Origin of the sequence: Actinoplanes philippinensis, from assembly GCF_900113015.1 — a bacterium.
GTDB lineage: Bacteria > Actinomycetota > Actinomycetes > Mycobacteriales > Micromonosporaceae > Actinoplanes > Actinoplanes philippinensis.
This window is the reverse complement of record NZ_FONV01000012.1, coordinates 114,002-171,672: the sequence shown is the minus strand read 5'-3', so window position 1 is coordinate 171,672 and position 57,671 is coordinate 114,002. Positions and strand designations below refer to the sequence as shown.

The following is a 57,671-nucleotide window of genomic DNA, read 5'->3' as shown; positions in this document are numbered from 1 at the left end:
CACCACGCGGTACAGCGTCAACACGAACGGTTCGATCCTGATCACCGGCAACACCAACATGCAGTGCCCTGCCACGGTGGCGACGTGTGCCCACGCGCGCGCCGGGATCAACGACAACGGCGGCACCGAGACGCTGAACAACAACGGCTACGTCATGGGGTACACCGACACCGACGGCAGCACCGACACGTTCAACGACAGCGAGGCGGCCGTCAACATGCCGACCGGCAGCCGGGTGCTCTTCGCCGGGCTGTACTGGAGCGGGGACACCAGCGCCGGCACCAGCGGTGTGGTCGCCCGGAACGCGGCCCGCAAGCGCATCGTCCGCTTCGGCGTGCCCGGCGCGCCCCTGGCGAGCGTCACCGCGACGACCAACTTCGAACCGACCGGGCTCACCACGTACCAGCAGTTCGCGGACGTGACCGCGCAGGTCGCGGGCGCGGGCAACGGCACCTACCGGGTCGCCGACATCGAGGCGGGCACCGGCCAGGACCGGTACGCCGGATGGGCGCTCGTCGTCGCGTACTACAACGCCGACGAGCCGATGCACAGCCTGCGCATCTACGACGGCTACGGCGTGGTGAGCAGCAACTCGGCCTCGGTCGACATCACCGTGTCCGGCATCCAGACGCCGCAGACCGGATCGTTCGAGACCACCATCGGCACGGTCGTCTACGAGGGCGACTTCGGCAAGGTCGGCGACGCGCTCAAGCTGAACGGCGTCTCGGTGTCCGACGCGGAGAACCCGGTCACCAACTTCTTCAACAGCAGCGTCAGCACCGGCGGCGTGGCGAACACCGCCCGCAACCCGAACGTCAAGAACCTGATGGGCGTCGACGCCGACCAGTTCGACGCGACCGGGCTGCTGGCCAACAACGACACCTCGGCGGCCCTGCGGCTGACCACCGTCGGCGACACGTTCTACCCGGGTGCGATCTCCTTCACCACCACCCTGTTCGCGCCCGACCTCGACACCACCACGACCGTCACCGACCTGAACGACGGCGACCTGCTGCCCGGCGACACCATCGAGTACCGCATCGCGGTCCGTAACGAGGGCATCGACGGCGCCCGGCACGCGGTCCTCACCGACGCGATCCCCAGCGGGCTGACCTTCGTGCCCGGCTCGATGACCGTGAACGGGAGCCAGGTCGCCGACAGCGCGCTGCCGCTCTCCTTCGCGCTGCCCGACCTGGCGGTGGGTGGCACCACGCGGGTCACGTTCCGCGCGCGGGTCAACGAGACCACGGCGCCCGGCGCCTCGGTCATCAACGTCCCGACCATGCGGTACGAGGGCGCCGGCACCGGGCTCGTGCTGAACGGCATCGGCGACACCTCGACGGTGACGGTGCAGCGGCCGCACGTCGACCTGGTCGCCGACCTGGCCGCCACGCCGAGTGTGGTGAACCGGGCCTCGACGCCGGCGACCGTCTCCTTCACCGCCTCGGCCCGCAACGACGGCAACGGCCTCGAGCCGCAGCCCGTCGCCACCGTCGATCTGCCCGCCGGAGTGACCCCCGGGGTGATGCCGAACGGCTGCTCGTCCGTGGCCCGCCGGGTGACCTGCGCGCTTCCCCCGGTCGCGCCGACGACCACCACCGCGATGACCTTCCCGGCCACCGTGGACAACAGCACCGCCGACCGGGCCACCGCCACGCTCACCGTGACCGGCGTCGGCGACGACCCCACTCCGGCGGACAACACCGACGACGTGGCCCTGACCCTGAACACCTCGCCCCGGGCCACCGGCGAGTCCGCGAGCACCGGCTCCGGCAGCGCGGTGATCATCCGGGTACGGGACAACGACTCCGACTCCGACGACACCCGCAACACCCTCGCCATCTCGATCAGCACGCCACCGGCCCACGGATCGGTGGTGGTGAACGACGACCAGACGATCACCTACACGCCGGATCCCGGCTGGCGGGGTGACGACACCTTCGTCTACCAGGTGACCGATGCCAACGGCGCCTCCGACACCGCGACGGTCAGCGTCGGCACCGCGAACGCCGATCCGGTGGCGGTCAGCGACGACAGCTCCACCGGCCCGGGCGACCCGGTCACGATCGATGTGCTCGCCAACGACAACGACGTCAACGGGGACACCCGTACGCTCGACTCGGTCACCCAGCCGCAGGCCGGCACCGGTACGGCCCGGATCAGCGACGGGAAGATCGTCTTCACGCCGGCCCCCACCTTCAAGGGCACGGTGACCTTCACCTACACGATCTCGGACGGCTACGGCGGCACCACGGTCGGCACCGTGTCGGTCACCGTCGCCAACGGCCCCCCGGTCGCCGCGGACGACACCGGCAGCGTCGCCTACAGCGGCACGACGACCCTCGACGTGCTCGCCAACGACACCGACCCGAACGACGACCCGCTCACCATCGCCTCGGTGACCACACCCGGCCACGGCACGGCGCAGATCCAGAACGGCAAGATCGACTACACCGCTCCGGCCGGCTTCTCCGGGACCACCACGTTCACCTACACGATCCGGGACGACAGCGGGCAGACCGCCACCGCCGAGGTCACCGTGGAGGTCGCCAACGCCGCGCCGGTGCCGGCCGCCGAGACGGCGAGCACCGGCCACGCCACCCCGGTGGTCGTCGACCCGGCCGGGCACTCGACCGACCCGAACGGCGACACCCTGACCGTCACCGGCACCACCACGCCCGCGCACGGCGCCGCGGTGCTCGGCGACGACGGCAAGATCACCTACACCCCGGACACCGGGTTCCGCGGCACCGAGACCTTCGGGTACACGATCAGCGACGGCCGGGCGAGCGCCGACGGGACCGTGACGATCACCGTCGCGAACGCCGCTCCGGTCGCCCGCCCCGACTCCCTCACGGTGTCGTCGAACGCGCCGACCTCCCTCGACGTGCTCGCCAACGACACCGACGCGAACGGCGACACCCTGACCGTCACCGTCGACGTCCCGCCCACCGCGGGCCACGTCGAGGTCGTCGGCGGGACCATCACCTACCAGGCGCCGAACGGGTTCCACGGCGCCGACTCGTTCGGCTACACGATCTCCGACGGCCAGGGCGGCTCGGCCCACGCCACCGTCTCGGTGGTAGCCGTCGACATGCCGCCCCGGGCCGGCGCGGACGCCATGGGCACCGGCACGAACGGCACGGTCACGATCAACGTGCTGGGCAACGACGACGACCCGAACGGTGACGCGCTGACCCTGACCGCGACGACCACCCCGGGTCACGGAACGGTCGAGAGCACCCCAGCGGGGCTGGTCACGTACACGCCGGCCACCGGGTTCTGCGGTACCGACGTGTTCACGTACACCGTCGCCGACACCGCCGGGAACACCGCCTCCGCGGCCGTCGTGGTCACCGTCGCGAATGTGGCGCCGAACGCGCTGCCCGACCGTTTCTCGGTGCGCTCCGGCACGGCCACCACTCTGAACGTGCTGGCCAACGACACCGACGCGAACACCGGCCAGGTGCTGACCGTGATCCGGGCGCAGACCCCGGCGCACGGCACGGCGACGATCGTCGACGGCACGCTGGTCTACCAGCCGGACGCCGGGTTCGCCGGCTCGGAGAGCTTCAACTACGAGCTCACCGACGATCTCGGGGCCATCGACACGGCCGTCGTCACCGTGCTGGTCTCCGGAGTCCCGGTGGCCGCCCCCGACCAGGCGGCGACACCCTCCGGGAAGGCCGTCGACATCGACGTGACCGGCAACGACACCGACCCGGACGGCGACCGGCTGACCATCGCCGGCATCACCCAGCCGGCACACGGCCGCGTCGCGGTCAACGCCGACCGGACCGTCCGCTACACGCCGGCCTCGGCCTTCCACGGCATCGACACGTTCACGTACACGATCGAGGACGCCGCCGGGGACACCGCCGACGGCAAGGTCACCGTGGTCGTGGGCAACGCCGCCCCGGTCGCCGCGCCGGACACCGCCGCGGTGGAGAGCGGCCGGTACGTCGACGTCGACGTGCTCGGCAACGACACCGACCCCAACAGCGACCAGAAGCTCAGCGTCGGCGCCGTCGGCGAGCCGGGGCACGGCACGGCGGCCGTCTCCGGCGGCAAGGTCCGGTACACCCCGGAGAAGGACTTCGCGGGCGTCGACGAGTTCACCTACGAGGTGAGCGACGGCGAGGGCGGCAAGGCCACCGGCAAGGTGACGGTGACCGTGACCGACCACCTGCCGATCGCCGTTCCGGACCGGGCGGCCACGCCGTACCAGCGGGCGCTCACCATCCCGGTGCTCGACAACGACGTGGCGCCGGAGGGCCCGCTGGCCCTCGTGTCGATCGGCACGCCGGACCACGGCACCGCGGCGGCCGACGGGGACCAGATCGTCTACACCCCGGCGGACGGCTTCTCCGGCGTCGCGACCTTCGAGTACCGCGCCCGGGACACCCTGGGGCAGACCACCGGATCGACGGTGACGGTCACCGTGTCGCCGGCGCCGCACGCGCCGGACAAGGAGGCGGTCACCAAGCCGGACGAGCCGGTCGTCATCCCGCTGCCGACGGTCGACAAGAACGGCATCGGCATCACGGTGACCAAGGTCGGCACACCGCAGCACGGCACGGTCCAGCTCAACCCGGACGGCACGTTCACCTACCTCCCGGACAAGGGCTTCACCGGCACGGACTCGTTCACCTACGAGGCCGTGGACGCGGACGGCAACGTCACCACCGGCACCATCACGGTGACCGTGGCCGGGTTCGGCAGCGGGATACCGACGGCGGTGAAGGACAGGTACACCGTCGAGGCCGGCGGGACGCTCACCTTCTCGCCCACGTCGAACGACACCGACCCGAACGGCGGCGCCCTGACCCTCGTCAAGGTCAGCAAGCCGGACCGGGGCACGGCGACGGTGGCCGACCTCACCGTGACCTACGTCGCGCCCACCGGCTTCACCGGCACCGAAACCCTCGGATACACGATCCGGAACGCGAACGGCAGCACCGCGCGCGCCACGATCGCCATCCGGGTCACCGCGGCCGCCACGGTGGATCTGCCGACGACCGGCGCCGACCTCGTCCCGGCCATGTCGGCGGGCGTGGCCGCGATCGCGATCGGCGGGGTGCTGGTCATGATCACCACCGGACGGCCGGGCCGGCACCGCCCCGGACGCCACCGGGGCGCCTGACCCGGACACGACTGAGGGGCGGGTCGCTCGCGCGGCCCGCCCCTCAGTTACGACTGGACTCAGAAGTCCATGTCACCGCCGCCCGGGGCACCGGCCGGAGCCGGGGTCTTCTCGGGCTTGTCGGCCACGACGGCCTCGGTGGTGAGGAACAGCGCGGCGATCGACGCGGCGTTCTGCAGCGCCGAGCGGGTGACCTTGGCCGGGTCGATGATGCCCGCGGCCAGCAGGTCGACGTACTCACCGTTCGCGGCGTTGAGGCCGTGACCCGGCTCGAGGTTGCGCACCTTCTCCACCACGACGCCACCCTCGAGGCCGGCGTTCACAGCGATCTGACGCAGCGGGGCGTCCAGCGCGACCTTGACGATGTTGGCACCGGTGGCCTCGTCGCCGATCAGGTCGAGCTTCTCGAAGGCGGTCTTGCCGGCCTGCACCAGCGCGACGCCACCACCCGGGACGATGCCCTCCTCGACGGCCGCCTTCGCGTTGCGAACGGCGTCCTCGATGCGGTGCTTGCGCTCCTTGAGCTCGACCTCGGTGGCCGCGCCGACCTTGATCACCGCAACACCGCCGGCCAGCTTGGCCAGGCGCTCCTGCAGCTTCTCACGGTCGTAGTCGGAGTCCGAACGCTCGATCTCGGCGCGGATCTGGTTGACCCGGCCCTGGATCTGCTCGGCGTTGCCGGCACCGTCGACGATGGTGGTCTCGTCCTTGGTGATGACGACCTTGCGGGCCTGGCCCAGCAGGGACAGGTCGGCGGCGTCCAGCTTGAGGCCGACCTCCTCGCTGATGACGGCGCCACCGGTGAGGATGGCGATGTCCTCCAGCATGGCCTTGCGGCGGTCACCGAAGCCGGGGGCCTTGACGGCGACCGACTTGAAGGTGCCACGGACCTTGTTGACGACCAGGGTGGCCAGGGCCTCGCCCTCGACGTCCTCGGCGATGATCACGAGGGGCTTGCCGCCCTGCATGACCTTCTCCAGGATCGGGAGCAGGTCCTTGACCGCGGAGATCTTGCTGTTCGCGATCAGGATGTACGGGTCGTCGAAGACGGCCTCCATACGCTCCGCGTCGGTCATGAAGTAGGCCGAGATGAAGCCCTTGTCGAAGCGCATACCCTCGGTGAGCTCGAGCTCGAGGCCGAAGGTGTTGCTCTCCTCGACGGTGATGACGCCTTCCTTGCCGACCTTGTCCATGGCCTCGGCGACCTTCTCGCCGACCGTGGTGTCAGCGGCCGAGATGGAGGCGGTGGAGGCGATCTGCTCCTTGGTCTCCACGTCCTTCGCGAGCTTGCTCAGCTCCTCGGAGACGCTGGCCACGGCGGCCTCGATGCCCCGCTTGAGGGCCATCGGGTTCGCGCCGGCCGCGACGTTGCGCAGGCCCTCCCGGACCAGCGCCTGGGCCAGGACGGTCGCGGTCGTCGTGCCGTCACCGGCGACGTCGTCCGTCTTCTTCGCGACCTCCTTGACCAGCTCGGCGCCGATCTTCTCGAAGGTGTCCTCGAGCTCGATCTCCTTGGCGATGGATACACCATCGTTGGTGATCGTGGGAGCGCCCCACTTCTTCTCGAGAACCACGTTGCGGCCCTTGGGGCCGAGGGTCACCTTGACCGCGTCCGCGAGCTGGTTCATGCCACGCTCGAGGCCCCGACGAGCCTCCTCGTCGAATGCGATGATCTTGGCCATACGGCGTTGTCCTCCCGGACATCCGCGGCGCCGGGCCTCGTCGGCCCCGCTCTCCGCACGTTGAGGAAGTCTGCGGACGCCACCACCTGGCGAAGGTGACGTCCTCAGGCCGAGCCGGATAGCCCGCGACGACCGGCTCCGTGCCCCGATGCCGATGGCAGCATCGCGACCGGAACCCCACCGTCCCGACCTGCTGGCACTCAGCATGCGCGAGTGCCAATCACTTGTTTAGCACTCTCCGATGGCGAGTGCAAGAAACCCCATCTTCCCGCGAAAGCCCGGAAGAGGCCGCCGTTTCGGCTAAGGATCTTGCAAGCCCAGCTCAGCCGGGGTGGCGGCGGTTTCCGGCGGCACCGGACGAGACGTGACGAGCGCCGCAACGGCCCAGCCGACGACGAGGGCCGCCGCGAGCACCTGAGGCAACCACGGGATCGGGATGCGGCCCACCACCCACGTGAGGAGCGGCAGGGCCACGGAGCCGGCCGGCAGCCACCCGGAGCGGCGTCCGGAGCCGGCGGCCGGGAAGAGGGCGCCGGCGGCAAGGCCCAGCAGGATCGACTTCACCGCGAGGACGAGGAAGCTCACCACCGTGTTGCTCGCCTCGTCACCGCTCCCGGCGGCGCCGGCGACCAGGACGGAGACGAACCAGAGGCAGCCGCCGAGCACCGCCAGCAGCAGCACCCGGCCGGCCCGCACCCACCGCCCGGCCAGCACGGCGACCACGGTGAGAGCCACCACCGAAGGCAACTCGGCGATCAGGACGAACAGCGGCTGGAGCAGGGTTCGCAGCGGGTTCCCGCCCGGGGCCGGCGCACCGATCAGCGCGGGGAGGAGGAACGCAGGGGCGAGCTGGATCGCGAACACGAGCGGAACTGTCGCGGCCAGCGCCCAGGGCCGGGCCCGCACCAGCCGGAGGCCGGAGAGCGGCTCGGCCGCCGGGCCGGTGTCGATGTGCATCGAACGATCATGCGACCGGGCCGCAACCCGCGGTGTCGTCCGGGCGCTCGGGTTCGCGACAACCCGGTTGCCGAGCGGGTGGACCGGCGGTAGTGATGGAGCCATGGAGAACTGGGACGTACGGCGGGTGACCCCGGAGGACGCCGGGCGTATGCGGGCGCTCCGCCTGGAGATGCTGGCGGACAGCCCGCTGGCGTTCCTGGAGACCCTGGCGCAGGCCGCGGCCCGGCCGCACGAGAGCTATCGGCAGCGGATCAGGCAGTCGTCGGAGGGGCCGGACACGGCTCAGTTCATCGTCGACCCGGGCGGGCCGCTGATCGGGCACGCCGGCGGGACCACGGTGCCCGGCGAGCCCAGCTGCACGGTGATCTTCGCGGTCTACCTGACCCCCGCCCACCGCGGCGGCAAGTTGCTCGGCCAGCTCGTCGAGGCGGTCGCCGACTGGTCCTCGGCGGCCGGGCGCGACGAGCTGATGCTGGAGGTGGTCTGCGGCAACGACCGGGCGGTCCGGGCGTACGAGAAGCTGGGTTTCACCGACACCGGGGTCCGCCTGCCGCACCCGACCGTCCGCGCCCTCACCGAGTTGCAGATGCGCCGGCGGGTGTGAGGTGGCCGGGCGCGGGTGGCACGCGACGCGGACGACGCTGACCGCGGTGAACGGGACGACCCTGATCGGCCTGCTGATCGCCCTCGGCACCGGGACGAGGGTGCGACGTGGGCGGCACGGCGTGCTGATCGCGGAGAACTTCCGGTTCCGGATGCCGGCCGGCTCCTGCTTCACGGTCGGCTCGGTGATCATCACGAACCGCCCGGCCGAGTGGCTGCTCGCCGAGGAGCGGGCCCGGTTGTTCACCCACGAGTCCCGCCACGCGAGCCAGTATGCGTTCTTCGGCCCGTTCTTCTGGCCCGCCTACTGGATCGCGTGCGGCTGGTCGATCGCGCTGACCACGTCCTACGGCGTGCGCAACTGGTTCGAGAAGAACGCGGGCCTGGCCGATGGGCACTACCCGGAGGAACTCCCACTGCGACCGTGGATCCTCAAGATGTTTGGTCGGGAGGACGGACGCACAACGCCTCCGGGCACGTAGCCGTTTGGGTCAGCGCTGGATCGTTGGGACCCTCGGAGATTGTCGCCAAGCTCTGGTGAGGGGCCTCGTACGGCGCCGCGTCCTCCCGCAGAGAGCATCCTGCCCATCCGGAGATCGGAGTGCAAGTCCTCGGAGGAGGTAATTCTGACAACCGGCTGATCGTCGGTGACGGTCAGTGAGAGTTGGTCACGAATTGGTGACCTTCGCCCGGCCGGTCGGGCGACCCGTAACGGGTCAGCCGAGCAGCCCCGCCTCCCGTGCGCCACGCAGCGACGGCTTGATCGTGTGGGTCGGTCCAACCTGGCCGGCCACCGCGTCGAGCGTCTTCAGGCCCTCACCGGTGTTGTAGACGACGGTCTCCTTGGCCGGGTCGAGCTTGCCGCTCGCCACCAGCTTCTTGAGAACCGCCACAGTGGTGCCGCCGGCGGTCTCGGCGAAGATGCCGGTCGTCTCGGCGAGCAGCCGGATGCCCTCGCGGATCTCGTCGTCGTTCGCGTAGTCCATCCAGCCACCGGTGCGCTTGACGGCCTCGATCGCGTACGGCCCGGCGGCCGGGTCACCGATGTTGAGCGACTTTGCGATGCCGGTCGGCTTCACCGGGGTGATCACGTCGGTGTCGGCGTGCAGGGCGACCGCGATCGGGTTGCAGCCCTCGGACTGGGCGCCGAAGACGGTCCAGCCGCCCTCCGGAGCCTCGGCCAGTCCGATCTCGACCAGCTCGGAGAACGCCTTGTCCACCTTGGTGAGCAGCTCACCGGAGGCCATCGGGATGACCACCTGGGCCGGGATGCGCCAGCCCAGCTGCTCGGCCACCTCGTAGCCCAGGGTCTTCGAGCCCTCGGCGTAGAACGGGCGGACGTTCACATTCACGAACGCGGTGTCCTCGAACTCGTCGGTCTCCACGAGCTCACTGCACAGCCGGTTCACGTCGTCGTAGGAGCCCTCGATGGCGACCAACTCACCGCCGTACACCGCGGTCGTGATGATCTTGCCCGGCTCCAGGTCGGAGGGGATGAAGACGATGCTCGGCACCCCGGCGCGGGCCGCGTGGGCGGCGACCGAGTTGGCCAGGTTACCGGTCGACGCGCAGGAGAACCGGTTGAAGCCCAGCTCCTTGGCGGCGGTCAGGGCCACCGAGACGACCCGGTCCTTGAACGAGTGCGTCGGGTTCTGCGAGTCGTCCTTGACGTAGAGCGGCGCCTCGATGCCGACCGCGGCGGCCAGCTGCGGGGCGGCCACCAGCGGGGTCAGGCCGGGGTCGAGGGTCACCCGGGTCGCCGGGTCCTGGCCGGCGGGCAGCAACGCCGCGTAACGCCAGATGTTCTGCGGGCCCGCCTCGATCTGGGCCCGGGTCACCCGCGCGAGAGCCGCCTCGTCGTACGCGACCTCGAGCGGGCCGAAACACTCGTAACAGGCGTGCTGCGCGGCGAGCGGGTACTCGGCGCCGCAGGCGCGACAGATCAGCCCACGAGCGGGCGAGGTGGAGGTGTGCGAGGGTGCGTCAACGACAGACGTCATCAGAGTTTCCTCTCATCTTTCCCCGCGGCGACCTGCCGAAACGGGGACGGAATTAGCACCTGCCACACGCGGCTCGTCATCGAGAATCGCTGCGCGGTGGTTGCCGGGGCTTCGTCGGGCCGTATCCCTCTGCCCCTCTGGATGAGGTATTCAGTTGTTTCCCACACCTTACGACGAGATGCCGCGTACGCCACACGAAGTTCCCGAGGTGTGAGCCAAACCCCTGTCTGGCTCACATCGGTGTCAGAACTCGGCCATGCAGGAGACCTGGGTGGCCACCGGGCGGTAGCCGAGCCGCGTGTTCACCGCGAGCATCGGCTTGTTCTCCTCGTCGTTGCTGGTGTAGGCGACGCGCACCCCGGACGCCGCGGCCCGGCGCAGCGCCGCGTACTTGACCAGGTGGGCCAGACCACGGTCGCGGTACGCCGGGACGGTGGCGGTCATGTCCGACCACATCCGGTCGCCGTCCCGCATCACCAGCGAGAACGACACGATCTCCCGGTCCCCGACGGCCGCGATGCTGGCGTCCCGGTCCAGGCCGGGCTCGTCCCAGATCTCGTAGCGCCACAGCGGGTACGGCGTCGGCTGCGGCGCGGTCTCGCCGGGCTCGTCGGTCGCGGCCGCCACATCCGCCGCGTACAGCGCCTCCTCCGTCACCTCACGCAGCCGCACCACCTGGATCCCGGGCGGCGCCGGCACGAACGGCCGGTCGCCGAACCCGGTCAGGTCGAGGCCCGAGAAGCGCATCTCCCGGGACGGCTCGAAGCCGTGCGCCCGGGCGAACCCGACCGCCTCCGGAGCGGCCCAGCTGCTCGCCCGCCGCACCCCGATCGAACGCAGGTGGCCGACCGCCTCGGCGAGCAGGGCCGCGCCGACGCCCCGGCCGCGGTGCTGCGGATGCACGTGCAGCCCGACCCGCCCGAAACCCGGATCGGCCGAGCGGGTGTCCCGGAACGCCGAGACGAGCCCGATGATCCCGGCGCCGCTCTCGGCCACCCGGAAGATCCGGTCGGCGCCGGGCGCCGGCTCGGCGAACATGCGGCGGGTGGTCGCCTCACCACGCACCAGATAGGGATGGACCACGAGGCGGAGGGCGACCGCCCCCGCGGCGTCGTCGGGGCGGGCCGGGCGGATCGAGAAGTCAGCCGTCACGGCCGCCATGCCATCGCGCGGGCACCCCGGCCGTCAACCCGATTGTGGTTTACGAGGTGACGTCCTTGCGCGTGAAGCGGTAGAACGCGAACCCCCAGAAGAGGGTGGCGTAGACGATCGCGGAGATCGCGCCCTTCGCCAGGTCCTCGGTCTGCACCGGGGTGGAGAGCAGGCCCATCCAGGCGTCCGTGTAGTGGGTGGGCAGGCCGTTGCGGATGCCGCCGAGCGCGTCGATCTGATCCAGGATGCTGGACAGGATCCACAGCAGCACGGCGCCGCCGACCGCGCCCAGGGCGGCGTCGGTCAGCACCGACAGCAGGAACGCCAGGCCGGCCACCACGAGCAGGGTGGTCGCCAGGTAGGCACAGATCCCCAGCAGCCGCAGCAGCCCCTCACCGGGCGGGATCTCGGCGGCGATCGTGCTGCCCATCGGGGACCAGCCGTACCGCAGCGTGCCGACGAGCAGGCTGGTGCCGACGAGCAGCAGGAGGGCCAGCAGCGAGTAGCCGGCGGCGACGGTCAGCTTGACGCCGAGCAGCCGGGCCCGCGGGACCGGGATCGCCAGCAGATAGCGCAGGCTGCCCCAGCTCGCCTCGCTGGCCACCGTGTCGCCGAAGAACAACGCGACCACCACCACCAGCAGGAACCCGGCCGAGACGGCGAGACCGAAGAGCGCGAAGTTGAGCCCGCCGGAGGTGGCCAGGTCGGCCATGCTGCTGAACGCGCCACCGCCGTTGCCGTCGTTGTCGTCGCGGCCGCCGCCACCGAACTCGAAGGCGGCCAGGACGATCAGCGGCAGCAGCACCATGAAGCCGAGCGCGAGTTGCGTACGCCGCCGGGATGCCTGCCGGCGCACCTCGGCCCAGAGCGGCAGCGTGCGCGACGGCTTGTAGCCGGAAGCCGCTTCCAGGGTGGTGGTCATCGGTCCCCACTTCCTCGCGAGTTGTCGCCGACCAGGGACAGGAAGGCGTCCTCCAGGCGGCGGCGCGGCACCAGCCGGTCCACTCCGATGCCGGCCTCCACCAGGGAGGCGACCACCTCCGAGCGGGCCGTGCCGTTCATGTCCACGATCAGCCCGCTGGCGCCTTCGGTCTTGACCGAGGCCACCCCCAGGTCCTGCAGGATCCGGGTCGCGGCCGGCACGTCGGAGACGTCGAGCTGCACCGACGGGGAGTCCCCGACGATGTCGCTGACCGGGCCGGACGCCACGATCCGGCCCTTGTTGACGACGACCGCGTGGGTGCAGGTCTGCTCCACCTCGGCGAGCAGGTGGCTGGAGACCAGCACGGCCCGGCCGTCGGTGGCGTAACGCTGCAGGACGCGGCGCATCTCGGCGATCTGCGGCGGGTCCAGCCCGTCCGTCGGCTCGTCGAGCACCAGCAGCTCCGGCAGGCCGAGCATGGCCTGCGCGATGGCGAGCCGCTGCCGCATGCCGTGGCTGTACTTACGCGTCTTGCGGTGCACCGAGTCGCCCAGGCCGGCGATCTCCAGGGCCTCCTCGAACCGGGCGTCGGCCCACGGGCGGCCGGTGGCCTGCCAGTACGCCCTCAGGTTCTCCGCACCGGACAGGTGCGGCAGGAAACCGGGGCCCTCGACCAGCGCGCCGACCCGGGACAGGATCGGGGCGCCCGGGACCAGCCGGTGCCCGAAGACGTAGATCTCCCCGGCGGTCGGCTGGGTCAGGCCCATCAGCACCCGCAGCGTGGTGGTCTTGCCCGCGCCGTTCGGCCCGAGCAGGCCGACGACCTGGCCGCGCTCGACCGTGAAGCCGATCTCCTGAACCGCCACGAAGCCGTCGCCGTACGCCTTACGCAGCCCGTTCACCACGAGCGGGGTGTCCGCGTGCTCCTCGACCACCGCCACGTCGCGCCGCCGGTGCCGGATCCGGCTGATCAGCAGCAGCACGGCCAGGCCGAGCAGGATCACGCCGATCACCCCGGCCAGCACATACCACCAGATGCTGCCGGGGTCGGCGATCGGCGTGCCGGTCAGCGTCGGCAGGGTCAGCGCCGGCTCCACCGCGACCGTGTACGTGGCCGGCTGGGCGGGCGTGAGGAAAGCCTGGTCGGAGGTGGCGACGGTGACCCGTACCGTATGACCGGCCTCGATCTGCCGGACGATCGCCGGAAGCGTGACGCTGACCGGTTGGGCCGCATTGATGTCGGCCGGCAGGCCGGTGAGCCGGATCGGCGCGACCAGGCCGGCGCTGAGCGTCGCCGACCCGTTGGCGTCGACGTCGTAGAGCTTGACGAAGAGGATCGCCTCGCCGGTCGGTGAGGCCGCCCGCAACCGCACCGCCGGTGCGCCGGCCACCTCGACCGGGGCGGTCAGCGCCGCCGACTCGAAGTCGGCGTGCTGGCCGGGCACGTCCATGGCCACGCCGCCGCTGAGCACCGAGCTGAGCCGGCTGGTGATGCCGGGCATCGACGAGATGGCGCCGGGGTTGCCGTTCGGCGGGTTGGCGATCGGCTGCGCCCGGCCCTGCAGGGTGATCTCGGTGCTGCCGGTGCCGGTGAGCCCGGGGTACGACCCGGTGGAGTAGCCGTTGGTGACCAGCCCGCGGTCGAGCGCGCTGAACCCGGCCACCCGGGAGAACGTGAAGTCGTCGCCGGGCGCCTCGCCCTCGCCCTTCAGGTAGTGGTCGAGCCACTGGGCCGTGAGGAACTTGAGCCGGTCGGAGTCGGAGGCCGGGCCGGCGCCGCCGTCGTGGCCGCCGGTGAACCAGGCGACCCGCACCGGGGTGCCGGTCGCGGCGATGCCCTTGGCGTTGGCGTCGGCCTCGGAGAGCGGGAAGAGCGTGTCGACCGCGCCCTGGATGAGCAGCGTCGGCGCCTTGATCCGGTCGAGGACGGTGGCCGGGCTGGACTTGAGCAGCAGCGCCCTGGTCGTCTCGTCGGGGATGCCGGTGGTGGCCATCTGCAGGTAGGCCTTGCAGACGTCCTCGGCGAACCGGCCGCAGGCGGGATCGCCCTGCTCCTGGCCTCGGCCACCGCCCATGAGGCCGAGCGCCGACGCTCCGCCGTTGCCGAAGAAGTAGCCCGCCCAGGCCTTCTTGAAGACGCCACCCGGGACCAGCGCCTGGTTCAGATCGTTCCAGGTGATCTGCGGGACGATCGCGTCGACCCGCTGGTCCTGGGCGGCCAGCAGCAGGGCGAGCGCCCCGCCGTAGGACCCGCCGACCGCCGCCACCCTCGGGTCGCCGGCGCCGTCGGTGACCACCTCGGGCCGGGCGGCCAGCCAGTCGAGCAGCTTCTGCGCGTCCTTGACCTCGTGGTCGGGGCTGTCCAGGTGGATCTGGCCGGTGCTGCGGCCGAAACCGCGAGCGGTGTAGGTCAGAACGGCGTAGCCGCGCCCGGCCAGCGACTCGGCGTCGTCACGGACCGACTCCTTGCTGCCGCCGAACCCGTGCGCGAGCAGCACCGCGGGCACCTTGCCGTCGCGGTCGGCCGGCAGGTAGAAGCGGGCGTCCAGCTCGACGTCGGCGCCGGCGAGCCGGAGGTCCTCGGTGGTCCAGGCATCCGGCGTGGGACGGACCGCCCAGACGGCGGCGCCGGCCAGCACCACGAGGGCGGCCGCGGCGGGCAGGACCCGGCGCCGGGGAAGCCGGGAGAGCGCGCGGCGCAGTCCGGCGGTCAGGTCAGGCATGGCGCACACGCTAGCCCGACACGGCTGAGCGGTGCCTGTGAAACCTCTCAGCCGCCCGGCTACCCTCCGGCGGCTAGCGTTGACCCCTCAGACCGTCTTCGCGAAAGGCACGCCCGGTGGCCGATGACCTCACGCTGACCGTGACCCTGCGGCCCGCCGCCCTGGACGCGCGACGCGGCATCGTGCGGTTGCACCCGGAGGTGATGGCCGCCCTGGCCCTGCGCCCCGGCGATCCGGTCCGGCTGACCGGCACGCGCACCACCGCCGGGATCGTGGCCAAGGCCGAGTCCACGGCCGGGCGCGGCCTGCTCTACGCCGACGACCTGACCCTCGGCAACCTCGGCATGCGCGACGGCGGCCAGGTCACCGTCACCCCGGTCCCGGTGACCCAGGCGACCCGGGTGACGCTCGCCGGCCCGGCCGAGGTGGTCGCCGTGGTCTCCCCCGAGATGCTGCGCCTGGCGCTGCTCGGCAAGGTGGTCAGCGCCGGCGACGACGTCTCCCTGCTGCCGCAGGACGTGCTCCCGGAGGCCGGGCACCGCCCGCTCGTCGAGGCCGCCCGGCGCAGCCTCGCCAACCGGGTCGGTTACGCCTGGACCAGCACCCTGCTCAGCGTCATCGAGGTGACCGGCGGCGACGCCTCGCTGGTCACCATGGACACCGTGGTCGCCTGGCAGAACGGCCCCGCCGCGGGCGTCTCCCCGGCCCGCCCGGAGGCCTCCCCCAGCGCGCCCGCCTCCACCGATCCGGATGTGCCGCCGCTCAGCCTCGACGACCTGCCCGGGCTGCGGGCGCAGGCCAAGGAGCTGGAGGAACTGCTCGATCTCGGGTTCCACCACGGTGAGGTGCTGGCCAAGCTGGGCACCCGGGTGACACTCGGCGTGCTGATCTCCGGCCCCTCCGGGTCCGGGAAGTCGGCGCTGGTCCGGGCGGTGGGCGCGGCGGTCGGCGCGGAGGTCCGCACCATCTGGGGACCGGAGCTGGCCGCCCTCACCAACAATGCGGCGGCGGCACGGTTGCGAGAGATCTCCCGGGAGGTACGCACCGGGCGCCCGGCCGTGCTGCTCATCTCCGACGTCGAGGCGCTGGCCCCGCGCGAGGAGCCCGGGCCGATCTCCACGGTCTTCCGTCAGGTGCTCGCCGACACGCTCGCCGACCGGACCGCTGTCGTCTGCACCACCAGCAGACCCGAGTCGGTGGACCCGTCCCTGCGTGCCCCGGAGCTGCTGTCCGTCCAGCTCACGGTCCCCCTGCCGGACTCGGCGATGCGCCGCGAGCAGCTGGGCGTGCTGACCCGGGGGATGCCACTGGCCGAGGATGTACGGCTGGACGAGGTCGCCGGGCGTACCCCCGGGTTCGTCGCCGCCGACCTCGGCGCCCTGGCCCGGGAAGCCGGGGTCCGGGCCGCGCTCCGTGTCGTCGGGGCGGCCGGCGAGTCGTCCGAGGTGGTCACCATGGCCGACTTCGAGGCCGCTCTCGACGTGGTGCGGCCCACCTCGATGGCCGAGTCCACGCTGGAGGTCGCGGCGGTCACCCTCGACGACGTCGGCGACATGGCCGAGGTCAAGCAGGTGCTCACCGAGTCGGTGCTGTGGCCGCTGACCTATCCGGACACGTTCGCCCGGCTCGGGGTGTCACCGCCGCGCGGGGTCCTGCTCTACGGCCCGCCCGGCTGCGGCAAGACCTATCTGGTCAAGGCCATCGCTGGTACGGGTAAGGCCAACGTCCTGTCGGTCAAGGGCGCCGAGCTGCTCAGCAAGTGGGTCGGTGACAGTGAGCGGTCGGTGCGTGAGCTGTTCCGCCGAGCCCGGGAGGCCGCGCCGACGCTCGTCTTCCTCGACGAGGTGGACGCCCTGGCCCCGGCCCGCGGGCAGGGCACCGACGGTGGCGTGACGGACCGGGTGGTGGCCGCTCTGCTGACCGAGTTGGACGGTGTCGAGGACCTGCGCAACGTCGTGGTCATCGGGGCCACCAACCGGCCCGACCTGATCGATCCCGCGCTCCTGCGGCCGGGCCGGCTGGAACGGCTGGTGTTCGTGCCCCCGCCGGACGCCGACGCCCGCACCGCGATCCTGCGCGCCTCGTCGAAGGCCGTGCCGCTCGACTCGTCGGTCGACCTCGTCGAGCTGGGCGCCTCCCTCGACGGCTTCTCGGCCGCCGACTGCGCCGCGCTGATCCGTGAGTCGGCGCTGGCCGCGATGCGCGACTCGCTGGAGGCGACCACGGTGACCGCGGCCAACGTGGCGACCGCCCGCTCGCGCGTCCGCCCCTCCCTCGACCCCGACCAGGTGGCCTGGCTCGCCGCCTACGCCGAGTCCCACCAGCCCTGACCACGGCCAGGCTCCCGGAGCCGCCGAACCCGTCCCCGACAGCCGCACGGCCGGCCGGGTTCCCGGGCTGCTCGCGGAGGCGGTCCGTGATCGGGGTTCAGCGGCGGCGGGTGCGGGCCCGGGCCGAGCGGAGGCGGCGGAGCCGGCCGACCAGGACCGGGTCCTTCTCCAGGGCGGCCGGGTTGTCGAGCAGCCCGTTGAGGAGCTGGTAGTAGCGGGTCGAGGAGAGGCCGAAGGTGTCCCGGATGGCCTGCTCCTTGGCTCCGGCGTGCTTCCACCACTTGCCCTCGAAGGCGAGGATCTCCAGCTCTCGGTCGGAGAGCGAAGACGGCCCGGCGGCAAGCGGAGACGATCCGGCGGCAAGCGGAGACGACCCGGTGGCGAGCGGAGCGGACTCGGCGACCGGGGCGGGCTCGGTGGGAGCGGAGCGCGGGGCGGGGATGTGTTGCTGGTCCTCGACGGGCTGGTCACCGGTCGGTTCGGCGGCGGGCTGCATGGCACTCCAGACGGCATCGGTGACCACGGATTTCACGAGGGATCCTCAGCATAGGACGCCCTTCAGAACCCCGCAGACGCTACCTGAAGCGACCATTCGACTACGGACCGTCCACATAGCCACCACCCGATCGGCTGTAGCAACGCCGATCCGAGGAATTCAGGCGGTGATGACGTCCACTCCGGCATCCCGGAAGGCGGCGATCGTCGAGGCGGACGCCCCGGAGTCGGTGACCAGCGTCTCGATCTTGCTGATCGGGCAGATCCGCGCGAACGCGTGGCCACCCAGCTTCGACGAGTCGGCGATCACGACCACCCGCTTGGCCCGCGCGACCATCAGGCTGTTCATGGACGCCTCCCCCTCGTGGTGGGAGGCCGCACCCAGCTCGACGTCGAGCGCGTCGACCCCGAGCAGCACGATGTCGAGGGTGACCTCCTTGAGCAGGGCCCCGCCGAGCGGGCCGACCACCTCGAAGGACTGCGGGCGCACCACCCCACCGGCCACCACGATCTTCATGCGCGAGCGCAGCAGCAGCTCGTTGGCGATGTTGAGGGCGTTGGTGACGACGGTGAGCTGGGAGCCCTCCCCGCCGGCGTTGAGATCGGGGCGGACGGCGAGCGCGCGGGCCACCTCGGTGATCGTGGTGCCGCCGTTGAGCCCGACCACGGTGCCCGGGGTGACCAGGCGGGCCGCGGCCTCTCCGATGCGCTGCTTCTCGGCGGAGTGCTTGGCGCTCTTGTAGCGCAGCGGCAGATCGTAGGAGACGCCGTTGGCGACCGCGCCGCCCCGGGTGCGGGTGATCATCTGCTGCTGGGCCAGCTGGTCGAAGTCGCGGCGGATGGTCGCCTGGGACACGTCGAGGCGCTCGGAGGCCTCCTCCACGGTCACCCGGCCGCTCTCCGTCAGTAGCTCAAGCAGGGCATTCCACCGCGCGTACCGGTCCACCCACCACTCTCCGATGCACGTTCCATGATAAGTGTGTGCACATTAGTGCGCGAAAGGCCCGGAAGCAAAGCCATCTGATGCGCGAAGGACCTTTGGAACTTGCCCCCGCGGCAGCACTCTGAGCACAATAACGCGCGAAAGACCCGGGAACCGAGCGCGAATGCGCAGCATCTACCGGTGAGGAACAGCCATGAGCCATGTCAAAGCGGAGATCGCCACACAAGCCGAGTGCTGGCGGCAGGCGGCGAAACTAGCCGAATCACCCGGACTGCCGACCCGTGGGGAGCGCGTCGCCGTCGTCGGCTGCGGCACCTCCTGGTTCATGGCCAAGTCCTACGCGGTGCTGCGTGAGCAGCTCGAACACGGGGAGACCGACGCCTTCCAGGCCTCCGACTTCCCGTACGCGCGGCGCTACGACCGGCTCGTCGCGATCACCAGGTCCGGCACCACCACCGAGACCCTCGACGTGATGCGCACGGTCGGTGAGCACACCCCGGTCACCGTCCTCACCGCCGACGGCAGCCAGCCAGCCGCCGACATCGCCGGTCACTCGGTGGTGCTGGACTTCGCCGACGAGAAATCAGTCGTGCAGACCCGTTTCGCCACCAGCGTGCTGGCCACCCTCCGCGCCCACCTGGGCCACGACATCGAGGCCGCCGCCGCGGACGCCGAGGTGGCCATCCGCCTGCCGCTGCCGGTGCACCCGTCGCTCGTCGACCAGATCACCTTCATCGGCCGGGGCTGGACCGTCGGTCTCGCCGAGGAGGCGGCGCTCAAGTGCCGGGAGACGGCCGGGTTCTGGACCGAGTCGTACCCGGCCATGGACTACCGGCACGGCCCGATCGCGATCGCCGGGCCGCGCCGCGTGGTGTGGGCCTTCGGCGACGTCCCGGCGGGGCTGGCCGAGGAGGTCGAGGCGACCGGCGCCGCGTTCGTTCACAGCCGCCACCACGGTGGGTACGGCGCGATCGGCCGCTGGGCGGGCAAACGCGCCCCCCTCGACCCGATGGCCGACCTGATCCTGGCCCAGCGGGTCGCTCTCGCCCTGGCCACCACCCAGGGCCTCGACCCGGACCACCCACGCAACCTCGCCCGTTCCGTCGTCCTTACGTGAGCCTCAGCGACCCGGTCGTCGTCGCCCTCGATGTGGGCGGCACCGGCATGAAATGCGCCCTGGTGCGCCCGGACGGCACCGTCCACCACGAGGAACGACACCCGACCCGGGCCGAGCGCGGCCCGGAGGCGGTCACCGAGACGATCCTGGGCGTGGCCGGGTCGCTGGCGGCCCGGGCCCGCACCGACGGGCTTGACCCGATCGCGGCCGGCATCGCGGTGCCCGGTGTCGTCGACGAACTCCACGGTGTCGCGGTCTGGTCGGCGAACGTGGGCTTCCGGGACGTACCGCTGAAGGATCTTGCCGAGCAACGCCTGGGCCTGCCCGCCGCCCTCGGCCACGACGTGCGTGTGGGGGCTCTCGCCGAGGCTCGACTCGGGGCCGGGCGCGGGCGGCGGCACGTGCTGTTCGTGGCGATCGGCACCGGCATCGCCGGGGGCCTGGTGATCGACGGGCGCGGTTACCCGGGAGCGCACGGCGCCGCCGGTGAGCTGGGACATGTGGTGGTCCGGCCGGGTGGCGCGCCGTGCGGGTGCGGGCTGCTCGGCTGCCTGGAGGCGGAGGCGTCGGCCAAATCGGTCGGCCGCAAGTACGCGGAGCTGTCCGGCGAGTCCGGCGCGACGGCGTTCGACGTGGCCACCCGGGCCGCGCGGGGTGAGGACCTGGCCCGCCGGGTCTGGCAGGACGCCGTGGAGGCGCTGGCCGACGGGCTGCTGACCGCGCAGGCGCTCTACGACGTCGGCGTGGTCGTGCTCGGCGGCGGGCTGGCCGAGGCCGGCGACGACCTGCTGCTCCCGGTCCGCGCCGCGGTCGCCGGGCGGGTTACGTTCCACCGCTCCCCCGAGATCGTCCGGGCCGAACTGGGCGACGCCGCCGGCTGCCTCGGCTCGGCCCTGCTCGCCCTGGACAGCGTGGAAGGTGCATCGTGACCCGAATCTCCGGCCGGATCGTCACCCCGGACGCGGTCGTCCGCGGCCACCTCGACCTCGACGGCGAGCTGATCGCGGCGATCGTGCCGGACGACGCCGCCGGTGACGACGTGATCGTGCCCGGGTTCGTCGACCTGCACTGCCACGGCGGCGGCGGCCACACGTTCACCACCGGCTCCGCCGAGGCCGCCCGCGCGGCCGCGGCCTTCCACCTGCGGCACGGGACGACGACGATGCTGGCCAGCCTGGTCAGCTCGCCGTTCGAGCTGATGCGGTCGGCGGTGCTCGCCTACCAGCCGCTGGTCGCCGAGGGTGTGCTGGCCGGGATCCACTTCGAGGGCCCCTACCTGTCCGAGGTGCGGTGCGGGGCGCAGAACCCGGCCTACCTGCGTGACCCGTCGATGAGCGAGATCAAAGACCTGATCAAGATCGGCGAGGGCGCGGTACGGATGATGACCGTCGCCCCGGAGCTGCCGGACGCCCTCGACGCCATCGCGTACCTGGCCGGGCACGGAGTCCTCGCCGCGATCGGGCACACCGACGCCACGTACGACCAGACCCACGCCGGGGTGGCCGCCGGCGCGACAGTGGCCACGCACCTGTTCAACGGCATGCGTCCGCCGCACCACCGCGAACCCGGCCCGGTCGTCGGACTGCTCTCCTCGGCCATCGTCTGCGAGCTGATCGCCGACAACATCCACCTGCACCCGGGCATGCTGGCGTTCGCCGCCCGCAGCGCGGGCCCCGGCCGGTCGGTGCTGGTCACCGACGCGATGGACGCCACCGGCATGCCCGACGGGCGGTACGAGCTGGGCGGTCAGGAGGTCGTGGTCGCCGACCGGGTGGCCCGGCTCGCCCACAACGGCTCGATCGCCGGCAGCACGCTGACCATGGACGTGGCGCTGCGCAACGCGGTGGCCGCGGGGCTGCCGCTGGTCGACGCGGTGGCGATGGCCTCGACCACGCCGGCCCGGCTGCTCGGTCTCGGTGACCGGCTGGGCGCGCTGGTCGCGGGCCTGCGCGCGGACCTAGTCGTGCTGTCGCCCGACCTCACCCCGACGTCCGTGCTGCGGGGCGGAGAAGCGCTCTAGCGGCCCGAGCGGGATCCGGTCGTACGGGATCCGCGCCAGCAGCCGGGTCAGGACCAGACCGAGGAACAGCGCCGCGATCGAGTCGGTGAGCCAGTGGAAACCGGTGTAGATCGTGGTGACGAAGACGATCACCACGGGTGCGACCCGTAGCAGCAGCCACTGGCGGTGCGAGAGTTCCCGTCTCAGGAGCAGCGCGACAAGCCCGAACCAGACGATCGCATTGGCGACGTGCCCGGAGGGGTAGCTCATCGCATACTCGCCGGACGCGGCCGGGTTGAACAGGATCGCCGGGTCCGGGCCATCGAACTTCGGTGCCGCGCGGTCGAAGAAGATCTTCGCCGGGCCGATCGTGAAGTACGTGAACACGAACGTCGCCACGAACGGCAGCACCACACGGATCGAGCGCGTCCGCCAGTACAGCAGGCCGGTCATGATCAACGTGATCGGCATCAGCACCGAGCCGCCCTGGCCCAGGTAGTTGAAGACCCGCGCGGTCCAGTAGGGCACCGGCGGCTGATGGCTGAGCGACCAACCGGCCACCCGCTGATCGAGGTCCAGCAGGTGGCCGCGGGCGAGGGCGACGGTCAGCGCCACGAACGCGACGACGGCCAGCAGGTCGGGCCACCAGCTCCGGGTGATCTTCTCGGTCACCCCTCAAAACTAGAGGTACGCCCGCAACCGCCCGGCCAGCAGATCCCCGCGTACCCCGGAGTTGGGGCATCCGCCGAAATGGTGCAGGGCGACCACCCGGTTGGTGGCGCGGGAGATCACCGGCGAGCCGGACGAGCCGCCCGCGGTGTCGCAGAAGTAGGAGACGTCGGAGTGGGCGGTGTACCCCGTGTAGTCGGGATTGTCGACGGCGCAGTTGCCGGCCGCCTCCCCCTTGCTCCCGGCGATCCGGGCCGGCTCCCCGGCCGGGTGCTGGGGCACGTAGAGCTCCTGTCCCCGTTTGGGCCGCGCGGGGTCCAGGGTGAGGAAGCCAAACTTCTCGATCGACGCGAAACCGTCCACGGTGAACAGCGTGTAGTCGTAGGTCTTGTCGGTGGCGAGCACCTTGTCGCCCCAGACCTTCGTCGGCTTGAACACGTCGTAACCACCACACTTGGCGCACTGATAGTTGAACCACACCTCGGTGTCGTACGCCTCGGCCGAGTTCGTCAGGCAGTGGTTGTTGGTGATCATGCGGTTCTTGGCGCCGACCCGCCAGCCGGTGCACAGCTCGGTCCCGTTGATCAGCAGCCGGGCGATCGCCTTCGACTTGGTGTAGGCGACCGGGTCGTTCGACTCGTAGCAGACCGCGTCGGTCGAGGTGTCGGTGCCACAGACCGACTCCTCCCGGCCCGGTCCAGCAGGTCCGGGAGCGCCTGGCCGGGCCGGCCGCGGAGCGCCGCCGCCGGAGCCGCCGGTCTCCCGCGCGTCCCCGCGGGCCACCCGGTCGATGTCGACGCCGACGCCGGCGAGGACGCTGTTGAGCGACTCGGTACGCCGGTGCACCTCGACGACGGCGGTGTCCCCGGTGATCGACATGGCCCAGCGGCCGTCGGCGTCGGCCTCGTAGCGGTACGACTCGGTGCCGGCCGGGTTGGACACCGTCACGTAGTCGCCGGCGGGCACGGCGATCCGCTCGAAGTGCACCTTCACGTAGGAGGCGCCGGGGTAGGACAGCTCCTGCCGCACCGGCCCGGCCGGATAGCCGACCTCCTCGTCCACCCGGTGCAGCGTGCCGACCCGTTCACGGCCGGAGGCGGGCGCCTCGGTCGACTCCCAGCGCCGGTCCTGCACGTGCCTCGGGGTCGGCGGGGCCGCGGACGGCGAGGACGGCCGTTCCGGCGTGTCCGCGGTGACCGGCGGTGACGGTGTGGCGGCTGTGGTCCGCGGCGCCCGGGGGACGGTGGCGCCCGGCACGAGACCGTGCTCCGTCACCGGGGCCGGCGCGATCGCCGGCGCCTCGTGCCATCCGGCCGGGTCCTCGCCGTCCTGCGCCGCGACCACCGCGCCGCCCGTTCCGGCCAGTGCCAGGGCGGCGCACGTTCCGATGACGATGCCTGTCTTGCGTCGCATGCCACTCCCGATGCGTAGTGGGCCGTTTCGCACCTGTGTAACGAGCCACGTGCGGGCACGACGCGCCGCACGAACCGGCACACTTGGTCCGTGCGCATCACCTCAGCCGTCGTCGACCCCGCCCTCCTGGATCTGCCGTGGCACATCCCGTTGGAGGAGTGGCCCGCGGATCACCTGGTCGCGCTGCCTCAGGGCATCTCCCGGCATATCGTCCGGTTCGTGAAGCTCAACGGCGTCGTCTACGCCATGAAGGAGACCCGCGAGCGGATCGCCGAGAAGGAGTACGACCTGCTCCGCGCACTGGAACGGATCGACTTCCCGGCCGTGGAGGCGGTCGCGATCGCCACCGACCGGCAGACACGTGACGGTGAGCCGCTGGAGACCGTCCTGGTCACCCGGCATCTGCAGTTCTCCCTGCCGTATCGTGCGCTGTTCTCTCGCGTGCTCCGCCCGGACACGATGAACCGCCTCCTGGACGCCCTCGCCGCGCTGATCGTGCGGATGCATCTGACCGGCTTCTCCTGGGGTGACTGCTCCCTGTCGAACACGTTGTTCCGGCGCGACGCGGGCGCCTTCGCGGCGTATCTGGTCGACGCCGAGACCGGCAACCTGTATCCGAAGCTCTCCGAGGGCCAGCGTAGCGAGGACATCGAGATCCTGCGGCTGAACATCTTCGGCGAGTGCCTGGACCTGCAGGCCGCCGAGCTGCTGCACGAGTCGATCGACCCGGAGTCGGTGGTCGACGACATCGTGGCGCGGTATGAGCGGCTGTGGCACGAGGTCACCTACGAGCAGGAGGTGGCGAAGGACGCGCGGCACCACATCGAGCGGCGGATCCGGCGGCTCAACGAGATGGGCTTCGACATCGCCGAGGTGTCGATGTCCACGGTGGACGGCGGCTATCTGGTGCGTCCCAAGGTCGTCGACGCCGGTTACCACACCCGCCGGCTGATGCGGCTGACCGGCCTGGACGCCGAGGAGAACCAGGCCCGCCAGCTGCTCAACGACCTCGACGCCTATCGCGCGGAGAGCCACCTCACCGACGAGCAGCAGGCCGCGCACCGCTGGCTGACCGAGGTCTTCGAGCCGGTGGTCCGTGCGGTCCCGGCCCACCTGCGCCGCAAGCTGGAGCCGCAGGAGGTGTTCTCGCAGATCATCCAGCACAAGTGGCTGCTCTCCGAGAAGGCCGGGCGTGACGTCGGGATGGGTCCGGCGGTGCAGAGCTACCTGTCCGACGTGCTCGTCAACAAGCCGGACGAGCAGGCCGTGCTGGGCGTGGAGGCCGAGGAGCTAAGCGGGACGCTGTAGTGGCGGGCTGGCCAGCTCCAGCAGGGCACGCAGCCCGCCGCGCCGGGCCACCACCAGGATCCGGTCGCCCTCGGCGAGGACCCGCCGCCGGTCCGGCACCCAGTCCACCCACTGCTGCCCGGCCGACGACAACCCGAGCACCCGCGCCTCGCCCGGATGGTCGGCGTGGTCGAGCGGCGCACCGTCCAGCGGGGACAGCGCCGAGACGGTGACCGTGGCGACCAGCACCGAGTGCCGGTCGACCGGGATGGTGGCGTGCACGTCGCGTTCCAGCAGGGCGGCCGCGAAGACCGGCGCACAGATCCGCGAGACGCTGCGTGAGGTGTTGATCTGGAAGGCCGACTCGACGCGCTGCGCGAAGTCGTCGTCGAAGAGCCGCAACACCACCCGCAGGTCCGGCCGGGCCAGCCGGGACTGCAGCGCCGCCTGCAGGTTGACGGTGTCGTCGGTGGAGAGCACGACGAGCGCCCGGCACGTGTCGATCGAGGCGGCCCGCAGGGTGGCCTCGGCGGAAGCGTCCCCCACGATCACCGGCACGCCACGGCGCTGGGCGGACTTCACCCCACGGGCGTCGGCCGCCCGGTCGATCGCCACCACCCGCACGCCCAGGTCGGTGAGCTGCCGCAACACCTGGGTGCCGACGTTGCCGAGACCGACCAGCACGATGTGGTCGCTCATCTCGCCGGCGATCCGGCCCTGGCTCAGCGCCAGGCGCGCGTTGACCATGCCGTCCACCACGGCCGCGGTGATCAGCGGGATCAGCGCGAGCCCGGCGATCGTCAGGACCAGCTGGGCGGCCTGCGCCACCGGCTCGCGGCCGATCTCCACATCGGAGGCGCCGACCGCGGTCAGCAGGGTCATGTAGATCGACTCCCAGAGCCCGTGCGGGTTCCCGTCGAACCTGGCCAGCACCAGACCGGCGACCAGCGTGGTCCCGAGCGTGATCAGCACGGCGATGCCGAGTTTGCGGCTGAGCGCGGCGCGCAACGCGTTGCCGATCGCCCGGCCCGGCCTCCGGCGGCGCCCGGCCCGGCTCAGCAGCCGGCGGGTCACATCCTCCCCGGCCGGACGGCCGACGGCCTCGGCCAGCACCAGATCGGCCGGCCGCGTCGCGGCACGCTCCGGCTCGACCGGCAGGACGCTCACCTCACCCTCACCGTTCGCGCTGGTCAGGGTCAGAACAACGGATCTCTCCGGTACGTCTCCCCGGTGCGCGACATAGAGCGTACGGCCGGCGCGCCGGAAATGAGTCGGAGCGACCTCACCCAGTGACGCCGCCACGAACGCGGGCGCCGCCATCTCGGCATCGGACAGCACCGCACAGTCCGGGAAGAGCCGCACCACGCTCTGCCCGAGCCCGGTGTTGAACATCCGCACCACCACCCGCAGGTTCTCCTCGACCTCGCGGGCGCAGAGCGCGGCGTGCAGGTTGACCATGTCGTCCGGCATGACCAGGGCGAGCGCCGACGATCCGGTCAGACCGGCCTCGCGGAAGGTGCGCTCGTCCAGCCGGTCGGCCTTGAGCCACACCACGTCACGGTCGGCGAGCTGGGCCAGATCGGGAACGTCACCACGGATCCGATGCGGGGTGATGACGGTGACGCGGATCCGGTGGCGGGAGTTGGCCAGCTCCTCGGCCAGCGTGTACACCAGCGCATCGGCGCCACAGAGCACCAGGTGAGGCCGGGTGTCCTCGTCGGACTCGAAACGGTTGTGGATCTGCTCGATCGGCACGGCACTCACGTTCACGAATCGTAGTCAGCCGGAACCCCCTCATGGGGCCACTCGTTGCCCCATCCGACACGCAATGTCCGACTTGATGGGCATTTCCCGAGCCCATCGCCCGACCGGGAGAACATCAGTGCGCAAGTTGTGGTCCACCGGAGCAATCGTGAGCGGGGTGCTCTTCCTCGGCCCTGCACCCGCCTGGGCCGACGCCGCCACCGAGTCACTTCCCGATGCCGGCGCGCTGCCGGTGGCGGCCCTTCGCCAGGGGCCCGCCCTCGCGGGTATGCCGCCCGGCGGGACGCCCACCCGGGTCATGCCGGACGACGGCGCCCTTGACGCTCCGGCCGGCCGCGGCTCCGCGACAGACCCGGGCGCCCCGGCGCTCGCCGAGCTTCCCGACGTCCCCGCACTCCCCGTCCTTCCCGGTGTCCCGAACGTCGCCGGGCTCCCCGCCGTCCCGGCATCGGCTCCGACCGTCACCCCGACGGCCGGCATCGGCGCGGTCTCCGCCCCGCCTCCCGCCGACCTCCTCGCCTCGCCCACCGCATCGGCCCGGCCCACGCCCCGGCCGGCCTTCGCCGCCATGCCGAAGCCGCTGCGCATCCTCGACGACCCCCGCCTGCTCGAAGAGCCGGTCGACGGATACGTGAACCGCGAGAAGTGGAAGAAGTGACCACACCTCCACGGACAATCGAGGAATGCAGACCTTCCTGCCGTTCCCCGGCTTTCTGGACAGCGCGCGGGTCCTCGATCAGAAACGGCTCGGCAAGCAGCGGGTAGAGACGATCCAGGTGCTCCGAGGGCTGATCCAACCGGGGTACGGCTGGCGCCATCACCCCGCGGTCAAGATGTGGCACGGCTACGCGGAGGGCCTGGTCCGCTACGGACTCGACATGTGCGAGGTCTGGGTCGCCGCCGGCAATGCGGACACCTGCGCGGCGACGTTGGTCGCCGATCTCGGCCTCCCGGCGGTACGAGACCAGGCCGCCCTGGCCGCAGCCGGCGACCTGCCACCGTGGCTCGGAGACCCGGCCCTGCACGAGAGCCACCAGTCCGCCTTGATCCGCAAGGATCCGGCCTTCTACCGCCCCCTCTTCACCCCCGAGGTCCCCGACGACCTCCCCTACGTCTGGCCCCGCTCCGACCGCCCCGCCTGATCCCCCGGTGTGGCGTGACGCAGCTCCAGGGCCGGCCGGGGACCTCGGGCGGGCATCGATGGGCTTGCGGGTCGTCGGTAGCTTTGTCGCATGCGACCGCGGTCCGATCTTGCGATTGCGCCGGTCTATCTGCTGGCCATGCTGGCTTTCACCGCCATGGTCGTGCCGGTGGCCACCACCTGGGTCCGGGCCGATGTCGATGCGATCCCGGGGACGCTGATCGTGTTCGGGATGATCATGGTGGTTCGGCTCATCGCGATCGAGTCGACGCGACGGCCGCGGATGGTTCCGCTGGTGGCGGCCGGGTCCGTCACCGTCTTCCTGATGATCATCGTGGCGATGTCGGTGCCGCTCTGGCTGCTGGACGGCGGTCGTGCTCAGGAACTGCGTGCCACCGTGGTCTCGGTGTACGACGGGAGCGGCAACCCACCCTCGTACGACCTGGCCGTCGGTGGTGTGCCGATTCCCGGCCGGCTCGACGACTGGCCCGGCGACGGTGCGGGGGCGATCGGGGACGAGGTGGTGGTCGTGCAGGACCGGAAGGGGCTGACCGATCCGCGCCTGCCGGAGCAGCGTGCGGAGGACCTGGAGGGCGACCCCCGGGCCATGATCCTGCCGACCGTGGCGGTGGTGGCCGCCCTGTGTGCCGCCGCCGTCTGGCCCGGCCGCCGGCGCTCGGCGGCAGCGACACGGTGAGGGACCGCTCCGGGGCATCCTCGGCCGGAGCGCGGACCGCAAAGCCGGGACGGACCGCTTCGGCCCGGCGGGCGCGCTGCCGGGCGGGACGGGCCGCCTGCGTCGCGGGGGAGCCCCGGGACGGGGTGGGTGCGGTTGCGAGGGGTGTGGCCCGTACCAGATCCGGGTCTCAGTCTTTGGTCAGGTCCCAGCTGAGAAGCGTGAAGGTCATCTCCTCGTCGGCGCCCGCCCGGCGGTAGGTGGCCAGGGCGGCCTTGTTGTCGGACTCGGCGGCCACCCACATGCCGTAGCAACCGTTCTTGCGGGCGATCGCGGCCAGCGCGTCGACCAGCGCCGTGCCGACGCCCTGCAGCCGCGCGACCGGGGCGACGCCGAGCTCGTAGATCAGCATCTCGGTGCCCTTGTCCGGATGGGTCGTCTCGACGCCGGTGATCATGCCGACCGGGCGGTCCGCGTCGTCGTAGGCGAGCAGCAGATGGTGGGTCGGGTCGCTGAGGAACCGGCGGGTCACCGAGTCGATGGGCGGCGCGTCGAAGAGATCGGCCGCGCGATGGACGTCGGCCTCGACGGTGACTCGTTCGATGCGCATGACGCCACGATAGCCACGGATGAATCACGACTCAGCATTCGTTTGCCGACCGCCGGCCGGTCGATCGCAGGACTGATCGCCGAGGTCCCGCTCGGTACCATCGGCCGGTGCGGCGGATGAGGGGCGGCGACATGGCGGGTCAGGGGGACGAGACGCAGCCACGCTTCTCGCCGGGCGTCTCCGAGGCGGCCACGCCGACACCGACGCCCGCGACCGTGCCGGAGGGGCCCGTCTACGCCGAGCCGGTCGACCCGTGGGCCACCGCCGAGGCCGCCGCGATCGCCGCCGGCGGGCAGCCCGGTGGCTACCAGCCGCACCCGGATCCGCAGGGCACCTGGACCGTCCCGGGCGCCACCGAGCCGACCGTCGAGAAACGATCCCGCCGCCGGCTCGCGCTGATCATCGGCGGGGCGGTCGCGGGCGTGACGGTGATCGCGACCGCCGCCGCGGCCTTCCTGCTCTGGCCGAAATTCCCGGCGCTCGACTACCACGCGCTGCGCGAGGTGAAGCAGATCACGCCGAAGATCCCGTTCACTTCGACATTCATGGACACGGAGGTGTACGGGGAGCGCGCGTTCTTCGCCGGCGTCACCGACACGGGCACCCTGCACACGCTGGCCGCCGAGACCGGGAGCGGCGACGTGCTCTGGGAGAACGACAACGCGGGCACGGCGTACAGCTGGAAGGCGATGTACGCCCGGGAGAAGGTCCTGGTCCTCGTCTCCGGGGTCGACCCCACCACCAGCAGGAGCCGTGTCGTGGCGTTGAGCAGCGAGGACGGCCGGCTGGTCTGGGACAAGCAGCTCGGCTCCTCCGACGAGATCCACCTCGCCGCCGACACCGTGCTGTGGGTGGACCGGGAGGCGAAGAAGCTGACCGGCCTCGGCATGTCCGACGGCACGGTCGAGTGGTCGGTGGACGACCCCGACGCCACCTCCGTGCAACTGGTCACCGGCATCGATGACCTGACCGGGCCGGCCGGCGCCACCGGGCGGCCGTTCACCCCGGCCGGCGGCGACAAGCAACGCTTCGTGCAGATCGACTCCGACCGCACGGTCACGGTCCGCGACGTGCACACCGGTGACGTGCTGCAGAAACGCGCCGAGGTCGCCTCCACCGGCGACAAGGTCGCGGCCCACGACGGCCGGCTGTACGTGGTGGAGCCCGGCACCACCAAGCGCGTCTTCCAGTACGACCTGGCCCGATTCGCGGAGACCCAGCCGGTCACCCTGTACACGGCCGGCGACTCGGAGGACGTCGACCAGCTGACCCCGTGCGGCAAGCTGGTCTGTTTCGTGGTGTCCACCGGGTACGACGGGAAGGCCGACGTGGTCCGGGCGGCCGGCGGCGAAGGCGCGTGGGACAAGCCCGTCGCCGGGGTGGAGGAGCTGGTGGCGGTCGGCAGCAACGGCCTGCTGGCGGTCGGCGACGAGGGCACCACGCTGCTCGTCGGCGGCAAGGAGGCGTGGTATCGGCTCGGTGTCACGGTCCGGCTGGACGCGCGTAACGTGCTGACCTTCTCCGGTGGCCTGACCAGCTCGGTCGATGATCGCGAGCTGTCCGGCACGCACCTCGGCGAGGAGTCGGTGAATCTCGGCGTGCTGGCCGAGGTGCGCTCCGGGACGTGTTCGTGGAACACGTCGACGATCGCCTGTGCGAACGAGAAAGGCTACGTTCTCCACTCGTTCGCGGACTGAAAAGGCCCCCCTCATCGCGAGGGAGGCCTGTTCAGTGACCGATCAGCTTCAGATGCGGATGCCGGAGCCCGCGTTGAAGACGTGCAGCGCGGTGGTCTGCGGACGGATGTAGACCGTCTCGCCCATGTGCGGCATGTTACGGCGCTCGGTCCGGACCACGAACCGCTCCGAGCCACCCGGCAGGTCGGCGTGGCCGTACACGTTGGCGTCCGAGCCGAGGTCCTCGACCAGGTCCACGACGATCGGCAGAGCGTCGGCCGACTCGCCGACGACGTCGGCAGCCTCCGGGCGGAAGCCGACGGTCACCTTGCCGTCGCCACCCTCGCGGGCCGCGGCCACCTGCTCACGGGTGAGCGGGATGTTCAGCGCGCCGAAGTGGGCGCCGGTCTCGTTCAGCGGCACGGTCTTGATGTTCATGGCCGGGGAGCCCATGAAGCCCGCGACGAAGACGTTGCCGGGGGTGTCGTAGAGCGCCCGCGGGGTGTCCACCTGCTGCAGCACGCCGTCCAGCATGACCGCGACCCGGTGACCCATGGTCATGGCCTCGACCTGGTCGTGGGTGACGTAGACGGTGGTGACGCCGAGCTTGGCCTGCAGCGAGGCGATCTGCGAACGGGTCTGCACACGGAGCTTGGCGTCGAGGTTCGACAGCGGCTCGTCCATGAGGAACACCTGCGGCTGACGCACGATCGCGCGGCCCATGGCGACACGCTGACGCTGACCACCGGAGAGCGCCTTCGGCTTACGCGACAGGTACTCCTCGAGCTGGAGCAGGGCCGCGGCCTCCTTGACGGCGCGGTCGATCTCCGACTTCGGGGTCTTGCGCAGCTTCAGGGCGAACGCCATGTTCTCGTACACCGTCATGTGCGGGTAGAGAGCGTAGTTCTGGAAGACCATCGCGATGTCCCGCGACTTCGGCGGGAGGTGCGTGACGTCCTTCTCGTTGATCAGGATGCGGCCGCGGTCCACGTCCTCCAGGCCGGCGAGCATGCGCAGGCTGGTGGACTTACCACAACCGGAGGGGCCGACCAGGACGAGGAACTCTACGTCGCCGATCTCGAGGTTGAGCTCGTTGACCGCGGGGCGCTCGGAGCCCGGGTAGATCCGGGACGCCTTGTCATAGGTAACTGTAGCCATGGTGAAGCGACTTCCTTTCCACCGGCAGGAACGTGCCGGACGATCCGAGTAGAAGGAACAGCCCCGCCACCGTATTCGTTTCTTTCCGACCTGCCAAGATGGCGACCGCATCACAGGACGTTATGCTGATGCGCACTGCCCCTGTAGCTCAGCTGGCCAGAGCACCCGTCTTGTAAACGGGAGGTCGTCGGTTCGATCCCGACCGGGGGCTCTCTTCATGCCCGACCTCCGGCAACTCCCCGCAGAACGCAAGGGCACGGCCGGCACGTCACCTGCCCGGCACCCGTCTATGGCCTTGCCGGTGGCTCATCCGTAAGGCACACGCATCCACCACTGCCGGGCCCGCCGCCCTCCAGCGCGGCGCCGATCCGGAATGGCGGCGGCCCGCTCAAGTACGCAGTGACATCCGGATGTGACGGGCCAGGACAGGCGGCGTGATCCTTTTCGCCACCCGGCGTCCACCGCATCCCCCATCCGGCGGGGATATTTCGATGTCGAAAAAAACGAATCAGCGAACAATTTAAAACCATTCCCCCAGCACTTCCCCGCCCGCCCGTCTGAGGTATGTTCGGTAATGCCTGCAGGGAGACACGATCCTTTCTGTACGGCCGTCCGTCATGTCGCGGGAGATCCCCGCGCTTTCATGGAAGGGACACCGAACAAATGCGTTCCATCACACGTGGCGCCGTCGTGGCCGCCGCCGTCGCGACCGTGCTCGCTCCGGCCGCCGCGCAGGCCTCGCCGGGGCCGGACACCACCGGGCTCATGGGGACCTTCGGCTTCGGCCGCGCCGACGTCATCGGCGAGGCCGGGCTGCGTTCCGGCGTCTGGTCCGCCTATGCGGTGCGCTCGGGATTCGCCGGTGACGACCTGATCGTCAGCTATCCGGCCCGTACCACCCCGCTGGCGTCCGAGACCGTCGTCTACACCGCCGCCTTCAACGAGGTGGCCGACCCGCAGGCCGAGTGCCGCAAGGTCGGGGCGGCCGGCGTGGCGCAGCGGGCCTGGGTCTCGTTCCGGTGCCGGACCGGCTTCGTGCCGAGTTACACGCTGCTCGTGCGCTGACCTTTCGCGCGCCTTTCATCTCGTTCTCTCGTTGAATTCTCGACGCACGCCCTCGACACAATTGAGGACCATTTCATGAATTCATTCGCCAGTCGCGCTCTCGTCATTGTGGCCGGTGCCGGGACAGCTGTCGCCCTCGCCGCGGCACCCGCTCTCGCCGCCGACAACACCTTCACTCTGGCCGCCGGAAAGGCGAGCGCCTACGGCACGTACGACCGGATGATGAGCATTCCGGAGCGGCCGGTGCCGCCGGTCGCGGTCAACGGCACGCTGGCCGTGAACGGCCGGAACCGGTGCGCGGTCGTGCAGATCGCCTACAACGGCCCGGCTGACGGCATCGCGTGGCGCACCCTGAACAGTCTCTGCGGGCGGGGGAAGACGAACTTCGCGGCGCGTTCCGAGTTCCTGTGGGGCGGCGGCCGGCCTGAGGTTCGCCTGTGCACCGGCAACACGGTGGCCCGTGCCGAACAGGGCCGCGACTGCGACGTCTTCACGCCGGCGGCCGACTTCTGACGAGCGGCTCTCCCGCTGTCCGAAGCGGCGGGAGAGCCCGGCCCATCATCGATCCCGCCCCCGCTCGTTGATCTTGTGTGAACCTCTTCCTGATAACCGCGCTCGCCGCGGCGCTCAGTCTGCCCACCCCGACCGCACCGGCTCCGGCGCCCGCCTCGGACTGGACCCAGACCGGGTACGGCCCGGGCCAGACCTTCTACAACCCGTTCGAGACGACGCTGACCCCGGCGACGGTCGGCTCGATCAGGCAGCGCTGGGAGATACCCACCCACGGCGCCCCGGAGTGTGAGGTGGGCCGCGAGCCGCTGGCCGGCTACGGCAACCTCTACACCAGTGATCCGGGCGGGATCGGGGCGTACGACCCGGCGACCGGCGGCCGGCGCTGGCACGTGGCCCTGGAGCGCCGTGGCATCACCCGGATGGCCCTGGACGACGGCATCCTGGCGACCCTCACCTACGCCTGCGACAACCAGCACAGCTTCCTCGGCGCGTACCGGGCGAGCAACGGCGCCCGGCTCTGGGAGATCCCGCTCAGCGCGCCCTCCCAGGACATGATCGTGGACCGGGGTGTGGTCGTGGTGGACAGCCGGCCCGACTTCGAGGCGTCCACCGTCGCGCATCGGCTGGCCACCGGCGCCCGGCTGTGGAAACTCTTCGGTACCCGCGGCGACGGGCTGCTCTCGGCGCAGGGCCGGATCCTGCTGCGCACCGAGGGCGAGGGGTCCCGGGCGGTCGATGTCACAACCGGGGAGACGATCTGGCAGACCCCGGAGGATTGGTACGCCGTAGGCAGCAACCCGAACGGTTCGCGGTTCTACATCGGCCGCCACAACGGCGGCCTCACCGCGATCGACTCGGCCAACGGCAACAAGGCCTGGGAGTCGACCTGGCCGGCGCCGTCGGTGAGCGCCGACGACACGCACGTCTTCGTCCCACGGCAGCGGACCATCATCTGCCTGGACGCCGGGAACGGGCGCAGGCTCTGGTCGGTGCACCTGCCGGACGGCGCGGGACAGCCGGTCCGGGCCGGCGGGCTGCTCTTCACCGGCTCCGGCATGGGCGCCGCGCTGTCGATCGCCGACGCCACGAACGGCCGGTCGCTGAAAGGCGGTATGCCGAGCAGCCAGTACTACCCACCGACGGTGGCAGGCGGCCGCCTCTTCCTCACGGATGGCAACCGCCTGCGCGCGTACTTCTGAGGTCAGCTCTGGCGGCGGCGGCTCACCTCGGCGAGCGTGACCGCTGCCGCCACGCTGGCGTTCAGCGACTCCACGTCGGAGGCCATCGGGATGCTCACCCGCAGGTCACACGTCTCGCCGACCAGGCGGGACAGACCGCGGCCCTCGGAGCCGACGACCACGATCAGCGGGCCGACCGCGGCCTCCAGCTCGTAGAGGCCGGTCTCACCGTCGGCGTCCAGACCGATCGCGGTGAAGCCCGCCTTCTGTGCCGACTTGATCGCCCGCGTCAGGTTGACCACCTGGGAGACCGGGACACGGGCGGCCGCGCCGGCGCTGGTGCGCCAGGCGGTCGCGGTGATCCCGGCGGCCCGGCGCTCGGTCATGAAGACGCCGTGCCCGCCGAACGCGGCCACCGACCGGATCACCGCGCCCACGTTGCGCGGGTCGGTGATGCCGTCCAGCGCGACCAGCAGCGGAGCGGTCTGCTCCAGTGCGGCGTTGACCAGGTCGTCGAAGTCCTCATACGCGAACGGCGGCACCTGGAGCCCGATGCCCTGGTGCAGCACGCCGCCGGTCATCCGGTCCAGCTCGTTGCGGCTGATCTCCAGGATCGGGATGCCCCGGTCACCGGCGGTCCGGACGATCTCGGTCACCCGGTCGTCGATGTCGATGCCCTGCGCCACGTAGAGCGCGGTGGCCGGCACCAGCGCCCGCAGCGCCTCCACCACCGGGTTGCGGCCGAGCAGCAGCTCGGGACCCTCTTTGGTGGGGTTGGACCGGCGGCCCGGCGCGACCCGGGGACCACGCGGACCGCCGCCACGGACACCGCCGCGAGCCGACTGCGAACGGGTGATGCCGGCGGCCCGGCCACCGCCGCGACCCCAGGTGGTGTCCTTGGTGCCGGGGATGCCGACCTTGGGCGCGCGGCCCTCGGCGGCCGCGGCCCGGCGTTCCTTCTCCTGCTTGCGCGCGGTCTTCTCGGGCAGCTTCTCGGTGCCGGAGTAGCCCTTGTGCCAGGGGCGCTCGTCGGCCGGCAGGGTCTTCCCGCGGCCCTTGAGCCCGGAGCGGTTCTTACCGCCCGAGCCGACCGGCGCGCCCTTCTTCGAGGTGGTGCGTTTGCTGGCGTTGAACGAGTTGCCCGCCATCAGTGCTGTTCTCCTACCGTCCATCGCGGCCCGGCCGGAGTGTCCTCCACCTGAATACCCGCGTTCTTGAGCTGGTCGCGCACCGAATCGGCGGCCGCCCAGTCCTTACGTGCGCGGGCCTGGGCCCGCTGTTCCAATGCCAGGGCGACGAGCGAGTCGACCACCGGCTTCAGATCGTTGCCACCCTCGCCGCCGTCCCACTTCGCGTCGAACGGGTCGAGGCCGAGGACACCGAGCATGGCCCGGACCGCGGTGAGCGCGCCCCGGATGCCGGCCTCGTCGCCGGCGGCCAGCGCGGTGTTGCCCTCGCGCACGGTGTCGTGCACGATCGCCAGCGCCGCCGACGTGTTCAGGTCGTCGTTCATCGCGTCGGCGAAAGCCGGCGGCACCTGCTTGGGCCGGCCGGGGCCGACAACCTCGGCGGCCCGCTGCACGAAGCCCTCGATCCGCCGGTACGCGACAGCGGCCTCCCGCAGCGCCTCGTCGGAGTAGTCGATCCGGGACCGGTAGTGCGGGCTGCCCAGGTAGTAGCGCAGCTCGACCGGACGGATCCCGGACCCGACCAGCGACGCCAGGTCGATCACGTTGCCCAGCGACTTGCTCATCTTGGAGTCGCCCAGGTTGAGCAGGGCGTGGTGCACCCAGAAGCGGGAGAACCCGAGACCGGCCGCCTTGGACTGGGCCATCTCGTTCTCGTGGTGCGGGAACGTCAGGTCGAGGCCGCCGCCGTGGATGTCGAACTCGTCGCCGAGGTAGCGCCGGGCCATCGCCGAGCACTCGATGTGCCAGCCGGGACGGCCCCTGCCCCACGGTGAGGGCCAGTACGCGTCGCGGGGCTCGTCCGCCTTCACACCCTTCCACAGGGCGAAGTCGCGGTGGTCGCGCTTGTCGCGCACCGGGGCGTCGCCGGCGTCGCGCATGTCCTCCGGCTTCTGACCGGAGAGCGCGCCGTACTCCCCATACGACAACACGTCGAAGTAGACATCGGCGCAGTCGCCGCCGGCGGGGTAGGCGTGCCCGCGGTCGATCAGCTCCTGGATCAGGTCGTGCATCTCGGTGATGTGCCCGGTGGCCAGCGGCTCGTAGGTGGGCGGCAGCACGTTGAGCGCGGCGTAGTCACGATCCAGGTGAAGACGGTTCTCGTAGGCGATCGCCCACCACGGCTTCGCGGACTCCAGCGACTTCTGCAGGATCTTGTCGTCGATATCAGTGACATTGCGGACAAAATTCACCTCCAGCCCCTCATGCAGGAGCCAGCGGCGCAGCACGTCGTAGTTGACGGCGGAGCGAAGGTGACCGATATGCGGAGAGGACTGCACGGTGACACCACACAGGTAGATCCCCACCTGACCGGGAGTCATCGGGACGAAGTCCCGGACCGATCGGGTCGCGGTGTCATACAGGCGTAGAGTCACCGTACAAGGGTACCGGCCTGACTTCAGGGACGTGTCATCCGGAGCACGTCGAGCGCCTCGTCGAGCTGAGCCTCGGTCAGCGTGCCGCTTTCCACGTGCCCGCGCTCGATCACCACCTCACGGATCGTCCGCCCGGTGGCCAGCGCCTGCTTAGCGATCTTGGCGGCCTCGTCGTAACCCAGGTAGCGGTTGAGCGGGGTCACGATCGACGGCGACCCCTCCGCGTAGGCCCGGGTGACCTCCTCGTCCGCCTCCAGCCCGTCGACGCAGCGGTCGGCGAAGAGCCGGGCCACGGCGGCCAGCAGCCGGATCGACTCCAGCACGTTGCGGGCCATCACCGGCAGCATCACATTGAGCTCGAAGTCGCCCTGGGTGCCGGCGAAGGCCACCGTCGCGTCATTGCCGATGACCTGGGCGGCGACCTGGCGGACCGCCTCGGGCACCACCGGGTTCACCTTGCCGGGCATGATCGACGAGCCGGGCTGCAGGTCGGGCAGGCGCAGCTCGCGCAGACCCGCCCGCGGGCCCGAGCCCATCCAGCGGATGTCGTTGGCGATCTTGTAGAGGCCGGCGGCGATCACCCGGAGCTGGCCGGACGCCTCGACCAGCGCGTCCCGCGCGCCCTGCGCCTCGAAGTGGTCGCGGGCCTCGGTCAGCGGCAGGCCGGTCTCCTCGGCCAGCAGGCGGATCACCGCCGGGGCGAACCCGGGCGGCGTGTTCACCCCGGTGCCGACCGCGGTGCCGCCGAGCGGCAGCTCACCGAGCCGGGGCAGGGTGTCGCGGAGGCGCTCGACGCCGTTGGTGACCTGCCGTGCGTACCCCGAGAACTCCTGGCCCAGAGTGACCGGAGTGGCGTCCATGAGATGCGTGCGGCCGCTCTTGACGACGGTCTTGAAGGCCTCGGCCTTCGCGCTCAGCGCCACCGCCAGGTGGCCGAGCGCCGGGATCAGGTCGGCGCTGATCGCCTCGGTGGCGGCCAGATGGATCGAGGACGGGAAGACGTCGTTCGACGACTGGGAGGCGTTGACGTGATCGTTCGGGTGGACCGGACGGCCCAGGTCACGGCTCGCGAGGGTGGCGATGACCTCGTTGGCGTTCATGTTCGACGAGGTGCCCGAACCGGTCTGGAAGACGTCGACCGGGAACTGGTCGTCGTAGCCACCGTCGGCCACGTGCGCGGCAGCCGTCGCGATCGATTCGGCCAGATCCTTCTCCAGCACGCCGAGACTCGCGTTCGCCCTGGCGGCGGCCCCCTTGATCCGGGCCAGCGCCCGGATGTGGGACGGCTCCAGGCCACGGCCGGAGACCGGGAAATTCTCCACCGCGCGCTGCGTCTGCGCCCGCCACAGCGCGGCGGCCGGCACCCGCACCTCACCCATCGTGTCGCGTTCGATCCGGAAACCACTCTCGTCAGTCGTCACCGGACCATCCTCTCTCGACGTCCGCCGGACCGCTTGAGATCCCGATCTCCCGGAACAGCGCCGCGGCTCGCGCCCGGAGGCTCACCGCCTCCGGATCATCCGGCTCCAGGCAGGCGGCGAGACCGGTCAGAGCACGAGCGATGGAGTACGCCATCCGCCCCGCCGTGGCCGGCCGGAGCGAGCGTTCGTACCTCTCCCGGGCGCCCGCCACGTCCCCGGCCCGGCGCAGCGTGGTGGCCAGGCCGTGGCCGAACTCGGACTCGTGCCGGGTGTCGCGCATCCGCACCGCGATGTCCAGCGCCCGGTGGTGCTCGGCACAGGCGTCGGCGTACCTCCCGGCGTCCCGGAACAGCCGCGCCCGATCGTTGTGCAGGGCCGAGCAGGCCCAGCACCTCGGCGAGCGTACCGAGCAGGCCGACCGAGGACGTCCGCATCGCCATCGCCTCGTCGTGCGCGAGCACCGGCAGCGACTCCAGCTGGATGCCGTCCAGCCCGGCGAGCCGCCGCCGGCCGGTGACCAGGGCCAGGCTGCCCGGGGTGGTCGACCCTGCAGGTCGACGAAGAGGTGCCCGTCCGGCAACCGGTCGCCGATCAGCGTCGCGACGTGCAGCGCCAGGGTCGTCTTGCCGCTACCGGCCATCCCGTCCAGGACGGCCACCACCGCAGCACGTCGCGGGCCTGGCGGAACTCGGCCGGCGCGTCGATCTCCGCGCACGCCGGACCGCGCCACAGGTCGAGAGCCTCCCGGTACGCCGCCCGCGCGGCCTCCGTCCCGCCGGCCGTCGCCAGCACGATCCGATCACGCCCAGCCGTCGCCACTACCAAACGTCCTTCTATCGTTACGGAGAGTGTTCATAGTATGTGGTAGCGCAAAGTAGCCATCCCCGTCCTGTGCGCTCGCGCCCGAAGCGTACCGAGAGCCTCAAGAGCGGATCGACAGTGAATCGACAGCGGCCTACGGCACCCTTCTCCCCAGCGCCGTCTCGCCGCGATGCTTCCCGGAGCGCCCCCAGAGAGTGGCGAGGCGGCCCAGCCGCAACGGGCTGTTCGTACTTCAGTGATCACTCAGAGTTGGACGACGCTGGCTTCGTTACGTACCGTCGGCTGAGTTTGGATGACCCCGACGAAGAGGACTCCCCGATGCGACGCGCCATCCTGGCCCTGCTCGCGGGCGGTGTGCTGGTCACCAGCGCCGCCTGCAGCGACGACGCGAAGAACGAGGACAACGCGGCGCCGGCCGTCACCACTCCCGCCGCCTCGGTGCCCGCGGTGCCCGTCCCGTCCCCCACACCGGACTACACCGCCGAGACCATCCAGATCTGCGAGCGCCTGGACAAGGTGTTCACCACCGAGTTCGGCGACTTCGGCGAAGCGCTCGGCAAGATGATCGCCCACAAGGAGGCGAAGGAGACCGCCGACGCGGACAAGGCGGAGAAGCAGGCCGCCACCGAACTGAAGGCGGTCGCCACGCAGATCCGCAAGGAGACCACGAACGCGGAGGACCCCGAGCTCAAGACGGCGGCCGCCACCTCGGCGCAGCGGATCGAGGGGAGCGCCAAGGACCTCGACTACATCGAGGAGATCAAGAGCACCAAGGATCTGGACGGCTCCCTGAAGAACCAGATCAGCGAGTGGATCAGCCCGCTCGCCGGTTACTGCGGCGTCACCCGCGCCGTGGAGTCCCCCTCGGCCGCGCCGTCGGGACCGCCCGTCTCGGCGGCCCCGTCAGCGTCCGTGGGCTAGCCGTTCCGCAACGGCCGATCCGTCCGGCGGCGGCCGATGCGTTCAGCCGCGGCCCATGCGTTCAGCGGCGGCCGATGCTGAAGACCGGGTTCGGTTTGGTGACGTCGGCGAAGAAGTCGTTGCCCTTGTCGTCGACGACGATGAAGGCGGGGAAGTCCTCCACCTCGATCTTCCAGACCGCCTCCATGCCGAGCTCGGGGAACTCCAGCACCTCGACGTGGCGGATGCAGTCCTGGGCGAGCCGCGCGGCCGGGCCGCCGATCGAGCCGAGGTAGAAGCCGCCGTAGGTCTGGCAGGCGTCGGTGACCTGCTTGGACCGGTTGCCCTTGGCCAGCATGACCATCGAGCCGCCGGCCGCCTGGAACTTCTCGACGTAGGAGTCCATCCGGCCGGCCGTGGTCGGACCGAACGAGCCGGACGCGTACCCCTCGGGGGTCTTGGCCGGACCGGCGTAGTAGACCGCGTGGTCCCGCATGTACTGCGGCATCGGCTGGCCGGCGTCGAGCCGCTCCGCGATCTTGGCGTGCGCGATGTCGCGGGCGACGACGAGCGGGCCGGTCAGCGACAGGCGGGTCTTCACCGGATACTTGCTGAGCTCGGCACGGATCTCGGCCATCGGCCGGTTGAGGTCGATGTTGACGACCGGCGACGAGTCGAGGTCGACGTCGGGCAGGTAGCGGGCCGGGTCGGTCTCCAGCCGCTCCAGCCACACACCGGAGGGGGTGATCTTGGCGACCGCCTGCCGGTCGGCCGAGCAGGACACCGCGATCGCGACCGGGCAGGACGCGCCGTGCCGGGGCAGCCGGACCACCCGCACGTCGTGGCAGAAATACCGCCCGCCGAACTGGGCGCCGATGCCGAAGTCACGGGTCAGCTCAAGGACCGCGGCCTCCAGTTCCAGGTCACGGAAGCCGTGCGCCAGCATCGTCCCGGCGGTGGGCAGGTTGTCCAGATACTTCGCGGAGGCCAGTTTCGCCGTCTTCAGCGCGTGCTCGGCGCTGGTGCCGCCGATGACGACCGCCAGATGGTACGGCGGACAGGCCGACGTGCCGATCAGGCGCAGTTTCTCGTCCAGGAACTGCATCATGCGCTGCGGATTGAGCAGCGCCTTGGTCTCCTGGTAGAGGTAGGACTTGTTGGCCGAGCCGCCGCCCTTGGCCATGAAGAGGAACTTGTACGCGTCCGGGTGACCGCCCGGGTCCTCGGCGTAGAGCTCGATCTGGGCCGGCAGGTTGGTGCCGGTGTTCTTCTCGTCCCACATGGTGATCGGGGCGAGCTGCGAATACCGCAGGTTGAGCCGGGTGTACGCCTGGTAGACGCCGAGCGCGACGGCCGCCTCGTCGGTGCCGTCGGTCAGCACGTGCCGACCGCGTTTGCCCATCACGATCGCGGTGCCGGTGTCCTGGCACATCGGCAGGACGCCGCCGGCCGCGATGTTCGCGTTGCGCAGCAGGTCCAGCGCGACGAACCGGTCGTTCGGCGACGCCTTCGGGTCGTCGATGATCGCGCGCAGCTGGGCCAGGTGGGCGGGCCGCAGGTAGTGCGCGATGTCGTGCATCGCCTCCGCGGTGAGCTGGGTGAGCGCGGCCGGCTCGACGGTCAGGAACCGTCGCCCCCCGGGGCCCTCGACGACATCGACACCCTCATCCGTGACCAGGCGGTACTCGGTCAGGTCGTCGCCGGTCGGCAGGAGCGGCGAGTACCTGAAATCGGCGCTGGAGCTCATGAACCGAAAGATTAGGCCAGCGAGGCGGCGCGACGCGAACCCGTCCCCGCCGCTCCGCGTCAGGAGAACGGCAGATAGGCCATATCCCGGCCGGCGACCAGGATCAGGCCGTCCGGGCCCACCGTGAAAACCTTCGCATCGGTACGCACGTCAGCACGAACCGTGCCACTGCTGACGCTGAGAGCCGTCACCCGTCCCTCGGAGGCCACGATCGCGGCGTACGGGGTGAGCGCCGCCCCGGCATCCGGACGATCGTCCTGCCGCCACACGTTCTTGTCCTTGGTGAACGAGAATCCCCGGATCGACGCGCCCTTACGGATCACCGCGTACGCGTCGTCGACGGCGAGCACCGTGGACTCCTTGTCGCCGTACCAGAGGTTCCGCCCGTCATAGCCGTTGATCAGGACCTCGCGGCCGTACGGGTCGACGCCGAGCACCACGTTGTAGCCGCCCGCCGGGTCCTGGTCCTGCTCACAGGCGGAGCCGTTGTCCGCGGTCCGCAGGTTCAGGCCGTCGCGCCGCCACACCACCTCGCCGGCGGGGCTGCCGCCCACCACGCCGTAGTAGCAGGTGCCGTCGCGAGCCGTGCCGGTGACCGTGAGCACCCGGCCGCCGACCACCACGATCCGCTGGTCCCGGGCCGGGCGCACGGTCTGCACCAGCCGCCCGGTGGCCGTGTCGATCACCCGGACCTCGCCGTCGTGCGGCAGCCCGATCAGCCCCGGCAGCGCCGGCGGCCCGGCCACGTCGTCGTCCACCGCACCGGACACCAGGCGGCGGGTGTCCGGCAGATCCGGGTTCGCCGCGTCCAGGACGAACCCGATGCTGCCGGTGGCGACGCTCCACAACTGGGTGCCGGCCCGCGGATCCCAGGCGGTCAGCCGGCAGGAGTCGCCCCCGCCGCAGCTCAGGTCCACGATCGCGTCCTGGTATGTCCAGACCGCCGAGGCCGCGGTGTCGGCGCGCCGCACCGCGCCGGTGGACGGATCGAGGACCTGGTAGCCCTTGGTCAGCAGCCGGCCGGTCACCACCACCGAGTTGGCGCCCTTGCCGGCGACCGCGGCCCAGTCGGCGTCCGACGACCACAGCTTCACCGCGGCGGTCAGGCCGTACGCCTCGACCGATGTCCGGTACTCGACGATCACCGCCTCACCGGCGATGGACACGCTCTGCGGGGTGCCGCCGAGCGACTGCTGCCATCGGGTGCCCGGCGCGACCGGCCCGCTCGTGGTGATCCAGGACCAGAGCTGGGGGAACGGATTCCAGGTGTGGGTCGTGGCCAGCACGGTGAGAGCCACCGCGGCGACGGTGACCACCCAGAGTCCCTTCCAGGAACCGCCTCCCGAGGCCATGTCGGCAGGGTAATGACCTTCGATCCCGGAGAGGCCGAGCGCGGAAAGTCCGTGTCGTCACGCTATGCCTGACTTGCCGACCTGACCAGGGGCACCGTCCGGTACGGGATCAACTCCGCCAGCGCGATGATCGTGTGCGCCCGCACGATGCCCTCGTAGCCGACGATCTGATCGATCACCCGCTGCAGGTCCGCGTTCGACCGGGCCACGATCCGGCACAGGATGTCCCCGCTGCCGGTGATCGTGTGCGCCTCCAGGACCTCGGGGATCTCCGCCAGGTGACCGGCGACGGCGTCGTGCCCGTACCGCTGACTGATCTCCAGCGTCACGAAACTCATCACGCCGAACCCGATCGCCTCCGGTGACACCTCGGGGCCGAAGCCCTTGATCGCGCCCCGCGCGATCAGCTTGTCCAGCCGGGCCTGGACCGTGCCGCGCGCCACGGCGAGCCGGCGGGAGAGTTCCAGCACACCGATCCGCGGCTCGGCCGCCAGCATGGCGATCAGGCGCGCGTCAAGCGCGTCGAGCTGGACAGTCTGCTCACCCACGCCCGGAACCTACCGCACCGATTGCGCACGTTGCCCAGCGACGATCGGAAGGGTTGCTCATGGCCGTGCGCTGCGTCACTGTCAGGCCACCTGGGACACTGTGCGCAGGCGGGCGATCGCTCCGCAGGGAAGTGTCAGGCTGTCGTGGTAAAGGTTTGCGCATGAGTTCCGTTCCCGCGGGTTGGTACAAGGACCCGGCCGACACCAGTACCCAGCGCTATTGGGACGGTGAGGGCTGGCTGGGCAAAGCCATCCCGGCGGACGCCGTCCCGCCGGACGGCCCGCCCGCGGCCGAGCCGGAGCCCCCCGCGCCGGATCCGTCCTCGCAACCCACCATCCCGACCGGCACCGCTGTCGCGCCGCCGGCGTGGGGCCAGCCCCCGCCCGGCTGGGGCGCGCCGCCGGCCCAGCCGTTGCCCGGCCCACCGCCCGGCTGGGGCGCGCCGCCGTCGTCTCCCGGCGGCCCGGCTGCTCCGGCGTCCGGCCCGGTGCCGGGGCCACCGCCGGGGTGGGCGCCGCAGCCCCCGCCGCCGCCCGGCTGGCAACCACCGCCCGGCTGGCAGCCGCCACCTGGCATGCAGCCGCCACCTGGCATGCAGCCGCCACCTGGCATGCAGCCGCCACCTGGCATGCAGCCGCCACCTGGCATGCAGCCGCCTCCCGGCTGGCAGGCGCCGCCCGGCATGGCCGCCAAGGGCCACGCGCCCGCCTACCCCTATCCGTATCCGTTCCCCATGCCCGAGGTCCGGCCGCACGGCATGGCACTGGCCGGGCTCGGCAAGCGGCTCACCGCCCGGCTCGTCGACATCGTCGCGGTGCTGCTGCTCAACGCCGTGGTGAACGGCTACTTCGTGTATCTGTACCTGCAGGACTTCATTCCGATCTTCCGGAACATCATGGAGCAGGCGGCGAACGGGACGACCGTGCCGGTGGCCCGGCAGGGCACCCCGCGGATGCAGATGCTGAGCATCGCGATCATGATCATCGCCACGCTGCTCTGGCTGGCCTACGAGGCGCCGGCGATCGGCAACAGCGGCCAGACCCTCGGCAAACGGCTGATGGGCATCAAGGTCGTCCCGGTGGAGAAGACCGGCCAGCTCGGCTTCGGGCGGGCCTTCACCCGGTGGGCCTGGCTCGGCATGTGGACCCTCTTCTGGTCGTGCGGTGTCGGCTTGATCGTCCAGCTGCTGTATGCGCTGTCACCCGTCTTCGACCCCCGCCTGCGCCAGGCCTGGTATGACAAATCGGCGGCCACCGTCGTCGTCGACGTGCCCGCGGGTGGCGTGCCACCGACCATCGAACCCGGAGGATCCCGATGACCCGCCTGACCCGCGCCGACCTGGATGCGCTGCCCGCCTACGTGCCCGGCCGCAACGTCGCCGACCTGGCCCGCGAGCTGGGCATCGCCGAGGCGGTCAAGCTCGCCAGCAACGAGGTGCCGTACGGTCCGTTGCCCGGAGTGGTCGAGGCCGTCACCGAGGCGGTCCGGGCCGTGCACCGCTACCCCGACATGGGTGTCGTCGAGCTGCGCGACCGCATCGGCGGCCGGCTCGGCGTCGACCCGGCGCGGGTGGTCACCGGCTGCGGCTCGGTGGCGCTGGCCGAGACCCTGGTCAAGGCCACCTGCCTGCCGGGTGACGAGGTCGTCTACTCGTGGCGGTCCTTCGAGGCGTACCCGATCATCGCCGCCGGGGCGGGCGCCACCAGCGTGCGCGTGCCGAACACCGCCGAGCACGGACACGACCTGGCCGCCATCGCCGCCGCCATCACCGACCAGACCCGGCTCGTCTTCGTCTGCAACCCGAACAACCCGACCGGCACGTTCCTGCGCAAGGCCGAACTCGACCGCTTCCTCGCCGACGTCCCGTCCGACGTGCTGGTGGTGCTCGACGAGGCGTACCGGGAGTTCGTCACCGACCCCGCCGTACCGGACGGCGTCGACACCTACGGCGACCGGCCGAACGTCGTGGTCCTCCGCACCATGAGCAAGGCGTGGGGCCTGGCCGGCCTGCGGATGGGCTATCTGGTCGCCCAGCCCGAGGTCGCCGCCGCCGTCCGCAAGGTCGTCACCCCCTTCTCCACCAGCCTGGTCGCCCAGGCCGCGGCGCTCGCCGCCCTCGACCAGGAGCCGGAGGTACACCGCCGCTGCGCCCTCGTCGTGGCGGAGCGCTCCCGCGTCACCGAGTCGTTGCGCAAGCTCTCCCTCGACGTCCCGGACAGCCAGGCCAACTTCGTCTGGCTCCCCCTCGGCGACCGGACGGCCGGCTTCGCCGCCGCTTGCGAGAGCCGAGGCGTGATCGTGCGCGGCTTCCACCCGGAGGGCGTCCGGGTCACCATCGGCACCCCGGAAGAGAACGACCTCTTCCTGGCCACCGCCGAGGCCGCCCTCACCTGACCAACCCTCGTGGCGAGTCGCGGCGTCCTCCCCGCCGCGATTCCCACGCAGCCCCACCCCGGCCTCGCGCAACCACGCCACGCGCCACGCCACCGGGCACCACGGCACCCCTCCACCGCGAGCCGCGCCGCCCCGCGCCACCGGGCACCACGGCACCCCGCCACCGGGCACCCCGCCACCGCGCGCCACCCCACGCCACCGTGTCGGTCGCTGTCCTTGGTCCCTAGCGGCTTCGAGCCGGGCGCGAGCCTCAGTCGGGAAGCGCGATCAGCAGAACCGCATCCGTCGCGAGGTAGTAGATCGGGGACTCCGGATCATCCGGCGCATCCGGGTTGAGGCGTTCGATGGCGAGGAAGCCATCGGTCACCTGGTAGAGCCCAGGCTTCCAGTCGAGGGTGTCCTCCCTGTCCGGCCAGAAACGCAGCGGCATCGAATACTTCAAATCCCCGGTCCGGACATCCACCCCCCTCAGCATGTTCTCCGGCGTCAGCAGCAGCACCGTCTCCGATTCTCCGCCCAGCACCCGCACCGGCCCCGAAGTTGTCCACAATGGCGCTCCATCCACAGTCCGCCCGGCAACCGCCGGGAAAAAGGCGGAGGGTGACATCCCGGCAGGCACCGACGGCAGCACGTCAGCAGGAGCGGCCCCAGCGGGCACCGACGGCGGCACGGCGATGGAATCGGTCAATACGGCCACGGCCGGGGCCGACGGCGGCACACCGGCGGAGGCGGAGGAGGTGATCCCGGCAGGGATCAACGGCGGAGCCGAGGTGGTGACCCCGGCCGGAGCCGAGGTGGTGACCCCGGCCGGAGCCGAGGTGGTGACCCCGGCCGGAGCGGAGGGAGACGAGCCGGAGACCGGGCCGGGCGTCACGCCCGGTGGCGGCGGCAGGGAGACATCGGGATGAACAGCGGTGATGACGATGCCCCCCACGATCGTGGCCAGCGGGTCGTCGAGAGCGGGCGCACGGCGTGGCACAGCGGTGGTGGCGAGCCACCCCCGCCCGGCGCCGTCCCGGAACGCGTCACAGTTCGAGGTCCCGCAGCCGACCGGCCGGTAGGGGCCGGCCGGCCACCCGGTGAGCGCGGCGCCCGTCGTCGCGTCGTAGACCCCGGTGGCGCAGAGGTAAGCATCACCGCTGGTGGTGAAGCCGTCCACACACCCGGCCGGGACCGTGGCCGTCCAGATGGACTGGCCGGTGCTGGCGGCGTACCCGGAAAGGGTCTGCCCCTCGGTGACCAGCAGGGTGCCGGCGGCCAGACGCAGGCCGGGCGGGTCCCAGACGGTCGCGGCGCCGGTCCGATGTCCGGCGAAGCCGGGCGCTTCCGGCCCGTCGGCCCGCCACCTGACCTCTCCGGTACGCGCATCGATCGCCACCAGCTTCCCGTCGGACCACCGGGTGATGACCGTCGTGCCGCTCGCCACGACCGCGCTGAGCTGTTCGGGCCAGCGCCGGAACGACCAGCGTGCCGTGTACACGGCACGGGCGGTCACTGGCCCGTCCGCACGCACCTGGTGCTTCGCCGCATAAACCCGCACGGTCCCGTCGACGATCAGCGGCGCCACGTTGAGACGGCTGGTCACGCCGAGCAGCTTGGTCGAGGGTGTGGGAGGGTTCGGCGTCGTGGCGCTCGCGGACAGCTCAGCGGGAGCCAGCACACGCCAGCCGATCAGGCCGCTCACTGCCAGCAGAAGCGCGGCCGCCATGATTCGCAGCAGCACCCGGGTCACGGCCCAAAGTATTCCAGGTCAGTGCCACTCGGCTCATCGCCGGGCAGCCGACGGCCCCGGAGGGCCGGGCCATATCGGGACCGACCCGCGTTTTCCGCCGTCCAGTCATGAACCTGAGTGGCCCGCCGAGCAGCCCACTGAAGATCACCGAATTGCCGGGCGTGTTACTCGTACCCGCCGTTGATCAGGCCGAGACGGACCAGCTCGGTCAGCGGCTCGACGACGTTGGCGGCGCCGAATCCGACGAAGAGCGGCCGTGGCCCGTCCCGATGTGCGCGGGCCGGCTCGAATAGCGGGACAGGATGGGTGGCCGCGAGCGCCTCGGCGACGTCGGCGACCTCACCCCCACCGGCGGCGATCACGGTGGCGACCAGCACGTTGAGGAAGCCGTGATGGGTGAACCCGGTCTCCGGATCGGTGTGCCGGGTCGCGTGCCGCAGCCCGGCGGCGAGTTTGAACGGCAGTTGCCGGTCACGGCAGGCGCAGATCACCGCGGCCAGTTCGACGGGGGTGGGGAAGAGTTCCGCGGCAAGGCCGCCGACCCGGAACTTCGGCGCGATCCGCAACCCCCGGGCGCGGGCCTCGGCGACCGAGTCGAGGGCGGCGAGCAGGCCCCAGCTGAGCGGGATCTCGGCGTAGAGGGGCAGCCCGTTCTGTGTTTCGGCGAAGGCGCAGAGCGTGGCGACCCCCGGCTGCGGGTCCTCGCCACGCCGGGCGACGGCTGCTTCGACGTGCTCGACCACGACCCCGGAGGCGCGCAGCTTCTCGACGGTGGCGGGCAGCGCGGCCGCCGGCACGTCGCCGATCAGCCCGGCGGTGAGCCGGGGCATCTGCTCGATGCCGACCGTCGATGCCGGCACGAGCAGGGATCCGACCAGATCGCGATACCACGCGGCCCCGTGCTCGCGGTGTTTGGTGACGGCGTCGGCGAGGCCGATCGGGCTGGGTGGGAGCAGGGAAGCGTCATCGACCAGCCCGGCGTAGAGCGGAGGCACCATCGTTGACACGAATCCGAACCTAATAGACGCCGTGAGATACGGACAACCAAGTCCGTTATGTCACTTCCCAGCCCGGCCGGTCAACACGACGCCCCCACCCGAAGCATCACGCCCCCACCAGCCCGAACTCGCGGGCCGCGACGAGACGAACCCGACGACCCAGGTCAGCGATGCCGGTGCAACAGCACCACGATCTCGGCCACGGCGGCGGTCAGCATCCCGGCGACGAGCGGCACCGGGCCGCCGACCATCGCGTACGCCAGCAGGAACAGTGGCGCCGCGAAGGTGAGGTGGACCGCCACCGCGAGGGTCCGGTCGGAGTCGCGCAGCCGCCGCAGCACCACACCCGCCGGCTCGGGCAGCCGGCTCCGGAACCAGAAGACGACAGCACCGAAGACCAGGGCACCGATCAGCCCCGCCCACACCCGCGAGATCCCGGCGCTGATCAGGGTCATGGCGGCGGCCAGGACGGCGGCGACGACGACACCACCAGCGCCATACTCCACGGTCTCCCGCACCGCCTGCGCCGACTCCTCGGAGATGTCGAGAACCGGCCGGGTGGGGAGGCTCACCGACGGCGGCGGTGGCGTGGCCGGCGACTCGGGCGTCTCCGTGGCGTCGGGCGGCGGCGCCTGGGGAGCGCTGAGGGAGGCCTCATCGGCGAGGTCCTCGATGGCGCGGGCCCAGCGTCGCCGCTCGAATCGCACGATGCCGGTCTCCCGCCCGGCGTCACCGATCGTCGCGTCCAGGTCGAGGGCCTCGCCGTACGCCCGCTGGGCCAGGTCGAACAGCCGCAACCGGGCGGCGACGACGGCCAGGACCAGGTGTGCCTCGGCTTCGGCAGGTGCGACCCGGACGCCGTTCCAGGCGGCGTTCAGCGCCTCCTGCCCGTTACGCGACTCGCTGAGCAGCGCCGCGCCGGTACGCTGCGCATACGCATCGTCGGGCCAGTCACGCAGGATCTCGGCGGCGATCCGAGCGGCGTCGGCGTAGCGGCGGCTGTCGGTGAGCGCCATCGCCCGGACCACGAGGGCGGACAGCGCCCGCGGGTCGACGGTGGCCGCCCGGTCCGCGGCGGCGAGGGCCTCGGCGGGCTGCTCGGCGATGAGGTGGATGCGGGCGAGCGTCGCCAGGAGGCTGACCTCCTGCGGCTCGGCGGTCAGACCGGCCGCGATCTCATCGGCTGCCTCGTCGTAACGGCCGAGATCAGCGAGGAGGAGGGCACGCTGGCGGTACTCCTCCGGGGTGGTGTCGGGCTCCAAGGGGGCGGGCACGTGCCGAGCGTAGGCCGTCTACCTGGAAATCACCCGAGTCGGGGTGACCCGGCACACCAACCGCACGGTGCCGGGCGCGTCAGCGCTCCACGGCTCGTTGGCATATTTGTAGCTGAGCTCGCCGATCAGGTCACCGTCGTCGTCGGCAAGACCGACAATCCCTTCAACCGAGATGTACGCGTAAGGCTGCGCCGGGTCGAACGCGCAGATCGACACACGCGGGTCACGTTCCATGTTGCGGGTTTTGATCCGGTCCCGTGTCGTCGAGAAGAGGACGTCGTCACCGTCGCGCTTGACCCAGATCACGGTCGATTGCGGGCTGCCGTCCTCGTTGATCGTGGTCAACACCGCATACGTCGGATTGTCGATCAGCGTCCGGGCGGCTCCGGGCAGCGGGACGGTCATGGCAGTGATCATGCCCGATGCGGCAGTTCCTACTCCTCGTGACCCTCACCACCACACCGCCACCGCATCCGCTCGCCGCGTTGACGCTCCCCGTCGGCAGCAGTCCGATCCCCCGCCATGTGGACGCCCCCCATCAGCAGCAGTCCGATCCCCCGCCATGTGGACGCCCCCATCGGCAGCAGTCCGATCCCCCGCCGCATAGGCGCCCACCATCGATGGCGTGCCCAGTCACCCCGCCGCGTAGACGATCGCCACCGCGGTGCCGGCGAGTCCTTCGCCACGCCCGGTTAGCCCGAGCCCGTCCGTGGTGGTCCCGGCGACCGTGACCGGCGCCCCGACCGCCTCGGATAGCACCCGCTCCGCCTCGGCACGGCGCTTGCCGATCTTCGGCCGGTTGCCGATCACCTGGATCGACACGTTCCCGATCTCGAACCCCGCCGCCCGGACCCGTCGCGCGGTCTCGGCGAGAAGGGTGATGCCGGCCGCTCCGGCCCACTCCGGCCGGCTGGTCCCGAAGTTGCTGCCGAGATCACCGAGCCCGGCGGCGGAGAGCAGCGCGTCACAGGCGGCATGGGCGGCCACGTCAGCGTCGGAGTGCCCGGCCAGTCCGGGCTCACCGGGCCAGTACAGACCGGCCACCCAGCAGGGCCGCTCCGCATCGAAGGCATGAACGTCGGTGCCGATCCCCACCCGCGGAACAATCACGCCCACCACCTTAAACGTTCCGATCTTGCCCGCCTCCCCACCGCGTCGGGCAGCGGACAACCCAAGATCACCGCAGGCCGTGAGCCAGCGGGACAGCGAGCAGCGAGGCGGCGGGACAGCGAGCAGCGAGGCGGCGAGGCGGCGATCAGGACGCCACCGCAAGTCGGCAAGCCACGATCACCGCAAGGCGGAAGACCACAACAGTCGCGAGTGGGATGACGGCGAGACGGCGGGCAAGAGAAAGGGAAAGAGCAAGACAAAAGGGCAGGGAAGAAGGGCAAGGAGAACACCGCCGCAAGCCGGCAAGCCATGATCACCGCAAGCCGCGGGAGCGCAGCCATCGCGGGTGGGGCGACGGCTAGGACGACAGGGTGAGCAGGTGGGTGGCGACGGCCAGATCCAGCGGGCGCGTGATCTTCAGGGCGAAGTCGGACCCCGGGACGCAGACAACTGACCGCCCGAGTTTCTCCACCGCGCCCGCATCGTCGGTGTGCAGGTCGGCGGCCGCCGCGTGGGCCGCGCGCAGCACCGGCGCCCGAAAACCCTGCGGTGTCTGCACAGCGCGCAGCACCGAACGGTCGACCGTCCCGAGGACTGTGCCGTCCGCACTGACCTCCTTGATCGTGTCGACCACGGGCAGCGCCGGGATGACCGCGTCGGCCCCCTCGCGCACCGCCGCGGCGACACGCTCGAAGAGATCGGCGGGCGCCAGGCAGCGGGCCGCGTCGTGCACGAGCACGATGCCGATGTCATCGGGAACGACGGCGAGGGCGGCGGCGACGGAGTCCTGCCGCTCGGCGCCACCGGCCACGACGACGACCGGCGCGACCGGGCTGAGCAGGGCGTGCACGGCGTCGACGTCGGCCGGCGGCGCCGCCACCACGATCATGCGGACCGAGGGTGCGGAGGCCGTCCGCCGGATGGCGTGCACGAGGAGCGGCTCGCCGTCGAGCAGGCGCAGAGCTTTGGGCGCGCCGGGGCCGAGGCGCACCCCGGCGCCCGCGGCGGGAACGACGACGGCGACGTCACCGCGAGCATTGAGCTGCGCGGTCACGTCGCCGTCGTTGTCGCCGGACACACCATGTGAGTCAGACACAGTGAAGAGGGATGGCGTCGATCGGATCAGGCCTCGGTGAGGACCTTGTCGAGCAGGACCTCGGCCTCATCCTTGGTGCTCTTCTCAGCGAGGGCCACCTCACCGACCAGAATGTCACGAGCCTTGGCGAGCATCCGCTTCTCACCCGCCGACAGGCCACGCTCACGCTCACGACGCCAAAGGTCACGAACAACTTCCGCGACCTTGAGCGGGTTACCCGAAGCGAGCTTCTCCAGGTTGGCCTTGTAGCGCCGCGACCAGTTGGTCGGCTCCTCGGTGTGCGGAGCGCGGAGGACGTCGAAGACCTTGCCCAGGCCTTCCTCGCCAACCACTTCGCGCACGCCGACTTCCTCGGCGTTCTCAGCGGGCACCCGAACAGTCAGATCGCCCTGGGCGACACGCAGAACGAGATACTGCCTTTCAACGCCCTTGATGACCCTAGTCTCGATTGCCTCGATGAGTGCGGCCCCGTGGTGGGGGTAAACAACGGTCTCGCCGACACTGAAAACCATAGGTTCGAAACCCCTTTCGCTGTGTCTAGGGTAACACGCTCACGCGGCCGTGTCTCGCCCTGACGGTCACTGTTAGTGCAGCTCAGAGGCCCTGTGATGGGGCTTTCTACCGCTTGACAGCGAAGCCGGAAGCTGCCTAAGTAACTCAAAGTGACATTACTGTCACGGCTCCCGCCAACGAGCCCGCACCTATCAAGTCGGGAATTCCGGACCTGATGGCTTTGTCAGATCAAGCTTATCGCTAAGGTCCGCATCAGTGCAGCACTGGCGATGCGGGCCGCCGTGCGGGAGGCTGGACGGAAGTTCCCCGACCGAAGCAAGATCTGGTCGGCCAGGGGGGAGGTGAGTCATGGCTGGCGCGAGCGACAACGGCGGCAGGCCGCCCGGGGGCGGGCCCCCCGACGACCTCCCGGACTTCCCCGAGGAGTGGGGGGTCATCGTCATCCCCGACGATCTCTCCGAGCTTGCCGACGAGGTCGAGGCGGTGCGCGCCGAGCTGCACACCGGCCCGCCGCTCACCGGGTGGCAGCGCTTCGTGCGCAGGCCCGCGGTCCGTCGTCTGCGCAAGGCGACCGGCCTGTTCGTGCGTACTCCGGCTCTGATCGTCTCGATGGCGATCCTGGTCACGGTGGCCAGCCTCTTCGCCTCGGCATGGCCCGGCCCGCCCCGGCAGCCGGCCTCTCAGCGGACCTCCGGCACCCCCGAGTCCCACCCCACCGAGGTGCCCGCCTTGGAGCTGATCGGCGCCGACGGCAAGGGCGTCTCGATCGCCGGCCGGCCGGCCGTGCTGCTGCTCGTCGATGGGTGCGACTGCGCGAAACTGCTCGCCGACACGGTCGCGGCCGCCCCGCCGAACGTCGCGGTTCTGGCCATCTCCACGGCCCGGCGGTCGGCGCCCGCCACCGCTCCGGGCACGCTCCCGACGTCGCGCACCCCGGCCGCGGACGGGAAAGGCGTCATCTTCCTGCAGGACCGGACCGACACGCTCCGTGATGATTTGCATCTGGGCCTACCGGACGGCACCGCCGCTGTAATTCTCAAGGACGGCCACGAGAAGATCATCCGGATCAGCCCGCGCACCTCGTCCGTAGAGGTGTTCCGTCCCGATCTGCTCCGCCTATAAAGACCAAACCCCTTTTTCGGTACGACCTGGCCACAACCCCACCGCAACCACCCCTCCCCAAGCTACGAAGCGACGTAGGCGACACTCCCGCGCCCAGCGCGGCGCCGGGCTGCTGCCCACTGACCGACGTCCCATCCGGCCGGCGAACACACGGCCGCGCCGAACGGACGGGCGGGAAAGGCAGTAGCGAGACCGGCCGCGGGAGGCGCAGGGCCGGCCGGGCCGGGAGGGCTGGTTCAGGCCGGGCCGGGAGGGCTGGTTCAGGCCGGGCCGGGAAGGCTGGTTCAGGCCGGGCCGGGAAGGCTGGTTCGGGCGGGGCGGGAGAGCTGGTTCAGGCCGGGCCGGGAAGGCTGGTTCGGGCGGGACGGGAAGGCGGGTTCAGGCCGGGCGGGAAGACCGACTCAGGCCGGGGAGCGTTGTAGGGCGTAGCGGAAGACGACCGGGCCCGGGGACTCGACGGCTACCTGCAGGCGCAGCCGGGTGGAGAGGCCGACCGAGAAGATCTCCGGGGTCCGGGAACCGGAGCATCGCAGGCCACGACCGGACTCGCCGATGCCGACCCGGACCCGGCTGCCGTCGGCTCCCGCGCAGACGACCGCGATCCGGAAGGCGCCCTCCTCGACGTCGACGACCTCCTCGTGGCCGCCCTCGCCGTCCAGGGCAAGCGTGTCGGCCAGCTCCTGGTCACCGGTGTCGGGCAGCAACTGCTCGGCGCTGTGCCGCCAGTCGGCCAGCCGGTCGGCGGGCGCCTGACGCGGTGCGGCACGCCACCACCACCCGACGCCGACGGTCAGGATCAGCGCGGTCAGCCCGTACAGCACGACGCCTCGTTCCCGTTCGCCGCTCACGCTCAGAGACTAGAGCCCTCCAGAAGAGTGACGTAGAGCGTGAGGCCGGGGCCGAACGCGAGCATCACCACCGACCGCGGGGGCGACGGGCGGCGGCGCAGCTCGTCGAGGACCAGCAGGACGGTCGGCGACGAGCAGTTGCCGTGCGCGGCGAGCACCGAGCGGGACGCGGCCAGGGCCGTCCCGGGTAGTTCGAGCTGTTCCTGAACCACGTCGAGGATCTTCGGGCCGCCCGGGTGCACGGCCCACCCGTCGACGTCGGCGATGCTCCGGCCGTGCCGGCCGAGGACCTGGTCGACCAGGCCGCGGACATGGGTGGCGAGCACCGCCGGCACCCGCGGCGACAGTCCCATCCGGAACCCCTGATCGGTGACGTCCCAGGTCATGTGGTCGGCGGTTGAGGTGTCGGTGATCGCGGCGACCTCGCGTACGGCGTACCCCGAAGCGGTATCGGTGACCACGACGGCGGCCGCGGCGTCGGAGAACAGCGCATGGGAGACGATCTGCTGGATGTCCGCCCGGGCACCGGGCGGCTGCAGGTGCAGGCTGGTGAGTTCGGCGCAGAGCAGCAGGGCCGGACGCCCCCGGGCGGTGACGAAGTCGCTGACCGCGCCCAGGCCGGGCAGCGCCGCATAACACCCCATGTGCCCGACGAAAAGCCGCTGCACGCTGGGCGACATGCCCATGTCACGGGCGAGGAGGATGTCGAGGCCGGGAGTGGCGTAGCCGGTGCACGAGCAGACCGCGAAGAGCCCCAGATCGCCGGCGGCGATCCCGGCGTCGGCGAGCGCCCGGCCGACCGCTGCCTTGCCCAGCGGCATGACCTCGGCCTGGTATCGGCGCATCCGGCGTTCGGTGGACCACTCGGACACGTCCTCGATCAGCGGGCTCACCGCGGCGTGCCGGGTGCGTACGCCCGAGTTGGTGAAGATCCGCCGGGCCAGGCCGTTGCGCGGCCCGGCGTAGTGCGCGCTGAAGTAGCCGTCCCAGATCTCGTCCTGGCCGGTGGCCGGCGGCAGCGCGATGCCGAGGCCGGTGATCGCGGCCGTCACCAGCGCGGGGCGGTGCCGTCGGCGTCCGGGTCCCCACCGAGCGCGTCCACGCCGAGCCAGTCGGCGCAGACGTCGCTGGTGGCGGGTTGCAGTGATCCGGCCCGCGCGTCCCGGTACAGGCGTTCGAGCGGGTGGCCGCGGCGCATCGCCGAGGTGCCGGCGGCCTCCAGCATCGACGCCGCCACGTCGGCCGCGGTCGTGCCGGCGAGCAGTTTCGCCCGCCACACCCAGCGGTTGGTCTCGGCGTCGCCGGGTGACGTGTCGACCCGGCGGGCCGCCTCCCGCACCACCAGGTGGGCGGCGGCCACGGCGGCGTCGGCACGGCCGATCCGGGCCCGCACGGCCGGCAGTCGCTCCAGCCCGCGGGCCCGGACGTGCTCGACGGCGGCGTCCACGGCGGCCCGGGCCACGCCCACGTAGACGGCGGCGTAGCTGGCCACCATCCAGTGCGGCGCCAGCTGGGCCACCGCCAGGGCCAGGCCCTCGACCCCGCCGAGCAGGGCGAGCGCCGGGACGGTGACGTCGATGTGCAGGTCGTGCGAGGCGGTGGCGCGCATGCCGAGGGCGTCCCAGGTCGGCTCGACGGTCAGCCCGTCGCCGGCCGGGACCAGGAACTGCGACACCTGCGCCGGATCGTCGGTGCTGCGGGCGGCGATCAGGTACGCGTCCGCGTGCCCGGCCCCGGAGCAGAACGTCTTGGACCCCTTTATCCGGTAGCCGTCGCCGTCCCGCTGGTACGTGGTGGCCAGCCGGGACAGCCGGGAACCGGCGCCACGCTCGCTCATCGCCACCGCATACCAGCTGCCGGCCGCGGCCGCCTTGAGCGCGTCGTCACGAGCCGCCAGGGCCGCGGGTGGCAGTCCGAGCGCCTCGGCCAGCTCGTCGGTGACGCCGCTGAGGGCGCCGGTCACCGAGGCGTGCATGTTGAAGACCAGGGCGGTGGCGCCGTTGCCCCGGGC

At 71.3% G+C, this 57,671-nt stretch carries 50 protein-coding genes, 1 tRNA gene and 1 riboswitch (2 of these 52 running past the window's edge); of the genes, 20 read left to right on the top strand and 31 right to left on the bottom strand.

Annotated elements, in window-relative coordinates; translation table 11 throughout:
* On the top strand, positions 1-5,143 hold the 3' portion of the coding sequence (locus tag BM290_RS31210) for an Ig-like domain-containing protein (protein WP_177319978.1). The gene continues 92 nt to the left of window position 1, outside the view; 5,143 of the gene's 5,235 nt are visible here — the last part of the coding sequence; its start codon lies off the left edge, out of view; it ends in the stop codon at positions 5,141-5,143.
* A gap of 59 nt (positions 5,144-5,202) precedes the next feature.
* Here BM290_RS31210 and groL read toward each other — a convergent pair whose 3' ends face one another.
* Together groL and BM290_RS31200 are read right to left on the bottom strand one after the other, a co-directional pair.
* On the bottom strand, positions 5,203-6,825 hold the full coding sequence (groL, locus tag BM290_RS31205; RefSeq protein ID WP_093619494.1) for a chaperonin GroEL: 1,623 nt from the start codon (positions 6,823-6,825) through the stop codon (positions 5,203-5,205).
* A gap of 300 nt (positions 6,826-7,125) precedes the next feature.
* The gene (locus BM290_RS31200) at positions 7,126-7,782 is read right to left on the bottom strand and encodes a hypothetical protein (protein WP_093619493.1); all 657 of its coding nucleotides are present in this window, start codon (positions 7,780-7,782) and stop codon (positions 7,126-7,128) included.
* A gap of 103 nt (positions 7,783-7,885) precedes the next feature.
* On the opposite strand from BM290_RS31200, the gene BM290_RS31195 reads away from it, so the two are divergent.
* Together BM290_RS31195 and BM290_RS31190 are read left to right on the top strand one after the other, a co-directional pair.
* Positions 7,886-8,389 carry a GNAT family N-acetyltransferase gene (locus BM290_RS31195; protein ID WP_093619492.1) on the top strand — a complete coding sequence of 168 codons (504 nt, stop codon included), beginning with the start codon at positions 7,886-7,888 and terminating at the stop codon, positions 8,387-8,389.
* Positions 8,390-8,435: 46 nt separating this feature from the next.
* Positions 8,436-8,870 carry a hypothetical protein gene (locus BM290_RS31190; protein ID WP_239143788.1) on the top strand — a complete coding sequence of 145 codons (435 nt, stop codon included), beginning with the start codon at positions 8,436-8,438 and terminating at the stop codon, positions 8,868-8,870.
* Positions 8,871-9,104: 234 nt separating this feature from the next.
* Here BM290_RS31190 and thrC read toward each other — a convergent pair whose 3' ends face one another.
* The 4 genes from thrC to BM290_RS31170 form a co-directional block, all read right to left on the bottom strand.
* On the bottom strand, positions 9,105-10,388 hold the full coding sequence (gene thrC / locus BM290_RS31185; protein ID WP_093619490.1) for a threonine synthase: 1,284 nt from the start codon (positions 10,386-10,388) through the stop codon (positions 9,105-9,107).
* Between the two features lie 9 nt (positions 10,389-10,397).
* Positions 10,398-10,536: riboswitch (SAM riboswitch) on the bottom strand.
* A gap of 95 nt (positions 10,537-10,631) precedes the next feature.
* A complete protein-coding gene (locus BM290_RS31180) occupies positions 10,632-11,540 on the bottom strand; it encodes a GNAT family N-acetyltransferase (protein WP_239143787.1) in 909 nt (302 codons plus the stop codon).
* Positions 11,541-11,589: 49 nt separating this feature from the next.
* The gene (locus BM290_RS31175; protein WP_093619488.1) at positions 11,590-12,462 is read right to left on the bottom strand and encodes an ABC transporter permease; all 873 of its coding nucleotides are present in this window, start codon (positions 12,460-12,462) and stop codon (positions 11,590-11,592) included.
* Positions 12,459-15,185, bottom strand: a complete 2,727-nt coding sequence (locus BM290_RS31170; RefSeq protein WP_093619487.1) for an alpha/beta fold hydrolase — start codon at positions 15,183-15,185, stop codon at positions 12,459-12,461. Before BM290_RS31170 ends, BM290_RS31175 begins: the two co-directional genes overlap by 4 nt.
* 116 nt (positions 15,186-15,301) lie before the next feature.
* Here BM290_RS31170 and BM290_RS31165 point away from each other — a divergent pair, with 116 nt between their 5' ends.
* Entirely contained in the window at positions 15,302-17,515 is a 2,214-nt protein-coding gene (locus tag BM290_RS31165) for an AAA family ATPase (protein WP_093619486.1), read from the top strand.
* A gap of 97 nt (positions 17,516-17,612) precedes the next feature.
* On the opposite strand, the gene BM290_RS31160 is transcribed toward BM290_RS31165, so the two are convergent.
* Together BM290_RS31160 and BM290_RS31155 are read right to left on the bottom strand one after the other, a co-directional pair.
* Positions 17,613-18,011, bottom strand: a complete 399-nt coding sequence (locus BM290_RS31160; protein WP_093619485.1) for a DUF3263 domain-containing protein — start codon at positions 18,009-18,011, stop codon at positions 17,613-17,615.
* A 159-nt stretch (positions 18,012-18,170) separates the two neighbouring features.
* Positions 18,171-18,956: a DeoR/GlpR family DNA-binding transcription regulator gene (locus BM290_RS31155; protein WP_093619484.1), complete on the bottom strand. Its 786-nt coding sequence runs from the start codon at positions 18,954-18,956 to the stop codon at positions 18,171-18,173.
* 190 nt (positions 18,957-19,146) lie between these two features.
* Between BM290_RS31155 and BM290_RS31150 the strand changes: the two genes are divergently transcribed.
* Genes BM290_RS31150 through nagA form a run of 3 tightly spaced genes read left to right on the top strand, consistent with a single transcriptional unit; the run spans position 19,147 to position 22,090 of the window.
* Positions 19,147-20,070: an SIS domain-containing protein gene (locus BM290_RS31150; RefSeq protein ID WP_093619483.1), complete on the top strand. Its 924-nt coding sequence runs from the start codon at positions 19,147-19,149 to the stop codon at positions 20,068-20,070.
* A complete protein-coding gene (locus tag BM290_RS31145) occupies positions 20,067-20,999 on the top strand; it encodes an ROK family protein (protein ID WP_093619482.1) in 933 nt (310 codons plus the stop codon). The genes BM290_RS31150 and BM290_RS31145 overlap by 4 nt, the downstream gene beginning before the upstream one ends.
* A complete protein-coding gene (gene nagA, locus BM290_RS31140; protein WP_093619481.1) occupies positions 20,993-22,090 on the top strand; it encodes an N-acetylglucosamine-6-phosphate deacetylase in 1,098 nt (365 codons plus the stop codon). Before BM290_RS31145 ends, nagA begins: the two co-directional genes overlap by 7 nt.
* Here the strand turns inward: nagA and BM290_RS31135 are convergent.
* Entirely contained in the window at positions 22,028-22,741 is a 714-nt protein-coding gene (locus BM290_RS31135) for a phosphatase PAP2 family protein (protein WP_093619480.1), read from the bottom strand. The two genes, nagA and BM290_RS31135, sit on opposite strands and share 63 nt — an antisense overlap.
* Before the next feature lie 9 nt (positions 22,742-22,750).
* A complete protein-coding gene (locus tag BM290_RS31130) occupies positions 22,751-24,151 on the bottom strand; it encodes a trypsin-like serine peptidase (RefSeq protein WP_093619479.1) in 1,401 nt (466 codons plus the stop codon).
* Between the two features lie 90 nt (positions 24,152-24,241).
* Here BM290_RS31130 and BM290_RS31125 point away from each other — a divergent pair, with 90 nt between their 5' ends.
* A complete protein-coding gene (locus BM290_RS31125) occupies positions 24,242-25,459 on the top strand; it encodes a DUF4032 domain-containing protein (RefSeq protein WP_093619478.1) in 1,218 nt (405 codons plus the stop codon).
* On the opposite strand, the gene BM290_RS31120 is transcribed toward BM290_RS31125, so the two are convergent.
* Positions 25,442-27,202 (bottom strand): NAD-binding protein, encoded by a 1,761-nt coding sequence (locus BM290_RS31120; RefSeq protein WP_239143786.1) that lies wholly within the window; start codon positions 27,200-27,202, stop codon positions 25,442-25,444. The genes BM290_RS31125 and BM290_RS31120 overlap by 18 nt on opposite strands.
* Positions 27,203-27,350: 148 nt before the next feature.
* On the opposite strand from BM290_RS31120, the gene BM290_RS31115 reads away from it, so the two are divergent.
* From BM290_RS31115 to BM290_RS31105, 3 genes are all read left to right on the top strand, one after another.
* Entirely contained in the window at positions 27,351-27,860 is a 510-nt protein-coding gene (locus BM290_RS31115) for a hypothetical protein (RefSeq protein WP_093619477.1), read from the top strand.
* A 25-nt stretch (positions 27,861-27,885) separates the two neighbouring features.
* Positions 27,886-28,344 (top strand): MSMEG_6728 family protein, encoded by a 459-nt coding sequence (locus BM290_RS31110; protein WP_093619476.1) that lies wholly within the window; start codon positions 27,886-27,888, stop codon positions 28,342-28,344.
* A 90-nt stretch (positions 28,345-28,434) separates the two neighbouring features.
* On the top strand, positions 28,435-29,040 hold the full coding sequence (locus BM290_RS31105; protein ID WP_093619475.1) for a hypothetical protein: 606 nt from the start codon (positions 28,435-28,437) through the stop codon (positions 29,038-29,040).
* A 169-nt stretch (positions 29,041-29,209) separates the two neighbouring features.
* On the opposite strand, the gene BM290_RS31100 is transcribed toward BM290_RS31105, so the two are convergent.
* Positions 29,210-29,629, bottom strand: coding sequence for a GNAT family N-acetyltransferase (locus BM290_RS31100; protein WP_093619474.1), 420 nt, complete (start codon positions 29,627-29,629; stop codon positions 29,210-29,212).
* A 116-nt stretch (positions 29,630-29,745) separates the two neighbouring features.
* Here BM290_RS31100 and BM290_RS31095 point away from each other — a divergent pair, with 116 nt between their 5' ends.
* Positions 29,746-31,326: an outer membrane protein assembly factor BamB family protein gene (locus BM290_RS31095; RefSeq protein ID WP_239143813.1), complete on the top strand. Its 1,581-nt coding sequence runs from the start codon at positions 29,746-29,748 to the stop codon at positions 31,324-31,326.
* Between the two features lie 48 nt (positions 31,327-31,374).
* Here BM290_RS31095 and BM290_RS31090 read toward each other — a convergent pair whose 3' ends face one another.
* Complete coding sequence (locus BM290_RS31090; RefSeq protein WP_093619472.1) at positions 31,375-32,463, bottom strand: ABC transporter ATP-binding protein; 1,089 nt, start codon at positions 32,461-32,463, stop codon at positions 31,375-31,377.
* Positions 32,464-32,600: 137 nt separating this feature from the next.
* Here BM290_RS31090 and BM290_RS31085 point away from each other — a divergent pair.
* From BM290_RS31085 to BM290_RS31070, 4 genes are all read left to right on the top strand, one after another.
* Positions 32,601-32,674: transfer RNA gene (locus BM290_RS31085), tRNA-Thr, on the top strand.
* Between the two features lie 452 nt (positions 32,675-33,126).
* The gene (locus BM290_RS48690) at positions 33,127-33,528 is read left to right on the top strand and encodes a hypothetical protein (protein ID WP_093619471.1); all 402 of its coding nucleotides are present in this window, start codon (positions 33,127-33,129) and stop codon (positions 33,526-33,528) included.
* A gap of 75 nt (positions 33,529-33,603) precedes the next feature.
* The gene (locus tag BM290_RS31075; protein ID WP_143134011.1) at positions 33,604-34,041 is read left to right on the top strand and encodes a hypothetical protein; all 438 of its coding nucleotides are present in this window, start codon (positions 33,604-33,606) and stop codon (positions 34,039-34,041) included.
* A 77-nt stretch (positions 34,042-34,118) separates the two neighbouring features.
* Positions 34,119-35,240: an outer membrane protein assembly factor BamB family protein gene (locus tag BM290_RS31070; protein ID WP_093619469.1), complete on the top strand. Its 1,122-nt coding sequence runs from the start codon at positions 34,119-34,121 to the stop codon at positions 35,238-35,240.
* A 2-nt stretch (positions 35,241-35,242) separates the two neighbouring features.
* Here the strand turns inward: BM290_RS31070 and rlmB are convergent, their stop codons facing one another.
* From rlmB to BM290_RS48685, 5 genes are read right to left on the bottom strand one after another with little or no spacing between them, the layout of a single operon-like run.
* A complete protein-coding gene (rlmB, locus tag BM290_RS31065; protein WP_093619468.1) occupies positions 35,243-36,367 on the bottom strand; it encodes a 23S rRNA (guanosine(2251)-2'-O)-methyltransferase RlmB in 1,125 nt (374 codons plus the stop codon).
* The gene (gene cysS, locus BM290_RS31060) at positions 36,367-37,782 is read right to left on the bottom strand and encodes a cysteine--tRNA ligase (RefSeq protein ID WP_093619467.1); all 1,416 of its coding nucleotides are present in this window, start codon (positions 37,780-37,782) and stop codon (positions 36,367-36,369) included. The genes rlmB and cysS overlap by 1 nt, the downstream gene beginning before the upstream one ends.
* A 23-nt stretch (positions 37,783-37,805) precedes the next feature.
* Positions 37,806-39,203, bottom strand: coding sequence for a class II fumarate hydratase (locus BM290_RS31055; protein ID WP_093619466.1), 1,398 nt, complete (start codon positions 39,201-39,203; stop codon positions 37,806-37,808).
* Positions 39,193-39,864: a tetratricopeptide repeat protein gene (locus BM290_RS50160; RefSeq protein WP_239143785.1), complete on the bottom strand. Its 672-nt coding sequence runs from the start codon at positions 39,862-39,864 to the stop codon at positions 39,193-39,195. Before BM290_RS50160 ends, BM290_RS31055 begins: the two co-directional genes overlap by 11 nt.
* Positions 39,795-40,022 carry a BTAD domain-containing putative transcriptional regulator gene (locus BM290_RS48685; protein WP_177319969.1) on the bottom strand — a complete coding sequence of 76 codons (228 nt, stop codon included), beginning with the start codon at positions 40,020-40,022 and terminating at the stop codon, positions 39,795-39,797. Before BM290_RS48685 ends, BM290_RS50160 begins: the two co-directional genes overlap by 70 nt.
* Positions 40,023-40,343: 321 nt before the next feature.
* Here BM290_RS48685 and BM290_RS31045 point away from each other — a divergent pair, with 321 nt between their 5' ends.
* Positions 40,344-40,946 (top strand): hypothetical protein, encoded by a 603-nt coding sequence (locus tag BM290_RS31045; RefSeq protein WP_177319977.1) that lies wholly within the window; start codon positions 40,344-40,346, stop codon positions 40,944-40,946.
* Between the two features lie 61 nt (positions 40,947-41,007).
* Here BM290_RS31045 and BM290_RS31040 read toward each other — a convergent pair whose 3' ends face one another.
* The 3 genes from BM290_RS31040 to BM290_RS31030 form a co-directional block, all read right to left on the bottom strand.
* On the bottom strand, positions 41,008-42,672 hold the full coding sequence (locus BM290_RS31040) for a fumarate hydratase (RefSeq protein WP_093619465.1): 1,665 nt from the start codon (positions 42,670-42,672) through the stop codon (positions 41,008-41,010).
* 59 nt (positions 42,673-42,731) lie between these two features.
* A complete protein-coding gene (locus tag BM290_RS31035) occupies positions 42,732-44,024 on the bottom strand; it encodes a hypothetical protein (protein ID WP_093619464.1) in 1,293 nt (430 codons plus the stop codon).
* Between the two features lie 62 nt (positions 44,025-44,086).
* Positions 44,087-44,572, bottom strand: a complete 486-nt coding sequence (locus BM290_RS31030; protein ID WP_093619463.1) for an Lrp/AsnC family transcriptional regulator — start codon at positions 44,570-44,572, stop codon at positions 44,087-44,089.
* Between the two features lie 161 nt (positions 44,573-44,733).
* Between BM290_RS31030 and BM290_RS50805 the strand changes: the two genes are divergently transcribed.
* Entirely contained in the window at positions 44,734-45,891 is a 1,158-nt protein-coding gene (locus BM290_RS50805; protein ID WP_093619462.1) for an RDD family protein, read from the top strand.
* Positions 45,888-46,967, top strand: a complete 1,080-nt coding sequence (hisC, locus tag BM290_RS31020; RefSeq protein ID WP_093619461.1) for a histidinol-phosphate transaminase — start codon at positions 45,888-45,890, stop codon at positions 46,965-46,967. Before BM290_RS50805 ends, hisC begins: the two co-directional genes overlap by 4 nt.
* Before the next feature lie 250 nt (positions 46,968-47,217).
* Here hisC and BM290_RS49260 read toward each other — a convergent pair whose 3' ends face one another.
* The 7 genes from BM290_RS49260 to BM290_RS30985 form a co-directional block, all read right to left on the bottom strand.
* Entirely contained in the window at positions 47,218-48,699 is a 1,482-nt protein-coding gene (locus BM290_RS49260; RefSeq protein ID WP_093619460.1) for an outer membrane protein assembly factor BamB family protein, read from the bottom strand.
* A gap of 164 nt (positions 48,700-48,863) precedes the next feature.
* Positions 48,864-49,706, bottom strand: a complete 843-nt coding sequence (locus BM290_RS31010; RefSeq protein ID WP_177319976.1) for a hypothetical protein — start codon at positions 49,704-49,706, stop codon at positions 48,864-48,866.
* A 155-nt stretch (positions 49,707-49,861) separates the two neighbouring features.
* Positions 49,862-50,971, bottom strand: a complete 1,110-nt coding sequence (locus tag BM290_RS31005; RefSeq protein WP_093619459.1) for a tetratricopeptide repeat protein — start codon at positions 50,969-50,971, stop codon at positions 49,862-49,864.
* 18 nt (positions 50,972-50,989) lie between these two features.
* Positions 50,990-51,376, bottom strand: a complete 387-nt coding sequence (locus BM290_RS31000) for a PPOX class F420-dependent oxidoreductase (RefSeq protein ID WP_239143784.1) — start codon at positions 51,374-51,376, stop codon at positions 50,990-50,992.
* Between the two features lie 228 nt (positions 51,377-51,604).
* The gene (ispF, locus tag BM290_RS30995) at positions 51,605-52,081 is read right to left on the bottom strand and encodes a 2-C-methyl-D-erythritol 2,4-cyclodiphosphate synthase (protein WP_093619680.1); all 477 of its coding nucleotides are present in this window, start codon (positions 52,079-52,081) and stop codon (positions 51,605-51,607) included.
* A gap of 358 nt (positions 52,082-52,439) precedes the next feature.
* Positions 52,440-53,135 (bottom strand): 2-C-methyl-D-erythritol 4-phosphate cytidylyltransferase, encoded by a 696-nt coding sequence (gene ispD, locus BM290_RS30990; RefSeq protein ID WP_093619679.1) that lies wholly within the window; start codon positions 53,133-53,135, stop codon positions 52,440-52,442.
* Positions 53,136-53,203: 68 nt separating this feature from the next.
* A complete protein-coding gene (locus BM290_RS30985) occupies positions 53,204-53,689 on the bottom strand; it encodes a CarD family transcriptional regulator (protein WP_014447856.1) in 486 nt (161 codons plus the stop codon).
* 349 nt (positions 53,690-54,038) lie between these two features.
* Here BM290_RS30985 and BM290_RS30980 point away from each other — a divergent pair, with 349 nt between their 5' ends.
* Positions 54,039-54,812 carry a hypothetical protein gene (locus tag BM290_RS30980; protein ID WP_093619457.1) on the top strand — a complete coding sequence of 258 codons (774 nt, stop codon included), beginning with the start codon at positions 54,039-54,041 and terminating at the stop codon, positions 54,810-54,812.
* 401 nt (positions 54,813-55,213) lie between these two features.
* Here the strand turns inward: BM290_RS30980 and BM290_RS30975 are convergent, their stop codons facing one another.
* The 3 genes in view from BM290_RS30975 to BM290_RS30965 are tightly spaced (at most 2 nt apart) and all read right to left on the bottom strand, a layout consistent with a single transcriptional unit that may run on beyond the window.
* Positions 55,214-55,660, bottom strand: coding sequence for a DUF6023 family protein (locus BM290_RS30975; protein ID WP_093619456.1), 447 nt, complete (start codon positions 55,658-55,660; stop codon positions 55,214-55,216).
* A gap of 2 nt (positions 55,661-55,662) precedes the next feature.
* Positions 55,663-56,715: a type III polyketide synthase gene (locus BM290_RS30970; protein ID WP_093619678.1), complete on the bottom strand. Its 1,053-nt coding sequence runs from the start codon at positions 56,713-56,715 to the stop codon at positions 55,663-55,665.
* Positions 56,709-57,671 carry the 3' portion of an acyl-CoA dehydrogenase family protein gene (locus BM290_RS30965; protein ID WP_093619677.1) on the bottom strand. 192 nt of this gene lie beyond the right edge of the window, so only the last 963 of its 1,155 coding nucleotides appear in the window; the start codon falls outside the window, past its right edge; the stop codon is at positions 56,709-56,711. Before BM290_RS30965 ends, BM290_RS30970 begins: the two co-directional genes overlap by 7 nt.

What these genes read in the sequence shown, in the direction of transcription:
- groL (WP_093619494.1), bottom strand. Translation starts at nt 6,825, where the DNA reads ATGGCCAAGATCATCGCATTCGACGAGGAGGCTCGTCGGGGCCTCGAG.
- BM290_RS31200 (WP_093619493.1), bottom strand. Translation starts at nt 7,782, where the DNA reads ATGCACATCGACACCGGCCCGGCGGCCGAGCCGCTCTCCGGCCTCCGG.
- BM290_RS31195 (WP_093619492.1), top strand. Translation starts at nt 7,886, where the DNA reads ATGGAGAACTGGGACGTACGGCGGGTGACCCCGGAGGACGCCGGGCGT.
- thrC (WP_093619490.1), bottom strand. Translation starts at nt 10,388, where the DNA reads ATGACGTCTGTCGTTGACGCACCCTCGCACACCTCCACCTCGCCCGCT.
- BM290_RS31175 (WP_093619488.1), bottom strand. Translation starts at nt 12,462, where the DNA reads ATGACCACCACCCTGGAAGCGGCTTCCGGCTACAAGCCGTCGCGCACG.
- BM290_RS31170 (WP_093619487.1), bottom strand. Translation starts at nt 15,185, where the DNA reads ATGCCTGACCTGACCGCCGGACTGCGCCGCGCGCTCTCCCGGCTTCCC.
- BM290_RS31160 (WP_093619485.1), bottom strand. Translation starts at nt 18,011, where the DNA reads ATGCAGCCCGCCGCCGAACCGACCGGTGACCAGCCCGTCGAGGACCAG.
- BM290_RS31150 (WP_093619483.1), top strand. Translation starts at nt 19,147, where the DNA reads ATGAGCCATGTCAAAGCGGAGATCGCCACACAAGCCGAGTGCTGGCGG.
- BM290_RS31130 (WP_093619479.1), bottom strand. Translation starts at nt 24,151, where the DNA reads ATGCGACGCAAGACAGGCATCGTCATCGGAACGTGCGCCGCCCTGGCA.
- BM290_RS31110 (WP_093619476.1), top strand. Translation starts at nt 27,886, where the DNA reads ATGCAGACCTTCCTGCCGTTCCCCGGCTTTCTGGACAGCGCGCGGGTC.
- BM290_RS31105 (WP_093619475.1), top strand. Translation starts at nt 28,435, where the DNA reads ATGCGACCGCGGTCCGATCTTGCGATTGCGCCGGTCTATCTGCTGGCC.
- BM290_RS31100 (WP_093619474.1), bottom strand. Translation starts at nt 29,629, where the DNA reads ATGCGCATCGAACGAGTCACCGTCGAGGCCGACGTCCATCGCGCGGCC.
- BM290_RS31095 (WP_239143813.1), top strand. Translation starts at nt 29,746, where the DNA reads ATGAGGGGCGGCGACATGGCGGGTCAGGGGGACGAGACGCAGCCACGC.
- BM290_RS31090 (WP_093619472.1), bottom strand. Translation starts at nt 32,463, where the DNA reads ATGGCTACAGTTACCTATGACAAGGCGTCCCGGATCTACCCGGGCTCC.
- BM290_RS48690 (WP_093619471.1), top strand. Translation starts at nt 33,127, where the DNA reads ATGCGTTCCATCACACGTGGCGCCGTCGTGGCCGCCGCCGTCGCGACC.
- BM290_RS31075 (WP_143134011.1), top strand. Translation starts at nt 33,604, where the DNA reads ATGAATTCATTCGCCAGTCGCGCTCTCGTCATTGTGGCCGGTGCCGGG.
- rlmB (WP_093619468.1), bottom strand. Translation starts at nt 36,367, where the DNA reads ATGGCGGGCAACTCGTTCAACGCCAGCAAACGCACCACCTCGAAGAAG.
- BM290_RS31045 (WP_177319977.1), top strand. Translation starts at nt 40,344, where the DNA reads ATGCGACGCGCCATCCTGGCCCTGCTCGCGGGCGGTGTGCTGGTCACC.
- BM290_RS31040 (WP_093619465.1), bottom strand. Translation starts at nt 42,672, where the DNA reads ATGAGCTCCAGCGCCGATTTCAGGTACTCGCCGCTCCTGCCGACCGGC.
- BM290_RS31035 (WP_093619464.1), bottom strand. Translation starts at nt 44,024, where the DNA reads ATGGCCTCGGGAGGCGGTTCCTGGAAGGGACTCTGGGTGGTCACCGTC.
- BM290_RS50805 (WP_093619462.1), top strand. Translation starts at nt 44,734, where the DNA reads ATGAGTTCCGTTCCCGCGGGTTGGTACAAGGACCCGGCCGACACCAGT.
- hisC (WP_093619461.1), top strand. Translation starts at nt 45,888, where the DNA reads ATGACCCGCCTGACCCGCGCCGACCTGGATGCGCTGCCCGCCTACGTG.
- BM290_RS31000 (WP_239143784.1), bottom strand. Translation starts at nt 51,376, where the DNA reads ATGACCGTCCCGCTGCCCGGAGCCGCCCGGACGCTGATCGACAATCCG.
- BM290_RS30985 (WP_014447856.1), bottom strand. Translation starts at nt 53,689, where the DNA reads ATGGTTTTCAGTGTCGGCGAGACCGTTGTTTACCCCCACCACGGGGCC.
- BM290_RS30980 (WP_093619457.1), top strand. Translation starts at nt 54,039, where the DNA reads ATGGCTGGCGCGAGCGACAACGGCGGCAGGCCGCCCGGGGGCGGGCCC.